Source organism: Arthrobacter sp. ES3-54, from assembly GCF_029504395.1.
In the GTDB taxonomy this organism is placed as follows: Bacteria; Actinomycetota; Actinomycetes; order Actinomycetales; family Micrococcaceae; genus Arthrobacter.
This window is the reverse complement of record NZ_JAQFIF010000011.1, coordinates 1-56,418: the sequence shown is the minus strand read 5'-3', so window position 1 is coordinate 56,418 and position 56,418 is coordinate 1. Positions and strand designations below refer to the sequence as shown.

Sequence of the window (56,418 nt, the reverse complement as noted above, 5' to 3'; positions counted from 1 at the left end):
GACAAGCGCCATCCGGTGGCAACTGCCATGCTGGATTTCACGGTGCACCATTGCCCTGGCCCGGCACACTTCCCCAAGCTCTTTCCCCAGCACTCATGACCGTTAAGAAGGATCCAATGAGTATTTCGAATCCCGAATCCCGGACCGCAGAACCCGGTTCACTCCAGGAACACTCCACCGCCCTGCGCGCAGGCAGTATCGGCGTCATGGGCATCCTCTTCTTCGTCCTGTCCGCTCAGGCCCCGCTGACTGGAATCGTCGGAGCAGCACCGCTGGCTGCAGCGCTCGGCAACGGCGCCGGCGCCCCCGGCGCGTACCTCGTCGTCGGCATCGTCATTGTGATCTTCGCTGTCGGCTTCGTGGCCATGAGCCGGAAAGTCCAGGCCAACGGCGCCTTTTACGCCTATGTAACGGCAGCCTTCGGACGCAAGGTCGGCGCCGGGGCGGCATGGCTTGCCCTCCTGGCCTACAGCACGGTGCAGGCGGCGATGTACGGTCTGTACGGCGCCGCGTTCTCCGGGCTGCTGGAATCCGCCGGGATTTCGGTTCCGTGGTGGCTGCTCGCGCTGGTCACCATGGCCGGCGTCCAGGTCCTGGGATCGATGAATATCGAGCTGGGCGCCCGCGTCCTTGCGGTCCTGGTGGGCCTGGAAGTGGCCATCCTTCTGATGTTCGGATTCTCTGTCCTGTTCAAGGGCGGCGGGCCCGAGGGGCTGAATATTGCCGCTTCCTTTGCGCCGGAAGCCATCGCCAGCGGAGCTCCGGGGGTTGCCATCATGTTCGCGGTGGCCTCCATGTTCGGCTTCGAATCGACAGCCATTTACTCCGCCGAGGCTAAGGACCCGCACCGGACCGTTGCGCGGGCCACCTATCTCTCCGTGGGCATCATCGCCGTGTTCTTCTCTTTCATCACTTGGATGCTGGTCAGCTTCTACGGTCCGTCACACGTCGTCGACGCGGCCGGCGCGGCGCTCGAATCCGGCGACGCGACGTCGTTTGTGATCGGCCCGATCGTGGAGACGTTCGGGCCATGGGCCGGGGTCGCCACCGGAGTCCTGCTGTTGACCTCCCTGCTGGCCGGCATCATTGCGTTCCACAACGGGATCAACCGTTACCTTCACTCGCTGGCGCTGCGCGGTTCCATGCCCGCCGTCGTGGCCCGGACCAACCGGCACCGCGCCCCGGCCGTCGCCGCTTGGATCCAGACCAGTGTCGCAGCCCTGCTCGTGGCGCCGTTTGCGCTCCTGGGTCTGGACCCGGTGCTGACCCTGTTTTCCTGGTTCAGCGGCCTTGCCGTCGCGGCACTGCTGGTGCTGTACATGCTGTGCTCCCTCGCCGTCGTCGCCTATTTCCGCCGCGAACGGGTACCCGGACAGCTGTGGCAGACGCTTGTCGCCCCGGTCCTCGCGTCCCTCCTCCTGGCCTGGGTGCTCTACCTGGTGGTCAGCAACTTCACCTCCCTCATCGGAGGAGGGGTTGAAACAGCAGTGGGGCTGCTGGTGGCCGTGCCCATCGTGTTTGCCGCCGGCGTGCTGGTGGAAATCGCTGTGGAGCGCAGGTCCGTTCTCGCGGCGGTCCCTGCCTAACGGGCGGGCCGTAGACGCAGAAGAGGCAGTGCCGGAACCGCACCCCGAGAGCTGGACTTGAAACGAGAGTCCAGGTCTCGGAGATGCGGTCCACTGCCGTGTCACCGCGGGCCGTTCTTCACTCCAGTCCAAAGGCGCGCCCATTGACAGGCGGACAATCGACGGATGCACTAAAGCGCATGGCATCTGACGGGACAAAAGAGACCAAAGAGACTGATGCAAGGCTCCGGATCGCCGACGCTCTGGTGGTCATGGCGCTCGCTGTGACATCGCTGGTCATGATTTGGCGTCCGGAGACGGATGTGGGGCTGGGAATCCTTCAGAGCCTCCTGGCCGCGATGGTGCTTCTCGGAGGTGCGGTAGTTCTAGGCGGAAGGACCCGGGCGGGGAGACTTGTACTAACCCGTCGACGGTGGAAATATTTCACGCTCATCGGGGTGGTGCTAGGTGTCATCATCTTGATTGCCTCGGCGTCGGCCAGCTTCCCCGGCCGTACCGGAGCCACCCCCGCCCTGGCATTGTTCCCAGCCCTGGTGGGTTTGTTTCTTACCCAGCTGTATGAACCGGAAAAGACTGCACAAGCCAAGGCGTCCGACCTCAGCAATCGTGATGCCAAAGTCTGGAAGAGAAGCGCCCTGGTCTCGGCCGCAGTCGGAATCGTCCTCGGCTGCATAGCCGGCCTGGCCGCAGCGGCTGGCAACATCGACTCGCTTGCGCTGCTCCTGCCGATCGCGCTCCTTTTCCTGGTCTTCGCCGCGGCCATCTGGATGATGCTTAGGACGAGGAACCGGCAGTTGGAGGCAAATCCGTAGGTGGTCAGGCGCCGCGCCGCCAGTCGCTGGGGGATTGGCCATAAGCATCCCGGAACGTGCGGCTGAAATGGGCCGCGTCCAGGAACCCCCAGCGGGCGGCGATTGCACCCAGGGAGGTGCCGCTGTGCAGCGGGTCCCTCAAATCGCGGCGGATGCGTTCTAGCCGCTGGGTCCGGATCCAGCTCGCCACGGTGCTCCCGGATTCATGGAAGACGTTGTGCAGGTGCCGGGTGGAGATGAAATGGGCCGCCGCGATCGACGCCGGTGACAGCAATGGATCGGCCAGGTTGGCGTCGATGTACTCGCGGACGGAGGCGGCCAGGAGAGCCTGTGGCTTCATGCTGTCCTGGGCCATGTCCAGTTCCGAGTGCAGCATCGTTGAGACGAGGTCCAGGGCGTTGGCGGCCAGCCGTGATCCGCTGGGGCCGCTCAGCGCGTCCAGGTTCTCCGCGAGATGGGCGATGAAGGGGCCGACGATCGCGGCGAGGCCGCTGTCGGAGGCCATCCGCACGGCCGAAAGCTGCGCGATGCAGTCCGGTGGCAGGGTCAGCGCGTCCCAGGGGAACATCACCACCATGAGCCGGGCGTCGCCCTCGAAGGCAAGCGTGTAGGGCCGGCTGGTGTCGTAGATGGAGAGATCACCAGGGCGCAGGAGGGCCTCGCGGTTGTCCTGGATGAGGAGCCCAGTGCCCTGCAGTTGGAGATTGAGCTTGAAATAGCGCTCGTTGGATTGCGCGATCAGCGCTGGCGTGCGGTGGACCTCATGGCCCGTGGAGGAGACTTCGACGATCGCCACGCGGTCCAGCCTGCGGGCCCGCATGCGGCCGCGGAAGTTGTCCGCGTCTGGGCTCGAGGCGGCCAGGGGGACGAAGGACTCCGCGACGAGGTGCCTCCAGTGCTCGAACGAGGCTGCCGTGCTGGTGCGGACGTCCTGCCCGGCGGGACTGGGGGATGGGCGGGCTGCAACTGCGGTCATCGAAAGATCCTGACGCCGTCGTAATTCGGGAACTGTGTCGTGGGACACAGTCCCTTCAGGGTAGCGCCGCCGGCCGCCGATGTCATCTTTTTTCGACAACCGGCGAAAAAAGAACGGCTCAGTGCTTAGCTGCCCAGCAGCGCCAGGAATCCCTCCATCTGCTCATTCAGGCCGAGTTCCACTTGGCCCTCCGGGGCGAGGGCTGCCGCGATCTGCGCGCCGAGAAGGAAGTTGAGCAACTGCCCGGCCAACGCGGTGTCTGGGACGGCTGTTGTGACGGCGCCGGATTGCCGGGCCTCGGCAAGGTGCCGACTCATCGCCGCAAGCCACTGCTGCATCGAATCACGGTGGATCCGGGCCTTGCCGGGATCGGTGATGGCCTTTTGCCAGAACGGAATGACAATCCGGGCCTCGTTGATCCGTTCCTCATCCAGGGGCAGCACCTCGATGCAAAACGACCTCAAGGCCACGAGCCCGGACTGCCCGGCGGTGACCTCCGCGATGCGTTCGTTGGTGCGGTTGAAGACGTGCCCGAACGCGAAAGTCAGCAGATCATCCTTTGTGGGGAAGTACGGCTTGAGGGCCCCGTTCGCGAAGCCGGCCTCGAGGGCGATTTCCCGCATGGTGGCGCTTTCAATGCCGAGCCGGGCGATGGTCCGCCATGTCGCATCGACGAGTTCAATTCGCCGTTGGTCGTGATCGACAATCTTTGGCACCGGGCAACTCCCCAAAATATTTTGCGTCGGACTCTTGTGGCACATCTTACGTTTCCGTATTCTCTACAACTATAGAAAATAAAGTTCCGACCCGCTAGGGTCACCGAACGAAGGTCGCCATGATGGACGTAAAAACTGACACCCACACTCCGTATAGCCCGTACAGTCTGGCCACGGGGGCCGAAATCACCGCGGTCCAGGGCATCCTGCGTGCCGCCGGCCTGCTGGGGGACACGCAGCGCATCGCGTACCTCGGTCTGGTGGACCCTGCCAGGAACGCGGCGGCCGACGGCGAGGACCGCCGGTTCCGGGTCTTCCTGCACGACGTCTCCGGGGGGAGGCCGGCCGACGTGACCGTCTCGGTTTCCAGCGGCGCGGTGATTTCCGCCGTCGAGCTGGACACAGCAGTGACCGGCGAGCTTCCTGTCCTGAAGGAGGAGTTCGAAGTCGTCGAACAGCTCCTGGCCACGGACGAACGGTGGCTCAAGGCGCTGGCTGGCCGTGGCCTGGACGTCAGCAAGGTCCGCGTTGCCCCGCTGTCCGCCGGTGTGTTCGAGTACCCGGAGGAGAAAGGCCGCCGGATCCTGCGTGGCCTGGCCTTCGTGCAGGATTTCCCGGAGGACAGTGCCTGGGCGCACCCCGTGGATGGGCTGGTGGCGTACGTCGACGTCGTCAGCCAGGAAGTCACGCAGGTCCTGGACACCGGCGCCGTCCCGGTTCCCGCCGAACACGGAAACTACACCGATCCGGAGCTCACCGGCCCGCTGCGCACCACGCAGAAACCCATCAATATCACCCAGCCGGACGGGCCCAGCTTCACCGTCACCGGCGGCAACCATGTCGAGTGGGAAAAGTGGAGCGTGGACGTCGGTTTCGACGTCCGCGAAGGCGTAGTGCTGCACAACCTTGCCTTCGAGGACGGCGGCCGCAAGCGGCCCATTATCAACCGCGGTTCCATCGCCGAAATGGTGGTTCCCTACGGGGATCCGTCGCCGATCCGGTCCTGGCAGAACTATTTCGACACCGGTGAATACCTCGTGGGCCAGTACGCCAACTCGCTGGAACTGGGCTGCGACTGCCTCGGCGAGATCACCTACCTCAGCCCCGTCATCAGCGACGCCTTCGGCAACCCCCGGGAAATCCGCAACGGCATCTGCATGCATGAGGAAGACTGGGGAATCCTGGCCAAGCACAGCGATCTCTGGACAGGCATCAACTACACCCGCCGCAACCGCCGCCTGGTGATCTCCTTCTTCACCACCATCGGCAATTACGACTACGGCTTTTACTGGTACCTCTACCTCGACGGCACCATCGAGTTCGAGGCCAAAGCCACCGGCGTCGTCTTCACCTCCGCCTACCCGGAAGGCGGCTCGGCCAACATCTCCCAGCTCGCCCCCGGCCTGGGCGCTCCGTACCACCAGCACCTGTTCAGCGCCCGGCTGGACATGGCGATCGACGGCTTTACCAACCGGGTGGAGGAAGAGGACGTGGTCCGGCAGGCGATGGGCGAGGGCAACGAACGCGGCAACGCCTTCTCCCGGAAACGCACGGTCATCGCACGCGAATCTGAGGGCGTGCGCGAGGCCGATGCCCGCAGCGGCCGGACCTGGGTCATCTCCAACCTGCAGTCCCGGAACCGTCTCGGCGAACCCGTGGGCTACAAGCTCCACACCGAGGCCCAGCCCACGCTGCTGGCAGACCCGGAGTCCTCCATCGCCCGGCGGGCCGCCTTTGCCACGAAGGACCTGTGGGTGACCCGGTTCGCGGAGGAGGAACGGTACCCCACCGGTGACTTCGTGAACCAGCACGCCGGGGGAGCCGGGCTGCCGGAGTACGTGGCACAAGACAGGGAGCTGGACGGCCAGGACATCGTTCTGTGGCACACCTTCGGCCTGACCCACTTCCCGCGTCCCGAGGACTGGCCCATCATGCCGGTGGACACGGTCGGCTTCAAGCTCCGGCCCGAGGGATTCTTTGACCGCAGCCCCGTGCTGGATGTGCCCGCGAGTGCACAGCCGGCCGGCGGCCACTGCCACAGCTAGTCCGGCGCCGTGAGCATTGCAGGCGGCGTGGGCCGGCGGGGCGGCATCGTGCTTCATCCGCGGATCTGCGCCGCCGTGACGGCGGCGTCCTGCCTCACGCACCTGGGGCTTGCCGCCGGGAACCAGCACGGGACATGGCTGAACCTGCTCATGCTCGCCATGGTGGCTGTGTGCCTGCCGTGTGCCGTGCACATCTGGCGTCACGGCAGGGCCACCGCCCTTCGCCAGGTGATGGCCGCGGCGCTGGCGATGACCGGGGTGCACGCGGTCCTGCTCCTCGGCGCGGGCGCCGGCGGCTCGGGCCACGCCCATTCCGGAGCAGGAAACGCTGCCGCCGCAGCGGCCGGCGCGGCGCCCGTCGGCTCCGGGGCTTTGCTGGCGGTCATCGCGCTGGAAATCACGACGGCGCTGCTCGCCGCGACGCTCCTGGCCCGGCTCAGGGCGCAGCCCCGCGGGTGAACAGCGTCAGTCGTTGAACAGCCCCGCCAGGTCCTCCGCCGTCAGAGCGGAGCCGGTGAGCGCGTCGCCTTCCATGACGTCGGCGAACAGCTGGGATTTCTTTGCCTTGAGCGCCATCACCTTCTCCTCGATCGTGTCCTTGGCGACCAGCCGGTAGACCATGACGTTCCGGGCCTGGCCGATCCGGTGCGTCCGGTCCACGGCCTGGGCCTCCGACGCCGGATTCCACCACGGATCCAGCAGGAACACGTAGTCGGCCTCGGTCAGGTTCAGGCCGAAGCCGCCGGCCTTGAGGCTGATGAGGAACACCGGCGCGGCGCCGTCCTTGAACTCGTTCACGACGTCGGTGCGGTTGCGCGTGCCGCCGTCGAGGTAGCAGAACTCGATGTTCTCCTCGACCAGCCGTTCCCGGACCTTGCCCAGGAAGCCGGTGAACTGGCTGAAAATCAGGGCCCGGTGTCCTTCGGCCACCAGGTCCGCGAGCTGCTCGAAAAGGACATCGAGCTTGCTGGAGCGCACCCCGGACAGTGAAGGATCGATCAGCGACGGGTCCAGGCTCAGCTGCCGGAGCAGGGTCAACGACTGGAAGATGGTGAACCGGTTCTTGTTGACGTCCTCGATCAGGCCCAGGATCTTCTGGCGTTCCCGCTGCAGGTGCGTCTGATACACCTTCTGGTGCCGCGGATTCAGCACGACTTCCAGAATCTGCTCCTGCTTGGGCGGCAGATCCCGGATGACCTGCTCCTTGGTACGCCGCATCATGAGCGGCCGGACCCTGCGCCGGAGCTTGTCCAGCTGCCCCTTGTCGCCGTTCTTCTCCACCGGCTTCTGGTAATACTCGGCGAACCGTTTGGGGCTGGAAAAGAGCCCGGGAGCCACGATTGAGGTCAGTGCCCAGAACTCCATCAGGTTGTTCTCCAGCGGGGTGCCCGTGATGGCGAGTTTGAAGGCGGCAGGCAGTTTCCGGGCGCACTGGTAGGCCTTGGACTGATGGTTCTTGACGAACTGCGCCTCGTCCAGGACCAGGCCTGCCCAGGTCTGGGAGGCGTAGGCCTCATAGTCGATCCGGAACAGGGCATAGGAGGTGATGATGATGTCCGCGCCGGCCATCGCCTCGGCCGGCTGCGAGCCGCTCTTGGCGAAGGTCTCGCCGATGGCGCGCACGCTCAGCCCCGGCGCGAACCGTGCCGTCTCCGCCTCCCAGTTGCCCACCACGCTGGTGGGGGCGACGACGAGGAACGGGGCGGCCCCGTCAGCGGAACCCGCCGCGGAGGGGCCGGCAGAGTGCGCCTCGGATGAGGCTGCTGAGGGCGCGGCAGTCCCGGCAGCGGCATCCTTCGCGGCGCAGATCAGGGCAAGGGCCTGCACGGTCTTGCCCAGGCCCATGTCGTCGGCCAGCACTCCGCCGAGGCCGTGGCGGTACAGGAAGCTCAGCCAGTTGAAGCCCTCCAGCTGATACGGGCGCAGCTCGGCGTTCAGCGACTCGGGCAGGGGAAGCCCCTTGATGCCGCCTTCCAGCAGGCCGCCCACGGACTCACGCCACGCCGCGGCCTGTTCGTCGACGATCCCGAGGTGTGCGAGCTCGTCCCACAATCCTGCTTGGAAGCGGCTGATCTGCAGCGGGGCGTCTTTGTCGCCGGGGTTGTCCTGCAGGGAGCGGGCCTCGTCGATCAGCGCCCGCAGCTGGTGCAGCTCCGGTAGGTCCAGCGAGAAGTACGCCCCGCTGGGCAGCAGCATGCGGGTCTGCCCGGAGGCGAGGGCCGAAAACAGCGCCGCGAAGGAAACCGGCTGGCCCTCCAGGGTGATGACGATGCCCAGATCGAACCAGTCGCGGCTGTCCGTCGCCTTCGTGGAGATTGCCACCACCGGGGCTTCTTCGGCTTCGCGGTAGTCCGCAATCTCGCCGGAGGTATCCACGGAGACATCGCGGAGTTCGCGGAGCCGGGGAAGCACGTCCTCGGTGAAGGCGAGCGTGTCCAAGCCGGCCAGTTCTGCCGTGGCCGCCAGGCGCGGGGTGCCCCAGCCGCCCGTCGCGGATTCGCCCAGTGCCGGCACCACATCCCAGGGCTGCCCGATCCCCTCGAGGATGCGCGCCTCGGCGGGGTCGTCCCGGTAGCCATGGTCGCCCGGATGCCGCCACAGCGGCTGCGCCGTGACGAGGTTCCCGGACTTGTAGTGCCATTCCCAATGCAACCGGACCCTGTGGTCCGCCCCGTAGTTGGCCAGCAGGGACAGGTTGGGGACCGCCAGCGTGGGCAGTTCCACCGACTCGTCGGAGGCGGTAACCCGGGCGGTCTGCTTCAGCTTGGGGTAGAAGCCGGTCAGGAAACGGCTTTCGTCCCGCGCGGGGATATGCAGCGTGGTCCCGCCCGTGACGAAGGTCAGCAATTCCTCGCTGAGACCGCTTTCCAGTGGGGCAAGGGTGATGACGGGGTCGGCGGGGGCGATGCCCGGCAGGGCGTCGCCGTCGGAAGCCAGGAAGATCCCGTGCGCCGGGCGGCCGATGGTCCCCACCGACGCCGGATCCACCACCTCGCCTTCGAACGTGATGGTCGGCGCGAGCTCGAGCCCGCCGTTCTCCCCTTCGGCGCCGAACCTCGCCAGGTTCAGCCCGACGGCGGCAGGCTGCTCAACCAGCCGCACCGGCTCGTCGCCGCGGCTGTGGACCAGCGCGACGCCGATCTTCTTGGCCTGGGACAGCAGGCTCCACAGGTTCTTGCCGGCGTAGGTGTTCAGCCCCAGCCACAATCCGGTGCCGGAATGCTGGCGGTTCGCCACGGCGGTGTGCGAGGCAAGGAATTCCTGCATCCACTCCACATGCGCCTCGTTGCATTCGCGCCGGTAGTTCAAATAGCTCAGCGTGCTCCAGGAGACATCGCCGCGGATCCACTTGCCCTTGGCCCCCATGATGACGGGGCGTGCCTTGAGCTGGCGGACGCTGCGGAGCGGATCGCGGCGGCCCGTATAGGAGAAGTGCGGGGCGGGTTCCTCGATGTCGAACTGGAGCGCCAGCGGGGTGCCGTTGGCGGACGGCGTGATCCCCGGGTGGGCGATGAGGGAGCTAAGGGCCTGCTCCCAGTCGGCCATTTCCGGCGGCGCGCTCTGGCGGGCCAGCCGAGTGCCCTCGGCGGGGGCCAGCAGTTGCAGCCGGGTGGCAGGGTTGTCTTCGGCCGAGAAGAGCAGGGCCGCCACGTGCTTGCAGTCCTTGCGGACCGGGCAGCTGCAGACGCCCACTGTGCAGCTCCAGCCGCCCGCCTTCCGGACAAGCTTCGCCGTCGTGGAATAGGGCACGTCCGAACCGCCCCGCACCTTGCCCAGCAGCAGGCCGGTGGCGGCATCGAAGGAGATCCCGGAAACGCGGCTCCCCATGGCGTAGGCGAGTCCGGCCGCAAGGGAGCGGTCGTTGATCGCGGGGGTCTGAATCGCCAGTGCCGCACTCTCGTCCGGATGGGATGGCATGTGCGCGCTACTTTCGGCAGGTGGTCATCTGATCCATCTTACCGAGCCTTCGCAGGCCCCGGAACTTCGCCGGCGGCCGCGGAACCGCCGCCCAAACTTCGCCTGACGTTCAACTGGGGCTGGGCTGCCCGCCGTGAAGGCGGACCTACCGTGGAGATGTCCGGAGTATCAGCAGTGCCAGCAGTAAGGATTCCCCATGACCAACGGTGAGCCCACCACCCAGTCCGCCCACAGTTACCCCACCGTGCTGACCACGGAAAGCCTCAACGGCGGAAACGAGGACGTTGTCGACGCGAACGTCAACGTGGTCAACGCCATGTTCGAGGAGTTGCTGGATGCGGACGAGGTCTCCCCGGCCGCGCTGCGCAGCTACTACGTGGACTTCTACCTCACGCAGGCCCTGGCCGGCGGCTTCGCGCAGTACGTTTTTACCGCGCCCGAACGCGAGGAAGTCGATCCCTACGTCCGGGAAGGCCTGGCCGCCATGGGTGCCGCCGCGCACCTGGACCTCTTCAACCGCACAGTGGCCGCCTTCGGTGCCCTGACCGACACCGACGTCGACACGTACCTCGACGGCGGCAGCGGCTGGACCGCCGAAGGCGACACCGAGGGCGACGAACCGGGGGACGCTGTCTCCGACGCCGTTCGCGGCATGGAAGAACTGGACGGGGAATTCGAGTCGGTCCTCGCAGCGGAGGACATCGCGGCGCTGAACGCCGCCTGGCTGCGCGGGCAGGCGGACTTGCTGGTCCTTGCGGACGACGACCTCGACGCCCACATAGCCAGCCGGGTGGCCCGGCTTTCCGACCTCGCGGAGCGCCAGGCGGCAGCCGCCGAGGAAGCCCTCCTGGACGCGCCGGAGTTCGAACAGATCATCCGGGAGCTGTGCGACATTGCCGGCCACAGCCTGGAGCGGATCACCATGGGCGATCCCAACTACGAGCACAACGGGGAAACCACCCTGGCCTGGCACTTCACCACCGAACAGGGCGAATTCCTCATGTTGGAAGACGATGACGAGGCCTTCATGCTCAACCCCCGGACCCAGGAAATCCTCGCGGCCGTGGAGTTCGAAGACACAGCGGATTTTGAAGACACAGTGGAGTTCGAGCAGGCCCGCGCGTAGGCGGCCTTCCCCGACAGTTTTCCGGTACGGCCGGCGCCTGCCCCCAAATGCAGGCGCCGGCCGTGCCGCGCTTAGTATCTCGGCCCCGGCGAACCGCACTAGGTGGATCCCCAGCCTTGGGCCTACGGTACGGGCGGTGCGGTGATCATCTCCCCGGACGGTGCCACGAGGTACCAGACCCCACCCACGCCCTGGCCCGTGGTGTCTCCCGCGGCCTGGTCCTTGGAGTAGTAGTAGATCGGCATCCCGTTGATGGTCACCTGCATCTTTCCGTCAGCCGTTGGGATGGTTCCGACCTTGCCGGTGACGCCGTTAACGGTGGGGGTCGCCGTCGTCGAGGTGACAGGGGGCCACGACGTCAGGCACGCGCCGGTGCAAGCGCTGTTCCCGGAGTCCTTCGTGTTCTTGGTGAAGTAATAGACGCTCAGTCCCTTGTCGGCCACCACGATCTGGCCCGCCTTGGACTCGCCCACCGAGAGAACCGCGGCGGCCATGGACGCCGACGCCGAACTCGCCGGCGCGCTGGACTCTGCGGGAGCGGAGGTGGCCGGTGCCGCCGACGTCGGCGTCGTGGTGGTCGCTCCGCCGCCGCAGCCGGACAGTAGCGCGGCAAGGGCTAAAGCGGACAAGCCAATGCTGAGGTGCTTCTTCATTGCTGCTCCTAGGCTCGAGCCAGCCCAACTCAGAGGCCGGCGCTACCCGATACGACGGCGGGGAGCGCGGAATGGTTCACGGCGGAGCCGACATGTTCATCCTGGGGCTGTCCTGGGGCACACTGAACTATTGGGTCCGCCCGTACGTCATACAGGGGCAGAACAAGAAATCCCGGGGAGGTGGGAAATGCCGCTGGATGAAGACGTCGTGGCTGCGATTTACCGCGACCATGGGACGGCCTTGAAACGCTTCGTCCTCAGCGCCTCCCGGGATCCGCAGCTCGCCGACGACGTCGTCCAGGAGACCGTGTTGCGGGTCTGGCAGCAGGCGCCGCAGATCACCGGCAGCCTGCGCAGCTATCTGTTTCGTACGGCCCGCAACATCATGATCGACAACTACCGCAAGGCTCAACGGCGTCCGCAGGAAGCCGGCGAACGCGATGTCCCGGACCTTGCCGTCGGCGCCGGACGCATCGATGACCTGCTCAACAAGGTCCTGATGGAAGAGGCGCTGCTGCGGCTCAGTGCGGAGCACCGCGAAGTCCTTGTTGCCCTCCATTACCGCCGCTACACAGTCCAGGAGGCATCCGCCCAATTGAAGATCCCCAGCGGCACGGTGAAGTCCCGGGCGTTCTACGCCCTGCGGGCCCTTCGGTCGATCCTCGACGAAATGGGGGTGCAGCGGTGAACGGAACCGAGCTGCATCACCTCCTCGGCGCGTACTTGCTCGGCGGGCTGGAGCCGGCTGACGCCGCAGCCTTCGACCAGCACCTTGCCGTGTGTGCCGAGTGCCGCCGGGAGTTGGACGATCTCGCCAGCCTCCCCGCGCTGCTCGACGCGATTCCGGTACCCGACGCCGTCGCGCTCACCGCGGCGGCTGCTGCCGCCCGCGAGCGGACGCTTGTTCCGCCGGACCCCGTACCCGTCCCGCGCCGGCTCCTGGACGAGCTCGCCGCCCGCCGCCGGAAAGTGCGGCGCCGGTGGACGGCGGCGGTGGCCGCCGCCGCCGCCGCATGCCTGGCGGTGGGGATCATGGCCGCCCCGCTGCTCAACCAACCCGCCAAACCGGACGCGAGCTATTCCGTTGCGGCCAGCAGCGGGATGCAGGTCACAGTGGGGCTGGTCAAGAAAACCTGGGGCACCGAGCTGGCGGTGGACGGCCGCAGCCTGCCCGTCGCCGGTACCCTCTCGCTCTGGGTGAAGGACCGTGACGGCGGCGAGGACCGCGCTTGCTCGTGGACAGCCACTCCCACCGGCAGGGTCCGGATTACCGGGGCGACGCCGGTGCAGCTGACCAAGATCGCCAGCGTCGCGCTGCGTGACGAGCAGCAGAAAACCGTGGCTGTTATCGCCGTGCCTCAGGGTTAGCGCAGTCCTGGGTGTCGCAGCCCAGACGGGCGCACCAGGCGGATGCACCCAACAGTCTGCGCGAGCCTACATCTTCGCGAGCTTGGCCCGCACCACCATGTAGATGCCGTAGCAGATCAGGCCGATACCCACTGCGGCCAGCAGATACACGCCGAACGGCTGCTCCCGCAGGGCCTTCAGGCTGCCGTCGAGCCCGGTTGACTCTTCGGGGTGTGCCGTGACCGTGGCGATGATGATGAGCAGGCCCACCAGCAGCAAGGCGAAGCCCTTGGCCACATAGCCCACCATGCCGATGACCGTCACTGCGGTGCGCGCCTGCGGCTGGGACGGCATCCGCAGGTATTTGATGAAGGACTTCTTGAAGCCGCGGATCGCGTAGACGATTCCCGTGACGGCGACCGCGACGCCGATGACCACCAGGAGCGCAACGCCGCCCGGTGCCTTCATGAGGTTTACGGTCATATCGGAAGTTGACTCGCGGTTGTCGGAGCCGGCCCCGGTGGCCACCGACGCGAGCGTCAGGGCGAACGCGGCGTACACCACGGCCTGCAGGGCTGCCTTGAGTTTCTTGCCGACCTTTTTCTTGGTCGGCAGGTGACCGAAGTCGAAGATGGCGTCGGACGTCTGCCAGATGGCCAGCGCAACGCAGGCGGCAAAAGAGGTCCAGAGCAGCAACGGCCCGGCCGGCTGCCCGGCGAGCTCTTCCACCGCGCCGCTGACATCGGCCTGGCCCCGGCCCCCCATGGCGAGCCGGATCGCGACCAGCCCGATGAGGAAGTGCAGCAACCCAGACACGGCGAAACCGGCCCGTGCTGCGATTTCGAGCGGCTTCGAATTGGTGACGTCCTCGGCGACGTCCGCGGCGTCCTTCATTTCTCGTTTGATGATCGTTTCCTTAGTGCTACCAAGCGTGGTTCGTTCCGTAATCGTGCCACGCCAAGCCGCTCAGGAACAGATACCCGCGGACCAGGTGTGCCTAAATTCTGCGGTAGCTGAGGTCGAAGATCAGGCGCCCGGCTTCGTGGGCCTTGTTTTCGAAGCTGGTCAGAATCCTGCCGTCAAAGCGCGGCGCCCAGCCGCCGGTCCCGTCGATGCCCTCGTTGGGTCCGGTGTGCTCGGTGCTGACCGGCGCCCGGCCTTCCTTGACGGGCGCGCCACCCACGCGGGACTCGACGCCGGATTCCCAGACCTGGGTCAGGGGGCTGTCCGCACCGGCGCGCTCGCCCTCGTGCAGGTTCTCGAACTGCGCGGAGCCCGCCATGACCTCGCGGACGTGAACAGCGTAGTTGGACCAGTCGGTCGCGATCCGGAAGATGCCGCCGGGCTTGATGGCCCGGGCGGCGAGATCCACGAAGTCCGGCTGAATGAGGCGGCGCTTGTGGTGCCGGGACTTGTGCCACGGATCCGGGAAGAACACCCATAGTTCCGTTACCGAGTCGGCCGGGAGCATGGTCGCGAGCACCTCGGGGGCATTCGCCTCCACTACCCGCACGTTGCTCAGTTTGCGGCTGTTGATCTTGATCAAAGTGTTGGCCAGACCGGGGGTGTAAACCTCCACGGCCAGGAAGTCCGTGTCCGGGTTTTCCTCCGCGGCGTGGCACACGGCGTCGCCCAGGCCGGAGCCGATCTCCACAACCAGCGGAGCCGTCCGGCCGAATTCGGCTTCCGCGTCGAACACATAGTCCGGGTGTACGGAGGTGTTCGCGATATGGCGGGGGACCTCAACCGCCCAGCGGTCAGAGTGCTCCTCCCAGGCGGCCTGGCGGCGGCCCTGCAGGCGTGTGCCGCGGCGCACGAAGCTGACCGGGCGGCCTCCGTACGTGCCGAACGAAGCCTGGCTGCCGGGGGTCACAGGGCGCGGCAGCCGGGTCTCTTCAGGGGCGCCGGGCGCCGGGTCTGCCGGCGTGCCGGGGGATTCTGGGGATTCGCTCATCCCTTCCAGAATAGTTGAGTTTGCAGGGCCGGGGCGCCTCCGGCGGATCCCGCGGCCCCCTGAAGAAGGGACTGCGGGGCGGGCGACTGCAAGAATGGGGCGGGTGACCTCAGCTGGGAAAACTGACGAGCAGAGCCTTTCGGCCGGCGTTGCTGTCCGGGACGACTCCGCCGCACCGCCACGCGCCGCCGGCCGCCGCATGCTCGCGTACATGGGCATCTGCCTGGTCCTGATCGGGCTGAATCTCCGCACCGTGTTTTCGAGCTTCGCGGCGGTACTGCCCGAGGTGACGGCCGACGCCGGGCTTCCGGCCTGGGCGGTCATGGTGCTCACCACCGTGCCGGTGACGCTGCTCGGCGTGTTTGCCCCGCTGGCGCCGGCGCTGGCACGCCGGTTCGGCGCCGAGCGGGTGCTGCTCGGCGCCATGGCGGTGCTCACGGCAGGGCTGCTGCTGCGGCCCGTGGAGCTGCCCGCGGCCGGCCATCTGCCGGCCCTGCTCGCCGGAACCGCCGCGTGCGGCGCCGCGATTTCACTGTGCAACGTGCTGCTGCCCGGTGTCGTCAAGCGTGACTTCCCGCGCCGCCTGGGCCTCATGGGCGGCCTGTACACCACAGCGATCTGCGCCTCGGCAGCCCTTGGCGCCGGGTTCACGTTCCCGGTTTTCCGGGCGACCGGGCAGTGGACAGCGGCGCTCTGGTTCTGGGCGCTGCCAGCCGGCGTCGTCCTTCTCTTGTTCCTGCCGCCGGCACTCCGGGCAAGTCCCGGCGGTCCCACGCCGCCGGCCGGCGGCGTCAGCGTCTGGCGCTCCGCCGTGGCCTGGCAGGTGACTGCGTTCATGGTCCTGCAGGCCATGATGTCCTTCAGCGTCTTTGCCTGGCTGGCCCCGATCCTGCGCGAACGCGGCGTGGACGGCGGCACGGCCGGCCTGATCGTCTCGGCCTCGATTGTGCTTCAGATGCTGGGCTCGCTGTTCGCGCCGGCGCTGGCCACCCGGTTCCGGGACCAGCGCGCCATTAACACGGTGGTGGCGCTCATGACCGGCGGAGGCTTCGCGCTCAGCATCTTCGGGCCCCTGGACGTGATCTGGCTGTGGACCGGGCTGCTGGGCCTGGGCCAGGGGAGCCTGACCGCCGCCGCCCTGACCCTGATCATGGTCCGCACCCGCGACGGGCACGCAGCGGCCCACCTCTCCGGGATGATGCAGGGCGTGGGCTACGGACTTGGCTCCAGCGGCACCCTCCTGGTCGGCCAGCTCCACCAGTCCACCGGGTCCTTTGCCGCGGCGGGCGTGCTGTTTCTGCTGGTGGGCTCGCTCGCCGCCGTATTCGGGTACCGGGCCGGACGGGACCGCTTCGTCGGCGACTGACGCTTTAAATAGGTTGAGCTATCAGTTGTTGCTGTTCTGAGCCTCCAGAACAGCAACAACTGATAGCGCAACCGGGCGGGACGGGATCAGAGGGTGAGGTCTTTGCCCTTCGTTTCCGGGATGGTGAAGACGAAGGCCGCGGAGACGGCGAGCAGCAGCACGGCGTAGACGTTGAACAGCTGCGGCATCTGCACGGTGGTGCCGAGCCACTGCTGCAGGTAGGGCGCGGTTCCGCCGAAGAGTGCCACGCAGATTGAGTAAGGCACTCCGACGCCCACCGTGCGGATGCTCGTGGGGAACAGTTCCGCGTACACGGCCGGCACAATCGCGGCGCTGGCGGCGATGAAGATCAGCATGACGGACATGCTGACGGCCAGCTGCCAGGCGGAATCCTTGAGCAGGGCGGTCATCGGGAAGTGCATGACGCCTGCACCGATCGCACCGGCCCACAGCACCTTCTTGCGTCCGATCCGGTCGGACAGCTTGCCCCAGAACGGCAGGGCTGCGATGAATACGACGTTGCCGACTACACCGGCCCACAGGGCCTCGCCCCGGTCGATCTTCAGCGCAGTGGTGGCGTAGCTGGGGGCGACGACTCCCCAGATGTAGTAGATGACGGTCAGGCCGACGGTCAGGCCGATCACCTGGAGGGCCTGCTTGCGGTGCCGGACGATCTGCGGCCAGATCGGAGCGCGCTTCTCCGTCGCGGCTTCGCCCTCGAAGACGTCCGTTTCGTGCAGCCGGGACCGCATGATCAGCGCGTAGAGGCCCATTGCCGCCCCGATCAGGAACGGGATGCGCCAGCCCCACGCATTCATGACTTCGGTGCTCAGGGCCATGTTCAGCACGGCGCCGAGCAGGGTTCCGAACAGGATCCCCACAGTGCCGGAGGTGTAGATCAGCGTGGCCCAGAAGCCGCGGTGTTCCTTCGGCGCCATTTCGGACAGGTAGGTCTGCGACGACGGCAGTTCGCCGCCGTGCGCCAGGCCCTGGATCAGGCGCGCCACCAGGAGCGTGAGCGACGCCCACACACCGACGGCCGCAAAGGTCGGCGCGATGCCGATCATCAGGCTGCCCACCGACGCCAGCCCCACGGCCAGGGTCATGGAAGCTTTCCGGCCGATCCGGTCACCGATCCAGCCGAACAGGAAGCCGCCGAAAGGGCGGGCGACGAAGCCGACGGCGAAAATCGCCAGCGTGGACAGCACCGCGGACGCAGGGTCCGACTTGCTGAAAAGCTGGCTGGCGATGAACGGCGTGAAGGTGGCGTAGATGGCCCAGTCGTACCATTCGACGGCGTTGCCGATGCCCGTGCCGATGAGTGTCTTGCGGGTGGATGTTCGGGTTGCCGCCGGTGTAATCGCGGTTGCAGTCATGGTCTTCTCCCTCAGGGGTGGCGGCTAGGAAAGGGTGGCGGCGGCGGCCAGGTTGGCCGCGGCGGGAGCGTCGGCTGCCGCAAGCGCGGCCAGCCTCGAAATGGCGAGCTCCGCGTAGAGTGCGGCGCCGTCAGCCAGCACGCCGTCGTCGAACGTGGCGTACGGGGAGTGATTGAACGCGGATGTGGCGTGGTCGGCGTCCCGGGGGACGGCGCTCAGCCCGATGAAGGTGCCGGGGACTTCGGCGAGAACCCTCGAGAAGTCTTCGGAGCCGCTGAGCGGGGTGGCCCAGCGGGCCAGCCGGGAATCGCCGAACAGGCCCTCGATGACGTTCTCTGCGGTGTGCGTCTCGTCCTCGTCCGTGATGGTGAGGGGATACTCCTGCTGGTAGTCGACGTCGACCTCGAGGCCGTGCGCCGCGGCGATTCCCTTCAGCAGGCGCGGCACGGCGTCCATCATTTTCTGCCGGGCTTCCTCGGAGAAGGTCCTGATGGTGGCCTCGATGCGCGCGGTTTCCGGGATGATGTTGCGCTTGGTGCCGGCCTGGAGGACCCCCACGGAGAGGACTACGGGATCGAACATGTTGAACTGGCGGGTGATCATCACCTGGAGGGCGGTGACCATTTCGGCGGCCGCCGTCACTGGGTCCTTGGCAGAGTGCGGGGCCGACCCGTGGCCGCCGGCGCCGAGCACGGTGACCATCAGGCCGTCGGAGGAGCTGAGCATGACGCCGGGCTTGGTGCAGAACGTGCCGTGCGGTTCCAGGGCGGAGAAGACGTGCATGCCGTAGGCGGCGTCGACACGCCGGCCGGCGGCATCCAGCACGCCTTCGCGGATCATGTGGCTGGCACCGTCGAAGCCTTCCTCGCCGGGCTGGAACATCAGGACGACGTCGCCGGCCAGTTGGTGCCGGCGTTCGGCCAAGAGCGTGGCGGCTCCTGCCAGCATGGAAGTGTGGAGGTCGTGACCGCAGGCGTGCATGGCGCCGTCGATCCGGGACGTGTAGTCCACGCCTGTTTTCTCCTGCACCGGCAGGCCGTCCATGTCAGCGCGCAGCAGCACGGCCGGGCGGGCGCCCGCGCCGGTTCCGGATGCCTGGCCGCGCAGTACCGCGGTGACCGACGTCGTGTCCTTGCCCAGGGTGATCTCGTAGGGAAGCCCGTCGAGGGCTTTGAGCACTTTTTCCTGGGTGCGGGGCAGCGTCAGGCCGATCTCGGGTTCCCGGTGCAGTTCATGGCGGAGCCGGGCAAGGTCCGCCTGCATCTCCCGGGCGTCTGCGGCGATCGGCACGTGTTCTCCTTATTTGTCGAAATCGTTGGGTTGTGGCATTTGCTGGTGATTTGGCTGGGTTCGCGTCCGCTGAGGACGTCCTGCGTCTATTCTCAAGTGACATGGTTCACACGCGGTCGAAGGCCAGAAAAAATGCAAACGACCGCCGCTGCCGCAGGTTTCGTGCACACATGAAGGGAAATATGATGGAACTCAGCGAGGATGACCTCGCCCTGATCAATGTCCTGCAGATTGCCCCGCGCCTGAGCTGGGCGGATGCGGCCCAGGTGCTGGACGTTCATGCCACCACGCTCGCCGCCCGTTGGGAGCGGCTGCTGGCCTCTGGCGTTTCCTGGATCACCGCCCACTTGATCGGCGATCCTCAGCAGATGTGCCTGGCGTTCGTCGCCGTGGACTGCGAAATGAACCGTCGTGAGGAGGTCACCGCCAAGCTCGCCGAGATGCCGGAAATCGTCACGGTGGAGGAGGCGGCCAGCAACCGGGATCTCATGCTGACCGTCATTACGCCTTCCCTGGACGATTTCAGTCTGAAGGTCATCTCGCGGCTGAAGGAGATCGACGGCCTCCTCAAATATCAGACCGCCCTGTGCACCAGGTTGCACGCGAGTGGCGGCTCCTGGCGGCTCAATGTGTTGAGCCGCGCACAGCAGGCCGCCGTGCGGGCGTTGGCCGGCCCGGAGGCCACCGGGGTTGCCCAGGCTGCCGCCCGGGAAGTGTTGCCGGAAAGTCACCTGGCGCTCCTGCCGTTCCTGGCTAGGGACGGACGGGCCTCTGCGGCGGACATTGCCCGCGGGCTGGGCAGGCACCCTGCCACCGTCCAGCGCCAGCTTAACCGCGTGCTCGCCAGCGGCATCCTGTCACTCCGGTGCGAGGTGGCCCAGAAGCTCTCGGCGTTCCCCGTGACCTGCCAATGGTTCGTCAACGTCCCCGCGGGGCGGCACGAGGCAGCCGCCGCTGAGCTGAGGACCATGCGGAACGTGCGGCTCAGCGCCTCCACCACGGGGCCTACGAACTTCGTGATCATCATGTGGCTGCAGTCGCTGGCGGATGTCATGAACATCGAGGTGGCGCTGCAGCAGAAAGTGCCCGGGATCGTGCTCGTGGAAAGCGTCGTCATGCTGAGCACCGTCAAGCGCGTGGGCTGGATGCTGAACCCGGACTCAAGGGCCAGCGGCGCCGTCGTGGTTCCGGCCCAGGGGTTCGAAGCGGCGGACTGACGCGGCGGATGGGGCCGGACTGACAGGTCAGAACCGGGGCACGGCGTGCCGCGGTTCCAAGCTGTGGCATGCTTCCCCTAGGCGCTCTGCACCTGCTGCAGCCTCCATCAGCTACCTCAGGAGCCGCGCCGCCAGCCCCGTCCCGCCCGGACCGGCCTTGACCTCAAGCCGAGTTGAGGTTCCAGGGTTGCGTCCATGTCTCCCGATCAGGTCCCTCCCGTGTCCCGAACCGACCCGCCCGCCCGTCCGAAATCCGTCCCGGAATCGGCCGGCATTTTCCACCGCAGCTACCTGCTGGTGACGCTCGGCGCCTGCGCGCTGGTGTTCCTGGCGGCCTTCGAGTCCCTGGCGGTGACCACCATCATGCCGCTCGTCAGCCGGGAGCTGGATGGCGCCGGCCTCTACGCCTTGGCCTTCGCCGGGCCGCTCGCCACCGGGGTGATCGGGATGGTGGCAGCAGGCAGCTGGTCGGACCGCAAGGGGCCCGTGGCGCCGCTACTGGCAGCGGTGGGCATGTTCGTGCTTGGCCTGCTCATCGCCGGTACCGCCGGAACCATGCCGGTGCTGGTGGCCGGACGGCTGGTGCAGGGACTCGGCGGGGGCGGGCTGACCGTGGCCCTCTACGTGGTCATCGCCCGGGTCTACCCGCCGGTCCTGCATCCGAAAATCTTCGCCGCCTTCTCCGCGGCCTGGGTCATCCCGTCCCTGGTGGGCCCGTTCGCGGCCGGCGCCGTGGCGGAACTTGCCGGCTGGCAGTGGGTCTTTCTCGGCGTGGTCGGACTCGTGGTCCCGGCACTGCTCCTGACGGCCCCGGCCTTGCGCGGCCTGAACGGAAGACCCGGCGCCGCCGGAGATCCCCCGGCAAATGTGGAGACCGCAGCCGGCGGCCGTCCGCCGGGTGGCCTGGCCAAGTTGGCACTCGCGGCGCTGGCAGCGCTCGCCGTGCTGGGCCTGAACCTGTCCGCCGCGGTACCGGGGGCCGGGGCGGTGCTGGCGGCGGCCGCCGTCGCCGTCGCACTCCTGGCCGTCCGTCCGCTCATGCCGCGCGGCACGCTGACCGCCCGGCGCGGCCTGCCGAGCGTGATCCTCACCCGCGGGCTCGCGTCCGCAGCTTTCTTCGGTGCCGAGGTCTACCTGCCGTACTTGCTCGTGGAACGTTACGCCTTTCCCCCGACGTTTGCGGGCCTCACGCTCACCGGCGGTGCTATTGCCTGGGCGGCGGCCTCGGCCATCCAGGGGAAGCTGGGGACCCGGCTGGAGCACCGGAGGGCGGTGCGGATCGGTTCGGCCCTCGTCCTTGGCGCTGTCGTGCTGGCCCTCGTGACAACGGTGTTGGCGTGGCCGGCCGCCGTCGCGATCGCGGGATGGATCTTCGCCGGGGGTGGCATGGGCCTGATGTATCCGCGCCTCAGCGTCATGACCCTGGCTCTCTCCACCAAGGACACCGAGGGCTTCAACAGCTCGGCGATGTCCATTTCGGATTCCCTCGGCGGCGCCTTGGCCCTCGCCGGCACCGGGATCGTGTTCGCCGCGTTCGCGACGGCGACTCCGTCGGCGTCGTTTGCCGGAGTCTTCGGGCTGACGGCGGTGATCGGGATCGCCGCCGTAGCCGTCGCGCCGCGCGTCGCCGTCGTCCCGGCCGCCGTCAGGACACCGGTGTAACGGCACAGCACCAGAACGGCCCAGCACCAGAACGACACGGCACCACAACGGCCTAGCATCCTAAAGGCCCAGCACGGCAAAAGAGCCCCGGCCGGATGATCCGGCCGGGGCTCCTTTTGCATCAGCTCACTTCTGTATCAGTGCTCTGTTGTAGCAACGCTCCTTTGTATCAGCGCTTCTTTATATATCAGCGCATGGATCAGGCAGCCGCACGGGCTTCCTCCTGCAAGCGGACGGCCTTCCATTCCACAATCCGGGCCTGCTGCAGCGGGGTCTTCCGGTTGAAGTGCCAGGCCGCACCCAGCAGCAGGAACCACACGGGGGCCACGAAGAGTGCCAGACGGGTGTCATCGGCCTGCGCCAGCGCCACCAGCATGAAGACGAAGAACGCGAGCACGACGTACGGCATGAAGGCGGAGCCGGGCATCTTGAAGGCCGAAGCCTCGTGCAGGGCAGGCCGCCGCCGGCGGAAGGCGATGTAGCTGATCAGGATCATGGACCACACAAACATGGTCAGCACGGAGGCCACTGAAGTGACGATCGTGAACGCGCCGATCACGGAGTCGCCGGCATAGAGCAGGACAAGGCCGGCCAGCAGGAAGATGCAGGAGAACAGCAGCGCGTTCTGCGGCACCTTGCGGATGCTGAGCTTTCCGAATGCCTTGGGCGCGTTCCCGTCCTGGGCCAGGCCGTAGACCATCCGGGACGTTGAGTAGATTCCGGAGTTGGCGCTGGAGGCGGCGGAGGTCAGGACCACAAGGTTGATCACCACTGCGGCGATCCCCAGCCCGGCCAGCGTGAACATGCCGATGAACGGGCTGCTGGCGGGGTCGATGGTGCGCCACGGGTTGACCGCCATGATGACCACCAGGGCGCCCACGTAGAAGAGGAGGACGCGGACCGGGATGGAGTTGATGGCCCGGGGCAGGTTCTTCTCCGGGTCCTTGGTTTCGGCGGCGGCGGTGCCCACCAGTTCGATCCCGGCGAAGGCGAAGATGGCGATCTGGAAGCCGAGGACGAAGCCGAACATGCCGTGCGGGAACATGCCGCCGTCGTTCCACATGTTGGCGAGGTTGGCTTCCGCCCCGTTCGGGGACGTGAAGTGGGTGGCGATCATGACCGCGCCGGTGATGATCAGGGCCACGATGGCGACGACTTTGATGATGGCAAACCAGAACTCCGCTTCACCGAACGCCTTCACGGTGGGGAGGTTCAGGAGGATCAAGACCACGGGCGTGAGCAGCGCCGGGATCCACAGGGGCGTGCCGGGCGCGAGCTTGTCCACGTATCCGGCAATGGCGACGATGTCTGCCACTCCGGTGACCACCCAGAAGAACCAGTAGGACCAGCCGGTGAAGAAGCTGGCCCAGGGGCCGAGCAGGTCGCCGGCGAAGTCGCTGAAGGATTTGTAGTTCAGGTTGGAGAGCAGGATTTCGCCCATCGCACGCATCACGAAAAACAGCATGAAGCCGATGATCATGTAGACGAAGATGACGGACGGCCCGGCCAGCGAGATGGTCTTGCCGGACCCCATGAACAGGCCGGTGCCAATTGCGCCGCCGATGGCGAGCAATTGGATGTGGCGGTTGCCGAGGGCGCGGGCGAGGTGCGGCTCGCGGTTCCCGGCGCCGGAGTCACCGGTGGCGGAGGCGGCAGTGTCAGATTCTGAAATGGCCGGAGCGGCCGAGGTGGTGCGTTCAGACATGAGGCTTCTTCCTTGTCACAGGCGGTCGCAGCGGGCGGGGGGTGCGCAGTGCGGGCCGCACGGATCCGTCAGGGTGTGACGGAGGTAACAGTTTTGGCGGGTAAATCAAGGTTAGGGCCGGAATTTCGTGGTCCCTGGTGTCGCGACGGCCCCCGCAGTGGGCCCGGCCGGCCGGTGATGTGCCGTGGCGCTGCCGGCGGAACGGAACTCCCGGAAGGCGCGGAAGCGGGTCCGGAGCCCGCATCCTTCGCAGGCCCTAGGGGAAAACGCGACGCCGGCACGGCCGCCCTCTTCCCGCTCCGGTAGCGCGTTTCCGCGAATCAGCCACCCGGGGGCAGGTTCGACAACTGTCGACCATCTTAGCTTCAGTTGTCGTCCGCTGTCTTTTGTCACATTTTTTGCGCGGCAACGGTGCGACGACGGCGACGGAACGGCCCCGCCGTGGGCGGGGCCGTTAGGGGGCGCAGTTCGGTTCTGCTGGTCAGTTGGGCCGTTTTGTTGCGCGGTTCAGTTTCTCCAGCTCAGTTGCGCCCGCTACTCCTTCGCGAAGCCGTCCTCGGCCCGTTCGCCGGCCTCCTGCAGCTTGGCCTGGGCCTGCTCATGCCGGGCGTCGCGCTTGAGGTCCTCATCGCCCGTCATCTTGCCGGTACCTTCTTTACCTTCTTTGGCTGCGCCGATGTGGTGGATGACCGTGAGGTTGGCCTTGCCGTCGATTCCCATGATGTTCCCTTCCCATGATTCCTAGCTCATGCGGTGTTGCTGTTCGTCCAACCGGGCCAACGGGCGCGGTTGGGTCCAGCCACTTAGCCCTGGTGCCACTGGTGAATCGGACCCGAACCGGGAGTGGATGGCCCAGCAATGGATCGATTCCGAGGACCGGTTCGCGGCGTCCATGATTTCCGGGGTCGCTCCCTCGACCGATTGCCCGGCAGCCTACTGGGCGGCCAGGCGCGTGGCCCGCAGCACGGCATCGGTGAGGGACACGGCCTCGCCCTCGGGTCCGATGGCGCTGCGTTGCCGGCTGTCCAGGACCTCGACGCGCCACAGTGGCTCCTCGATCCGGAGCTCCCGGGCAAGGTCCTCGGCGGTGAAGAACTTCTCCGGCGTATGGTGTGCGCCCCACGGAGGCAGCCTGTCGGGGTGATGGCCGACGATCAGCAGCGTCCCGCCGGTCCGGACCGCGGCGGCGGCGAGCTGCAGCGCCTGCTGCCACGGCATCTGGGTGGAATGCAGGAACTGGGCCGTGACGAGATCGAACAATCGGTCCGGGACCCACGTGGCAAGATCCTGCTGCACCCACTCGATCGTGGCGTCCTGGTCCCGTTCCCGGGCGTGGGCGGCCGCACGCTCCAGCGCGACAGCCGAAACGTCCAGGCCAGTCACCGCCCAGCCGCGGGCAGCTAGCCAAATGGCGTCCGCACCCTCGCCGCACCCCAGATCCAGTGCCTCGCCCGGAGGCAGGTCCGCCACCTCCGCGACGAGTTGCGGATTCGGATCCCCGCTCCACATCTTGGGCCGGCTGCTGTATTTTTCATCCCACATCTGGGCCGCAGTGCCGGGCGCCGCGTGCCCGTCGGCGTCGTGCGCGTGGGTGTGGCTCTGGCCCTGGCTGTGTTTTGTCATGGTTTCCCCTCATCGCGGTATTCCGACAGGTTTGGCTGACTGTTTCCCTGCGGGCCGTCGTCGACGGCGGGCGCCACGACCGCGGTGACGAAGCCGGCCGGCGCGGACCGCCGTCGGGTCTCCCGGCCAAAATTCCTGTGCTCCTCAAGCTCCAACCCGAAGGACCCAACAAAGTCCGCAGCGCTCTTCCTGGCGGGGGGAGTGTTGTCGATGCCAAAGGTCAGCGGCTCACCCACGAATCTCGCGGCAGCCCGGGCGTACCGCATGTACGGCGACCGCGAGGCGATGGTCTCCCCGGAGAAGTAGTCAAAGGCCACGACGCTGCCGGCGGCGGTGCCGGCGATCCTGCTAAGTGTGGCCCCGACCGAGTCGCGGTCCAGATACATGGTCACCCCTTCCCAGAGGAACAACGCGGGCTTGCCGGGGTCGAAGCCTGACGCCGCAAGCTTTTCCATCCAGTCCTCGGTCTCGAAATCGGCGGACACGTACGTGGAAAGGCGGATCGGCAGACCCGCTTTCTCGAGCATCGCGAGTTTGTGGGCCTGCGTCCGGGGCAGGTCGATTTCAAAGCAGCGCACACGGTCCTCCGGTGACAGCCTGAACGCACGGGTGTCGAATCCTGCCCCGAGGATCACCAGCTGGTCAATGCCGGCCAGATGCCGCTGGAGGGCAGCGTCGTAGTAGCTGGTCCGTGCTGTCGCCTGATGGCGCATCGGGGCCTGCCCCTGGTACGGATAGCGGTAGATTCTGGGAACGAAGCCCGTCAGCAGGTGTCCCACGAGCGTGGGGGCGGTCTCCAGCCGGAACCCTTCCTGGGACACATTCGGCATGACTGCCATGAGCCGGGCGGCAGGCTCATCCGGCCTCGTCCCCAGCCGGTGCTGCATGTAGCGCGTGTAGAGGGAGGCGAACATTGTCGCCGAAACGCCCGCGCGCCGGCTGTAGTTGAGGAGCCGGGGGACAGTCGCGACGTAACCGGCCGCCCCTATAGGCAACAGCGCCACTTGGATGGCCCGAAAGAAGCCAGCGGCGAGAATTCCCGGCATCGCCCCCCGTCTCCTCTCGTCACTTTGTCCGCCCACCATGCTCCTCCGGGACGCAAAGGTGGTCAATACACGCTTTGGGCTTCCCTTGGAACGCCGCGCAGGCGGAGGGACTCGCAGAAATCACGCCCCGGAAACGAATCCGAAACCTGTGTCGTGAATGCTGGGCACAAGAGGTTGAACGCGGGGGAAGGGCAATGATCATGGACGTTGACGAAGCACGGAAAATCCACAGCTCCGCCGAGTTGAACGTGGGGGACGAGATCGAGGCCTGGCACAACGGGAAGCTCTTCCATCGGGGCCCGGTAACCCAGACCGTCACGGGCGTGGACCTGTTCTGGATCCTGGATGCACGGACGGGAACCCGCCGCCTCATCGACGCCGAGGCGCTCGTGATCCTGCGGCCGGCCGGCCCCGGCTCGGCCAAGGCAGCGTCACGGCCGCCGGTGCACACAGCCCCTCACACCTCCAAGGACACATCTTCTCAGTCCGCCCACATGCCGCTGTTCCAGGCACCCAGCCTGGCGGGCTAGGGGCCGGGCCGACGGCCGCGGATACGGGCCCCGGCCCTGCCGGGTGGTAGAGTACTAATACTTGATGTGCAGTGATGCCCACTTTTGATTCGGTTGACCGGCTTCGGTCCGTCTTCTGGATCCCTGCCGGATTCCTTCGGGAATTCGCACGCAGGCAGTGGGATTTTTTCATGTGAGAGGCACATCCTGCGTCGATGAACGCGTTCCATTTGGTCCCGGCGGCCGCTTGCTGAAGTTTGGCAGCAGCCCGGTTGATCACCTGACTTTTCTTCGGCGAACCCTTGAGCCAACCGGCATCGGGGGCCGATATCCGCACGGATACCGCCTGAAAGACCTTGAAACACATGACTACATTCGCTGCCCTCGGCACGCCCAAAGCACTTGCCGACACCCTGACCGCCCAGGGGATCGTGGAGCCCTTCCCGATCCAGGTCAAGACACTCCCTGACACCCTGTCCGGACGCGACGTCCTGGGCCGCGGCCGCACCGGCTCCGGCAAGACCATCGCATTCGCCATCCCGCTTGTGGCACGACTCGCCGAGCGGGAAGCCAAGCACTTCCGCAAGCCCGGCCGCCCGATGGGCCTGGTCCTGGCTCCGACCCGCGAGCTGGCCACACAGATCAACGCGACCATCGAGCCGATGGCCAAGGCCATGGGCCTGACCACCACCGTGATCTACGGCGGCATCTCCCAGGCCCGCCAGGAAAAGGCCCTGCGCGCCGGCGTCGACATCGTCATCGCCTGCCCGGGCCGCCTGGAGGACCTGATCCGCCAGCGCATCCTGACCCTCGAAGCAGTCGAGATCACCGTCCTGGACGAGGCCGACCACATGGCTGACCTTGGCTTCCTCCCGGTGGTCAAGAAGCTCATGGACATGACCCCCACCCAGGGCCAGCGCCTGCTGTTCTCCGCCACCCTGGACAACGGCGTGGACAAGATCGTCCAGCGCTACCTGTCCAACCCGCTGACCCACTCCGTGGACGACCCGCAGGCCGCGGTGACCACCATGGAACACCACGTGCTGGTGGTCAACGACCAGACCGTCAAGAAGCAGCTGATCGTAGAGCTCGCTTCCGGTGCCGGCCGCCGCGTGCTCTTCATGCGCACCAAGCACCACGCCCGCAAGCTGGCCAAGACCCTGACGGACGCGGGCATCCCCGCCGTCGATCTCCACGGCAACCTTTCGCAGAACGCCCGTGACCGGAACCTGGCCGAGTTCTCCTCCGGCGACGTCCGCGTCCTGGTGGCCACCGACGTCGCAGCCCGCGGCGTCCACGTCGACGACGTCGAACTGGTCATCCACGTGGATCCGCCCACAGAGCACAAGGCGTACCTGCACCGCTCAGGCCGTACGGCCCGCGCCGGTTCCGACGGCACCGTGGTCACGCTGACCCTGCCCGAGCAGCAGTCCGACGTCAAGAAGCTGATGAAGGCTGCCGGCGTCGAGGTCAACTTCGAGCGCGTCACCGCCAACTCCCCGCTGGTTGCTGAACTGGTCGGCGAAATGGCCGACAAGATCGATCCGCGCACCCGCGCCGCGCTGCTGGCCGCCAAGGCCGCACAGCACGGCGGCGGTAGCTCCACCGGTGCCAACGCCGAGCGCAAGCGCGCCCGCCGCACCACCCAGGCTGCACCCACCGCGGGTGGCCGTGGTGGCCGTGGCGGACGCGGACGCGTCGGAGCCGAGGCTCCCCGCACCGATCTGCCGCGCGCCGAGCGCCGCGCTGTCGCCTATGAAGGCCAGGCGGCTGCCCGCAACGCTGCAGAGCGCGTCGCGGAGAAGAACGAGGACCGCGCCGAAGCCGAGCGCGCCGAGCGCCGGAATGCGCGTGGCCGTGGCCGCACCACCGCCTACGCGCACCACAACGACGTTCCGGCAGCCGGCGGCCGTGCCGCGGCCGGCCGCGGTTCGGACGGGCGCGCCGCCGAGGGACGCAGCGACGCCCGGGGCGCTTCGGCTCCCCGCAGCGGTGCACCCCGCTCCGGTGGCGCTCCCCGCTCCGGCGGCGCACCCCGCGCCGGCGCTTCGGCCGGCGGCCAGCGTAACGGCCGCCCGGCAACCGGCCAGCGCGCCGCAGCCGGCGCCAAGTCCGGCGGTAGCAAGGCCGGAGGCAGCGCAGCTGTCTGGTCCTCCAACACTGGTGGCACCTCGGGCGGATCCTACGCAGGCGGCGGCAACGGTCGCTCCAGCGAAGGCCGTCCGGCCCGCGGCGCCGGCCCGCGCCGCGCGTCGGCTCCGGCCTCGAACGAACGCCGCAGCCGCTAATCCCCGACCGCTCCCTAACCTCGCGAGGGGGCCGGTGGGGAGCACTCGATGAGGTTTCAGGCCTTACCAGCCGCGGGCGCCCCACTCTTCCAGGTGCGGGCGCTCCGCACCGAGGGTGGTGGGCTTGCCGTGGCCCGGATGCACCACGGTGTCATCCGGATACACGTCGAACAGCCGCTCGCTGACATCGGTGATCAGCTGGGCAAACCGCGCCGGATCCTTCTGCGTGTTGCCTACCCCTCCCGGGAACAGCGAATCGCCGGAAAAGATGTGTGCCGGCCCCGCCGGGTCCTGGTACACAAGTGCGATCGAGCCCGGAGTGTGGCCGCGCAGATGCACTGCCGTCACGTCGAAGCCGTCGAAGTTGCCGACGTCCCCGTGATTCAGCAGTACATCCACCGGCACCGGAAGCTCCGAGGCATCCTCTGTCCCGGCCGCCGTTTTCACACCCGTGGCTGCCACCAGGCCGGGCAGCGCCCGGACGTGGTCCCAGTGCCGGTGGGTGGTGGCGATCAGCGCCAGCTTCGGCGTCGCGGATGTATCCGCGACGGCGTCCGCGAGCAGCCCCTGGATGGCGGCCAGATCATCGGCCGCATCGATCAGGAGCTGCGCGCCGGACGCCTTGGCCGTGAGCAGGTACACATTGTTGTCCATCTCGCTGACCGAAATCCGGCGGATGGTGATGTCACGTAACGAGTGAATGAGCGAGTCCATGGGCTCCAGTCTACGGAGGCGCTATTCACGGCCCTGGGACACCCAGTTGGGGTCCGCGGAACGGGAGCCGACGACGGCGTCCGCTGCGGCGTCGAGCGTCTTCAGTTGCGCTGCGGTGAACTCGAGCGCCAGGGCGCCCAGGTTTTCGTCGATCCGGTCCGCCCTGCGCGTGCCGGGGATGGGGACCACAGGCAGCCCCAGCTTCCGGCCCTGCGCGAGCAGCCAGGCCAGCGCCACCTGGGCGGGAGTTGCAGCCCGCCTGGCAACGCTCAGTTCCGCGGCGACCGCCCGCACGGCGGCCACCACACCCTGGTTGGCGCCCGCAGCGTCCGCGGCGAAGCGCGGGATATTGCGGCGGAAGTCGTTGCTGCCCAGCGTCGAGGCGTCCACGGTGCCGGTGAGGAATCCCCGGCCCAGCGGCGAATAGGGCACAAAACCCACCCCGAGTTCGGCGGCGGCGGGAACCACGTTGCGTTCCACGTCGCGGCTCCAGATGGACCATTCGCTCTGGACCGCGGCGATCGGGTGGATGCTGCTGGCCGCGCGCAGCTCCTCGGCCGTCACCTCTGACAGGCCCAGATGCCGCACCTTGCCGGCCTGCACCAGCCCCGCCATGGCCTCCACGGTTTCCACTATCGGAACGCGGAGGTCACGGCGGTGCATGTAGTACAGGTCGATCGAGTCGGTGCCCAGCCGTTGCAGGCTGCGGTCCACCGCCTGTTTCACGTAGGCGGCATCGCCGCGGATGTCCGTGTAGCCCGCCGAGGGATTGCCCACGAGGCCGAACTTGGTGGCCAGCTGGACTTCGCCGCGGCGTTCCTTGAGCAGCCGGGCAATCAGCTCCTCGTTGCTGCCGCCGCCGTAGATGTCCGCCGTGTCGATGAAGCTGACACCGGCATCCACCGCGTGATGCAGGGTCCGCAGGGCCTCGGCCGGGTCCACCTCGCCGTACACAGGGGTCAGGGCCATGCCGCCGAACCCCAGCGGGCTGACCAACAGGTCGTCGCCGAGCTGGACTGTTACTGCATTCATGGGGGTCTCCATTCGCGCACTGAGTAGGTCCGGAGTAGTTCCGTCCCTGCCAAGAACCCCGGGGTGCGCGCGGCTATTCCGGCCGTCGGTTGTTTGCCCGACGGACGATCCCCCCGCCTTTGACTGTTGCGCGGCCAGTACGACGGCGCGCCGCGGGGGACGCGCCGTCGTACTGGCTTAAACGCGGGGAGTTTCCGCGGGGGAGGGCGGCTGCTGTGTCTCCGTCGCCGGTTCGGTCGCCGGGGATGCCCCGGACTTCCCGGCCGGCAGGAGCTTCAGGCCCGCCGCGCAGCCGACGATCCCCGCGATGAAGAACAGTTTGAGCGGGCTGGCCGGTTCGACGCCGGTGGCCATCGCCCAGCCGACCGTCAGGGCCGCGCCGATCCCCACCCAGACGGCGTAGGCGGTGCCGAGCGGAATGCGTTTCACGGCCATGCCCAGCCCCACCATGCTCAGGGTCGCGGTTAGCGCGAACACGAGGGTGGGCAGCGGGCGGGTGAAGCCGTCGGAGAGGCCCAGGGCCGTGGCCCAGACCGCCTCCAGCACGGCGGAGGCGAGCAGGATGAGCCAGGCCAGCGTGGTGGCCGGCGACTTGCTTGTCGTTTTCAGTGTGCGGTTCGCGGCCATGGTTATGCCACCAGCTTCAGCCCGGCCACGCTCGCGGCAATCCCGCCGAGCAGCTGGATCCGCGCCGCTGTCGCGCGCTCAACTTTGGCGATCATCGCGTAGCCGGACGTCAGGACGACGCCGACCCCCACCCACACGGCGTAGGCCGTTCCAGTGGGGATGGACTGCATGGCGACGGCGAGGCCCCCGGTGCTGGCGAGGACCGAAACGAGGAAAACGAATGCGGGGACCAGCCGGCGGCGGCCGGTGGCCTGGGCGGTCCGGTGCAGGGCGGCGGCCCAGACGGCCTCCAGCGCCCCGGAGAGAATGAGTATTAACCACGACATGACAGCTCCTGTGGCCAGTCTTGTCGCGTGCCGGGTACTGAACCGTCGTCCGGAGGCCCGGAAGTGGGGGGCCTTGGCCTCCAATTCTAGCAAAGCCGCGTCACGGCCGGCCTGACTCACAGTCCGGCTGCGTTGCTCCAGACTGTGAAGGCACGCCCCACGGGGTAGTGCGCGCACTGTTCGTCCGGCGAAATCAGGTCTCCGGCGTCGATATCGGGCGCCGCCGAAACCGCGGCCCGGCCGTCGGCGTTGGCCAGGGTGGCCCGGCCGCCGATCCGCCGCAGGGCCGGCATGGCCCCGCGTTCCAGGCGCTGGACCGTGACGTCGATGCCCACGATTCCCGCCACCGGGCCGTCCGGACGGGTGAACACCGGGTGCGTGAAGGTCAGGACGTACTCGTCGGTGCAGAGGAAATCCACATAGGGCCCGGTGACATGCGCCTGGCCTGTTTCTACGGGGATTCGGAACCACTCGGCCTTGACGTAGCGGCTGATGGAGTTGGGGCTGAAGTTGGCCAGCGCGTCGACGTGTTCCAGGTCCGGGCCCTGCCACCAGGCGATATAGCTGCGCTCGGGCCCGAGCAGCCCCGCGTTGGCGATGAACCCTGCTCCGGCTGCGTAACCGCCGGGCAGTTGCAGCAGTTCCTCGACCACCGGCCGGATGAGCTTGTCCACGGCCGTGCCCGTGACTTTCCCGGACATGGCGGCCAGGGCCGCACCGGCGTCGGCAGCCCAGGCCGCCAGGCGGTGCTCGATGCCTGCGATGGTGGCGTCGAGCTCGGCGGCAGCCCGCTCGGCAGAGCCGGGTCCGGCCGGTGCCGCGGAGGGGCCTGCGGACGGGCCGGCGGAGGGGCCTGCGGTGGAGGTGGTTTCGGACATGGTTGCTGCCTTAGCTCGAAGCTGCCGGGACATTTGGGGTCAAAGTTGGTCGGTCAAGATTGTGCGATCAAGATCGTGGCTTATACGTGCGGGTGCAGTCAATAGCGTTTGGCCTGCTCGGTCAGCAGCCAGTCGGTAGTGGCGGAGATCAGGTCCTTGACCCCGGTTTCGGCGGCACCCGGATCGTGGGCCTCGATGGCGGCTGCCACGTCCTCGAGGATCACGGCCGTGCACCCGCGGTAGCCGGCGTCGGCGCAGGGCAGCAGCGTGAGGGTGCCAAGATCGGCCTGTAACCGGATGAGCTCCCGGGCCAGCCGGGCGGAGCGCGCAATGGCCGCGACTTCCAGCAGGAACTCCGAGAGGGCCAGGCGCCAGCTCGCGGAGTCGTCGTTGGCTGAGGGGATGAACGAGCGCAGCGTGGCGATGTCGGCGGCATCGGAGCGCCGGGCCGCCACCCCCGCGCAGGCCGCGGCGATCGCCTGGTAGTGCAGCGCGAGGTCCCTGATCTGCAGCCGGCTCAAGTCCTGCAGCTGCGCCAGTGCCCGTTCCCGGGAGGGCAGCACGTTGTCGGCGATGAAGCTTCCGCCGCTGCGGCCGCGCGCGGTCCGGATGATTCCCGAGGCACGCAGCTGCGAAAGGGCCTCCCGTGCAGTTACCGCGGACACTCCCAGGGCCGCGGCCAGCTCCGTTTCGTTCGGCAGCCGCTGGCCGCTGGTCAGCAGCCCGGTCTCCACCGCCTGCTCGATCCGGCCGCACACTTCATCCACGAGCCCGCGTGATTTGATCGGCGTGAACACCGCCGCCAGACTCCGGGAGGCGCCATTCGGCGACAACAACATCCGGGCCTCCCTTCCCTCCGGCCGTATCCGGCGTTACCTTCCGGGGCATCCATGCAGCTTCCGCAGGCGGCGCCGCCGTGCGTCGCCCGGGATGATGTCATCCTAATCCGGGCTTTGCCGAAGGGTCTATACATAAAACCTATGAAGTAATAGCATTTGGCCCAGCAGCCCTGTGTGGACTGGATCACATTCCGCTGCGTGGCTCTCTCGTGGACGATCCGGCAACGGAGTAAGGCGAACCCCATGACCGAAACACTGGCCGCCGGCACCTCGACCGGAACCGAAGAGATTCCGGCGATTCGCCTCCGCAAGCTCACCAAGGTCTTTGGGGATACCGTAGCGGTAGATGGCGTGGACCTGGACATCCGCCACGGGGAGTTCTTCTCCATGCTTGGCCCGTCCGGCTCCGGCAAGACCACGGTCCTGCGGTTGATCGCCGGCTTCGAACTGCCGACGTCCGGAAGCATCGAACTCGAGGGCAAGGACGTCACGGCGATGGCGCCCTTCCAGCGGGACGTCAACACCGTCTTTCAGGACTACGCCCTGTTCCCGCACATGTCTCTCGTGGACAACGTCGCCTACGGGCTCCGGGTGCGCGGCATGCCCGGGAACCGGCGGCGGGAGCGGGCCAGGGAGGCCCTGGACCGCGTCCAGCTCGGGAAATTCCTCGGCCGCAAGCCCGCCCAACTCTCCGGCGGCCAGCGGCAGCGGGTTGCCCTGGCCCGGGCGCTGGTGGTCGAGCCGAAGGTCCTTCTGCTGGATGAGCCGCTCGGTGCCCTGGACCTCAAGCTCCGGCAGCAGATGCAGGTAGAACTCAAGGAATTGCAGCGCTCGCTGGGCATCACCTTCATCTTCGTCACCCACGACCAGGAGGAGGCCCTGACCATGAGCGACAGGATCGGTGTCTTCAACAACGGCAGCATCGAACAGATCGGTACCGCGCACGAAATCTATGAGCGCCCCGCCGGCATCTTCGTGGCCAACTTCGTCGGCACCTCCAACATATTCGACGCCGCCCAGGCCCAAGCGCTCTATGGCCGGCCAGACCCCCTGTGCATCCGTCCCGAGCGGCTGCGCGTCGCCTGGACCGGGGAACCGGAGCGCCGATCCGGCATCACCTCCCGGCCCGGGACGGTGACGTCGTTCGTCTATGTCGGGCACGCCACCCAGGTGCGGGTGCAGCTCGACGGCGGTCCCGCCGTCGTCGCGCTGGTTCCGGAAAAGCTGCCGGGCGGCGACGCAGAACTGGTGAACCAGCCCGTCACGGTCAGCTGGGACGACGACGCCGTTGTTTGGCTTCCGGCCCGCGGCACCTGACGGCGGACGCCGGGCGGACTTCCCGCCCGTGGCGCAGCGTTCCCAGTCCAGAGATTTTCTCCACATCGAAAGGTAAGGATCATGGCACCAAAAACTAAGGCCTCCCTCGTTGTTGGGGTGTTTGCCGCGGCAGCCCTCGCGCTGTCAGCCTGCGGAACCAGCGGCGGATCGGGTACTGCGCCTTCGGCGCAGCCGGTCAAGACCGAGATCGGCACCGGTGAAGGCCAGCTGTCCATCCTCGGATGGCCCGGCTATGTCGAGGACGGCAGTAACGACCCGGCGGCCGACTGGGTGCATCCGTTCGAACAAGAAACCGGGTGCAAGGTCAGCTTCAAGCCGTTCGGCACTTCCGACGAGGCCGTAACGCTGATGCGCACCGGACAGTACGACGTCATCTCGGCTTCCGGGGACGCTTCGCTGCGCCTGGTCGCCGGCCAAGATGTGCAACCGGTCAACATGAGCCTCCTGAAGAACTATCCGGACATCTATCCGTTCCTGAAGGACAAAGCCTGGAACACCGTCAACGGCGTCAACTACGGAATGCCCCACGGCTGGGGCGCCAACCTGCTGATGTACTCCACGGACAAAGTCACCCCGGCGCCCGCCTCCTGGAGCGCGGTGTTTGACGACGCCGCCAAGCATTCCGGCAAGGTCACGGCCTACGATTCGCCCATCTACATCGCCGATGCCGCCGTGTACCTCATGGCCCACAAGCCGGACCTGGGCATCAAGAACCCCTATGCCCTCGACAAGGACCAGTTGGCCGCCGCCGTCGACCTGCTCAAGCAGCAGCGCACGCACATCGGCGAGTACTGGAGCGACGTCGTCAAGGAGGTCCAGGCCTTTACGTCCGGGAGCACCGTGGTTGGCACCACTTGGCAGGTGGGGGCCAACATCGCGACGGGCGAGGGCGCCAAGGTTGCAACCCTTCTCCCCGAAGAGGGTGCCACCGGCTGGTCGGACACCTGGATGATCGGATCCAAGACCAAGAACCCGAACTGCGCCTACAAGTGGCTCGACTACATCGCCAGCCCCAAGGCGAACGCCCAGGTGGCGGAGTACTTTGGCGAATCCCCGGCCAACGCCAAATCCTGCGAGCTGACCAAGGATCCCAAACACTGCGAGACGTACCACTCCGGTGATACGGCCTACGCCGAAAAGATCTGGTACTGGACCACCCCCGTGGCCGAGTGCCTCGATGGCCGCAAGGACGTCAAGTGCACCGACTATTCGGAATGGACCAAGGCCTGGACGGAAATCAAGGGCTGAGTCCGGCGCCGCGCACCCAAACCGCAAGAACAATCCGGCCCCGGCGGCCGGCAGAGACTAAGGCGAGATGGCACAACGGATACAACAACTGCCGCCCGGCCCACCCCGTGATGCCGGGGCTGTACCCAGGGCGAAAACCAACGCCTTCTCGGCGTTGCTTCACCGATCACCCCGGCTAAGGCTGGCCGCGCTGCTCACGGCCCCAGCGGGCTGGCTGGTGCTTGTGTACATCGCGGCCCTGGCGGCATTGCTGATCACCGCGTTCTGGACCGTGGACACCTTCACGGGCGAGGTGTCCACGGTCTGGACCACGGAGAACATCGTCACGGTCCTGACCGATCCGGTGTATCAGCGGATCACCCTGCGGACATTGTGGATCGCGGTTGCGGTCACCGTGATCGACATGATCCTCGCCCTGCCCATCGCGTTCTTCATCGCCAAGGTGGCCAGCGCCCGCTGGGAGAAACTGCTCGTGGTGGCCGTGCTGATGCCGCTGTGGGCCAGCTACCTCGTCAAGGCCTACGCCTGGCGGAATGTCCTGGCCGAGGGCGGGCTCCTGGAATGGCTGGGGACTCCGCTCGGCCTCTCGTCCCCGGGCTACGGCGAGACTGCTGTCATCCTGACCCTGTCCTACATCTGGCTGCCGTACATGATCCTGCCGATCTACGCGGGCTTTGACCGGGTGCCCGACTCCCTGCTGGAAGCCTCCGGGGACCTGGGCGCGAAACCGCTGACCACCATGCGCCTGGTCATGCTTCCGCTGCTGGTCCCTTCCATCATTGCGGGCACCATCTTCACGTTCTCCCTGTCCCTGGGCGACTACATCACCGCGCAGATCGTTGGCGGGACCACCCAGATGCTGGGAACCGTGGTCTACGCAAACGTCGGAGCCGCGAACAACCTGCCGTTTGCCGCCGCGGTGTCGCTGGTTCCGATCGCCATCATCATGTTCTACCTCTTCATCGTCCGTCGGTCCGGCGCCCTGAATAACCTGTAGCGAAAGGCGCATCATGAGGCTTTCCCGTAGCGCCAAAGTGGTCCTGGGCGTCGTTACCGCGCTGGTGCTGTTGTTCATTTACACCCCGCTAATGCTCGTGGTGGTGAATTCGTTCAACGCGGACCGGACGTTCGGCTGGCCGCCCAAGGGCTTCACCTTGGAATGGTGGGGCAAGGCTTTTGACTCGCCCGGCGTCCGGGAGGCCGTCCTGTCCTCGCTGTGGGTGGCGGTGGTCGCGACCGTCATCTCGCTGCTGCTGGGGACGCTGCTGGCACTGTCCCTGCAGCGGTATGACTTCTTCGGCCGCGACGTCATCAACCTCCTGGTGATCTTGCCGATCGCTCTGCCCGGAGTTGTCACCGGCATTGCCCTGAACAACATGTTCACCACCATCCTGGGCGTTCCGCTGAGCCTGTGGACGGTGGTGATCGCCCACGCAACGTTCTGCATGGTGACCGTATTCAACAACGTCATAGCGCGGCTCCGCAGAATGAGCCCCGGTCTGGAGGAAGCCTCGGCCGATCTCGGCGCCGGCGTCTTCGCCACTTTCGGCCTGGTGACGTTCCCCCAACTGCGCTCTGCCCTGCTGGCAGGCGGGCTGCTGGCCTTCGCGCTCAGCTTCGACGAGATCATCGTCACCACGTTCACGATCGGCGCCGGTGAGACCACGCTGCCGATCTGGATCCTGCAGAACCTCTTCCGTCCGAACCAGGCGCCCGTGGTCAACGTCGTGGCCGTCGTGCTGATCGTGGTTTCGATCGTTCCTATCTGGCTCGCGCAGAAGCTGTCCGGGGACTCCGTGCGTGTCAGCGGTGCCCGCCTGAAGGCGGACGAGCGCTAATCCGTGCCGGGTTCCGCAGGATCGATGGAGACAACCGCCAGGAATCCACGCCCCACGATTTCCGGCGCCGCGGTGTCAGCGCCGACGACGGCGTCATAACGGTTCAGTTCGACGCGCTCCGGCTCCGACTCCGAGGTGACTGTGGGCGGCCCGACGGGACTGCCGGCGTCCGGCGCAGGGTCGCCCGCAGTGCCGGGGCTGACCGTCCCCTGGCCCTGCAGGAGGATGCCGAACTGGCCCCCGAACACCGGATGGGCCCGTTTCTTGGACAGCTCGATGATGGACGTGTAGCCCTTGAAGGCGCCGTTGCGGGTGATGACGTTCAGGTCCCGGATGTCGCCGGTGGGCAGTGCCCCTGCCGCGGCGGCGTCGCCGGAGAACCGGAACGGCCGGTACTTCTCGAGCGGGTGCTCGGCGCCGTCCACGCTCAGGAGCAACAACTCCCCGTCAATCACCGTCAGCACACGGTCCATCCCTGCGAAGGCAGAGAAGGGGCCAGCCTTGGATACCTCGGCAATGCTGATGCGCCAGTCCCATGAGTTGTCCTGCGCTGTGTTTTGCATGGCGGTTTGCACGGACGGGGTCCGGGGATGGCGGGCCACTTCGCGGGTGACCCCGCCGCCGTTGCGCCAAGGGTGGGCTTTGAGCTCGGCATAGCGGATGATCTCCATGGCACCAGCCTATCGGCCGGTCCCGGGGCACCTGGAGCCAGCCCGGCTGCGATGCCGGCGCTTCTGCCGATGCTGGCGCTTCTTCCGATGCCGACGCAAAGTCGGCGGCGGCGGTCCTGTCTTGCTAACGTCAGAGGCAGAAGGCGTGCAGAAGGAGCCAGAATGTTTGTCAAAGTGTGCGGCCTCAGCACCCCGGACGCGGTCCGCGCCGCGGCCGGTGCCGGCGCGGACGCCTTCGGCTTCGTCCTGACCCGCAGCGCCCGGGAGGTCACCCCGGAACAGGTCAGGAACCTCCTCGCCCACGTCCCGAACGGGTTGCCAGCGGTGGGGGTGTTCCGGCACGAACCGGCCGCCGACGCCGTCGACGTCGCCCGTGAAGCGGGCCTGGTCTGGGTCCAGCTCCACGGGGACCGATCACCGGCGGACGTCCGGACGGTGCACGACGCCGGGATGAAACTGATCCGGGCCGTCACAATGGCCGCCGCTGCAGACGCCTTCGACAACTGGGGTGAAGAGCTGCTCCTGATCGACGCCGCCGTCCCCGGCTCCGGCGAAGCCTGGGACTACGGCTCCGTCCGGGCCAAGGCCCTGGCTGGACGCAAGTGGTTGCTCGCCGGCGGCCTGGATCCCGCCAACGTGGCCCGGGCAGCGGCGGAAGCCGGGGCGTGGGGCGTCGATGTGTCTTCCGGCGTCGAGTCCTCGCGCGGCATCAAGGACCTGGCCAAGATTGGGGACTTCGTGCGGGCGGCCAAGGAACCGGAATGAGGCAGGCCACCCGCGGGCTATCAAAGGGAGCTAGGAGCGTTTGATGATGACATCATCGATGTATTCGTCGCCCTTTTGCCTGTTGTGCTCAGCGCCGAGCTGAACTTTGCTCAGGCTGCTCCCCAGCATGTTGACGCTCGTGCTGCTGTATTTCTGCACGCCGTCGAACCACACCTGGATGGTTGATTTGCTGCCGTTGGCGGTCACCCGCATGCTTACATGGTGCCAGGCGCTCAGGGAGATGCTCCCGGAGATCAGCTTCGTGTAGACAAAGGTGCCGCTCGGTGAGGTGACCCGGAGCCACAGCTGCCCGTTGCTGTTGTAGCGGTAGATGTCCGCGACGCGGGTGGAGCCGGAGAAGAAGCGGAAGTACGGTACGTCATTGCCGGAAACGCCGGCCACGGTGATATTGAACCAGCCGTCTGCGTACGAGGTCTTGGTCCCCGAAGGGAACGCCGGGGAGGAAAGGTTTGCGAGCGAACCGGAATCCGTGGTCACGTGCAGCTTGGCCGCATGCGTCCCGGTGTGGGGCCGCGAACTGGACATTGTTGCCGTGCCGGTGCCCGACACTTTGGGGATGAGGCCGCAAAAGCTGCCCGATTCAAAACTTGTGGCCAGTACGACGGACCCAGAAAAGGAGTTCGTCGGTGCGGGGCTGCACGTTGCGGCCGTAGCAACCTGGGCGGAACCGAAGACAAGGGAACCGGCTACGAGTAATCCGAGCGTCCCAACCATGCTGAGTGTTCTAAGTGTTCTCATTGCAGATACTTTCCGTGATTGGTTCGACTTGATGATGTGCGCTTGTGCGGCGCAGGGCGGGCGGCTTCTGTCATGCCAGCTGCGCCAGATGTACCAACTGCACGACCGCCGCGACGCCGACTATGGCCAGAAGGGCTGCCGTGGTGATCACCACGGCGCGCGGCAGTGCCTTGTCCGGATTCAACACACGCAGCACATCGCAGCTCACGAGTGCTGTCACTGTGGCCAGTCCTGTCAGGAAGATGATCATTTCGCACGCACCAGGGCCCGCTGTGGCCTCTTGAACTCAAGGCCCAGGAAAGCGAGGGTCAAGATCGACAGGACGCATACGCCCGCCGGCGGTGACCAGAGCTGCGCATAGATCATCGCCGTCGCCACGAGGGTGGACATCGTGAGGCTGAAGGCAATTGCGATCGCGATGATGAGGGGGAGCGCGCCAGCGGTCGTGGCCGAGCGCGTTGGGCCGAAGTGGAGGAGCAGCACCAGCGCTGTTCCAGGTCCGGCCAGCATCAGCAGGCCGATCACCGCCAGGCGCAGGCCCTCGGGGCCGACAAACGAGAGCGGTATGGCGGCTAGGGCGACGGCTGCCGTCGCATAGCTCACGTAGCTGCGTTCAGTTGCCATTGGTAACTCCTTCGATGTGAAAAATCACGCCGCCCGCGTTTTCATAAACCTTCGTCCAGCCCGGACTGGTGGCGCATGTGGCGGTAAAACGTTGAAGGTCGCCGGTGGGAGTCGAACCGCGGAGTTCGGCCGCCTCCCGCTGGCTTTCGGTAACGATGAGGTACGCGCCCGCTTTGTGGGCGATCTGGTTGGCCGCATCACAGCTGAGCGGCGCGGCGTTGGGAATGGGCTCGGCAGCAACGAGCGCCCGGTAGTCATAGTCCGCGTAGTGCTGGTATCTCCACGGAGTGTTGCGAACTGCCTCAATCAGGACAGCGCCGGTGGGCGCAGTCGAATAGAGGCGGTTCACTAAGGCGATTTCGTCGTCGTTGAAGCTCTCCATGCCGTCGTTTCCGTAGCGGGAAACGACCGTGGCCGTGGCCAATACCGCGCCCATGAGCAGCAGCGCAAGGGCTCGGCGCAGGCTCAGCCCGGCAGTGTTCTCTGACATCAATGGCAGCACCGCCAGACACACAGCAAACGGAAGGCTAAAGAGATACAGGCGCAGGAGCAGTTCGCCGCCATATGGCTGGAGCGGAATCAGGACCAGCGGCGCAAGCGCCGCGGCCGCGGCCGCCAACCACGGTGCCTTCCGCCGGTAGCCGACGATGGCACCGGCAACGGCGAGAATCCATACCAGCGCGACCTCGGCGATGCGCGTGTAGACCACCAACACATGGGCATCGCTGCCTGAGACCCTGGTGCTCAGCGCGCCGAGGCTGTTCGCGCCAATGTCACCGAAAGAGCCGAGAAGTTGGCCAAAGTGCCCCGACAAGAAGGTTGAGGCCGCAAAGATCAGCCAGCCGACCGGCAGGACCACGGCCAGGACGGGCAAGAAACGCAGCCGGAGATGGCCGGTCAGAAGCAGCGCGGCCAGGATGGGGATCGCGGCGAAGGGGCTGAGCTGATGGGAAGCGGTCATGGCAAGCAGGAACAGCCCGCAGACCACCACAAGCACCGCCGTGTCCGTCCGGCGTGGCTCCACGGCGCCATATCCGGGTACCGAACTGTCAAGCTTGCTGACACTGCGGGCAAGCCACCGCGAGAACCCGGTGCCCTCCGTGGGCCAGGCCCAACCAGCAAAGACGCTGAGCAGGCAGGCAACCAGGGTGAGCAGGAGGACGAACGAATGCGCCTGCGGCGACAGATAGTCCTGTCCAATCCAGCTGGCCACGTAGAAGATCCAGACAGCAGCCCACGCCTGGCGCGGATTTGCCGTCAACCGCCGTGTCAGGGCCAGCAGCGGTGCGAGTAAGAGGAAGTTGATCCCCACCGGCGCCCAGGTTGCGATGCCGAAAAGGTCCTTGGCGCCTGTCGCCCCGGAGAGCATTCCCAGCAGGCTGAAGAATCCGGGCCAGTCGAAGTACGCGTCCAGGCTCGGATCGAGCTGGCCCGATTGGCCCATGGTGTCGGCAATGCCCAGATGGCGGAAGCTGGCCTCGAGCCGGGGCAGGCCATGGATGATGGGGTCAGCCCCAGCGAGGACAACCACTGTCACCAGAAGCTGCCAGGTCAGAAGGGCAGGGACCAGGCGGCGGAGGCTCAAGGAGGCGACAAATCCCGCCAGGCTGAGCCCGAGCGCCACGAAATAAGCAGGCGGGAGGACGCCGATGAGTCCGGCCCCGCCGATCCGAAGGGGATCGACCTGGGTCATGCTCCAGACGCCGAGGGCGAGGGCGGCCGCGGCTGTCGCGGCCAAGGCGCCGATGTGCCACGACGGCGTCAGTCCCAGGTTGCGGTGGGTGGGCGGTTTGGCACCGCCGACGTGCGCATGCGCCTCATGCCGGTGGGCGGTGTGCACGGGGCTTGTTGCCGTTTCGTGTGTCATCATTTCCTCGATTCAACTCGGCTGGTGGCGCGCTGAAGGAATCTCGCCTGCGGCTGGGGCGGGGTTCATTCGGGTCAGGGTGATCAGACGCCAAGCAGCAATCAGCGAAGCCGTCGCCTGGGCAACGGCCCAGAGGACGGATACGCCGGTGAGGCCATATTGCTGGGCCACGGCCGCGGCGGGGGCCACGATCAGGATGGCGGCCAAGGTGGCGACTGCCGTGGATTCGAAAAGCCGCCCGTGGGCCCGGCACAGCCCGTAGTAGACCTGGGTCACACAACTCAGGAGGAGTGCCGGAACGAGTACAGGAAGGAGGACCCACGCGGACGCGTACTGCGATCCGAGGAGGCCCAAAAGCAGTGGCCCGGCCAGCATCAATATCAACCCGGCTACGAGAGTCAACAGGAAGCTGGCCCGCAGGGCGGAGCCGAGGAGTCCCGGCCTCGCCCGCTTTCCCGCGAGGGCCGTTTGCAGCGTAAAGCCGGCGGACTGCGGCACGAAGAACACCGCCGAGGCCATCATCCACACCACGAACCAGGCGGCCGTCGGGGCGGGCCCCAGAGTTGCTGCAACGATGAGCGGAAGCAGGTAACCGGGCGCGCGGTCGGCGAGCATGAGGGCGTGGTTGGGGAGCCCGGGCTTCAGGAGTTTTAGGGCCGGACGCGGCCGGAGGCCATGCTTCCAATCGGGGGAGACCTGGGCCCGGGCAAGCTGGCGCAGTCCCACGAGGACGCTGGCCAGCGCGCCGGCGGCAACTGCGGCCACAATCACCGCCAGGTCACGGAGTCCGACGGCGAACGCGGCGGCCAGGAAGGCGAGCTGCACGAGGCTCTGCACGAGGCTTCTGACCAGCGTTCGGTCGGCCCGCTCCTGGGCCACGCCCACGTAGTCAAGCTGGTAGGCGCTGGCCGCGAGGAGCGACGTGGCCAGGAAAAGGACCGTGACCAGCGGGATCCAGGCCTCGCCCACACCTGTGCCGAGCCAATTTGTGATGATAACCAGCAGGCCCGCGCCCAGCAGGGCGAAGGTCGCGACGGCAAGCAGGCTAGCGGCGATGAGGCGCCGGCCGCCGTCATTTTCCGCGGGAAGGAGGGTCAGCGTGGCGGGCCCGACACCAAGCATCCCCAGCTGCACGGTCAGGAGGGCGGCCGACACCACCGCGGAGCCGAGCCCCAACTGCTCCGGCGGGAGCACGAGGGCCGCGAGCGCCCAGAACAGGAAGCCCGTCACCATGGGGGCGATCCTCGCGGCGGCCAACCAGGCCGCGTTCCCTCCGACCGAGATGGGCTTGTGGGCCGGCCTCAGGAGCTCGCCGGCCATGGCGCGGTAGTTGTAGAGCAGGAAGCCCATCCAATACGGCAGGAAGCGGGGCGCGCGGACCAGCGACAGGCCCACACCCCGCACGGTGGCCAGCAGGGGCAGCATCACCAGCCAGCCGGCCCGGCCCGTGTGTTTGCGGACGGTGCGGGCCATTCCGGCCCCGTCTTGGAGCCACTGGTCGCGGGCGTAGTCGAACGTGTCGTCGAACCTGTGTCTGACCACTACGGAGTCGGAGACGCCGAGCCGGTACCCTGCCTGCTCCAGCCGGATCCTGAGCTCCACATCTTCCCCCGAGCGGAAGTCGTCGTCGAACCCGACGTCGAGCAGCACGTCGCGACGCATCAGCGTGGCGCTGACGCCGAACCACTTGCGCACCCGGCTGTGGTTGTGGTGCCACGCCAGCGCGGCCCCCCAGTACCCGGGTCCGTCGGCTTCGCTGGCCAGCCCGAATTGCAGGCCGTCGTAACCGCCGGATTCGAATTCGGTCAGCAGCCGGGGCAGGCTCTTCGACGGAAGGACGACGTCGGCGTCGATCAGGGCGACTACCTCACCGGTGGCACTCCGGGCGCCGAGCATTCGGGCGGCCGGCAGGCCGCGTCCCTCATCGGAGATGACGGTTGCCCCGCAGTCGCGTGCGATTGCTGCAGTGTCATCCGTGGAGCAGCCATCGACCACGATCATTTCGTGCGGATGTTGGCTGCGGATCGACTCCAGGCACTCGCCCAGCCAGGCTGCGGCATTCCGCGCTGGAACGACAACCGACACCCTCAGATCGCTCACGTGGCCTCGCCTCACTCATCCAGTTTTGAACGAACCAGATTCGCGATGAAGTCAGAGGCCTGGTCCGCTGACCAGGCGGCGGGCAGCCGGAGCAGCCAGCAGGGAACGTCTTCCAGCGCCCGGCGCACCACGGCCGCCTTCTGGCCGAAATGCTCCTCCAAGGGGACGAGGCTGGTGGCGCCGAGGGCCTCGACGAGCCGCCGCGACACCATGGGCAGTTCCGAATGGAAGTTGCCGACGATCCGCGACGTCATCCACTCCGCGCTTCGTGCCTCCAGCCGTGCGTCCGCGCCGTCGAAGCGCTCAAGGAAGATGGCCAGCTGTGCCGGCGCCGCGGACGAAATCCGCTGCGCGCCGAAGACATGCTCCGGCTGTACCATGCGGTGCTCGGGGGACCAGCGCCGGGTGAAGGCCGCTGTTTTCGGGTACCGGACAATGACCGGATGGACCGCCGTGGCCAGATGGGCGACGGGCGTCGTCAGCCATCCGGGGGCCAGGGGCTTGCGCGTGCCCCGGAACATGTCCGGGTAGATGGCGCGGTGGTGGGGTTTGATAAACATCGGCTTGGCGTAGCCCATGAGCATTCCGCCGGCGCCCATGAATGCCCAGTCGTCTGCCATGAACCGCACGTCGCGCATGGCCACCAGCTTCGCCACCGTGCTGGTCTTTCCGACTCCTCCCCAGGCTGGCAGGAGTACCCCGGAGCCGCGGAAGTCCACCACTGCGGCATGGATCATCGCCGCATCCTCCTCGACGCACAACCGGTCCAGCAACGGAATCACGGATGTCAGGAGCTCGCCGGCGCCTTCGATCCGGTACCCGTCTTTCGTCTCGATAATCTGGACGCGGTCCGCCGGAATATAGAGGGACTCCCCGGTGAACCGGTAGGCATCCTCTGCATGCGACTGGCTGGAAATCGGCGTTATTTTGGCGCCGATGGTGATCCGCCGTGGCGCGCCGGATTCCCCAAGGAACGGGGCGAGCATGTCCCTTAGCTGCGGTTCCCCTGGCGTCCCGGCCTCGACATCGATGCCCACGATCCCGTGGACATCGAAGGTGGCTCCGGCAGAGGCGCCGATCGGCTGTTTCACGTCGCGTTCAGGTTGGCTCATGATCCAGGCTTTCTCGGGTCGGTTTCCTGCGGTCAGGTGGTTCCGGATGCAGTGGCTGCACCGGGCGTTTCACAGGGCGGTGTACAGAGACGGGCACCCAAGCTGCGCGGGTCACTGGACTTCCCTCCAAGGCTCCTCCGCCGACACCGCGGCCGCCTTCAGCGGCGAGGCCGCGGTAGGCAGGCGGCGGCCGCGTACATAGCCGGTCGCGGTGGCCGCGAGCACGGCCACGATGGTTGCCGCCCGGCCGAGCCCGGCGCGGTCCCCGCCGCCGAGCCAGCCGCGGATTCCGGCAAACACTGCACGTGGCAGGACCTGCCGGACATAGCGCCGTTCGGGACCCAGTGCCCGCTTGTGGCCGACCACCCTGCTGACCTGCGCCTTGGAAATCCCTTCGCCCCAGGAACGTGCAAGCATGTAGCGCAGGGTGCCGCGCTCGACCGGAACGTGGTGGTGCACCAGGGCAGCGGGCTCATAGACCACCCGGGATCCGGGCGCTCCCAGCACTGCACGGATGCACAGTTCGGTCTCTTCGCATCCCAGCGGGACGGCGCCCTGACGTCCCAAGGTTGTGTTGAAACCGCCCACCCGGTCCAGGACTTCGGCGCGGAAGGACATGTTCGCGCCAATGACATTGCGGACTTCGGCGGCGACTTTAGGCATCCCCCGGTACGTGCAGCCGACTATCCAGTCGAGCTCATTGGCGAAGTGGCCAGGCCGCCCGGCTTCCCAGAGCGGCTCCACCCGGCCGCCCACAGCCAGAACGTCGGGATCGTCGTACAAGGCCGCGAGCCGCTCGAGCCAATCCGGCTCGGCTTCGGCATCGTCATCGAGGTAGGCCACAATCTCCGCCTTGGCGATGCCCGCTCCGGTGTTGCGGGCGCCGGAGAGGCCCTTGGGCCCGGTGTTCTCGACAATTACGGCGTCCGGGACCGTGAAGATCAGGCGCTTGTACAAGTCGACGTTGTAGTCGACGACGACGATCGTCTGCTTGGGCGGGACGGTCTGGGTGCGGACCGAGTCCAGGGCGCCCATCAGCCTGTCCCACCGGTCCTCCGAGTAGGAGCAAATGACCACGGATACTTCCGGAATGCTGGGGTCCTCGGACATCCTATTCGCCTGCCCGTCCGCCCAGAACGCTGCTGGGATCGGTGGGAACGTGGGGGAACACCACGCTGGGGTACTTGTACTTGACTCGGCGCAGGGCTTCGGGACGGGCTCCGGCGGTCGGAGCCTCCCAGCTCACGCGCTCGCGGGCAAGGGTGCGGAGCACCCGCCAGCCGTCCCGGAACGTGTGCAGGTTCGACTGGCCTGAGATGCGGGACAGCTCATGGCTAGGAACCTCGGCAATGCGGAGGCCGGCCCTTGAGGCCCGCACAATCAGTTCAGTTTCGATCTCGAATCCGTCCGACTCCAGCTCCAGAATGTCAACGCATTCGCGGCGCAAGGCGATGTAGCCGTAGCAAAGATCCGAGTAGTCACTGTGGAGAACGGCGTTGGCGAGCCAAGTGAGCATCTTGTTTCCCCCGCTGCGCAGCCAGGTGAGATCGTCCGAGCCGCCACCCGTCACATAGCGGGAGCCTTTGACGAAGTCGTACTCGTGCTGGAGTGGAGTCACCAGCCAGCCGATCTCCTGCGGGTCCATGCTGCCGTCGCCGTCCAGCATGACGATGATGTCCCCGGAGGCCGCGGCAAATCCGGCCCGCACGGCGTTTCCTTTGCCGGGGCGGGGTTCTGCCACCACCACGACATCCAGGCGCAAGGCCCGGGCCACATCGACTGTGCCGTCCAAGGAACGGCCATCAACAATTACCACCTCATCCACATAGGAGGGCATACGCCGCAGCACCCACGGCAGGTTCATTGCCTCGTTCAAGGTGGGGATCACCACGCTGACTGAGGGATTTGCCGGCGGGGGCGTCGTTTGGGGGCGCACGTTTGGCTTGAGATTCGGGATGGACACTGGCCTCACCACTCAATAACGTTTTCTGCTCGTCTCAACTGCAGCGCTTTCCGGCTCCTCCAGCCGGAAAATAGACCCAAGCTAACGCTGAACGGTTGTCGACAACTTATTGATGTACCCCAGGGTTAAAGTCTGGCCACGCCACCTTGCATTAACCTTGGATTAACTTGAATGTTCAACTTAAAATCAGGGAAAACTGTTGATGCCCGCTGGCCCCCATGCGACACTGGCCGGATGCGGACACGCGTTATACGGGGGCGCGTGCCGGCAAGCCGCCGGCGTCTCCCCACCTTCCGTTTTATGGCGGTTACCGCCATGGCCCTGGGCCCAGTCCTGGCCGTGGCCGCATGCAGCGGGGATGGCGCTCAAGGGGGCGAGCGGCCGCTCTTCACGTCCACTTCGGCGTCGCCGGCCGGACCGTCAGGCGCCCCGGGCACTGGCGCTACGGACGCCGGCCCCATGTCCGGGACGCCGACGGGAGCTCCGGAAGGTGGTGCCGCGACTGGGCCAGCCCCGGCATCGGTAAATCCGCCCGCGCCCCAATCCGTACCCGCCCCGGCCCCGCCTCCCGTCCGGACCACGGATGTGACAATGACCGGCGACCTGCCCGGCTGGAAGCAGGTCTTTGTCGAGGACTTCTCCGCCGGCGACGTCCCGCTGGGCCGCTTCCCCGGCCCGCTCTACAGCGCGGGGTGGAGCGCAGGCTACAAGGACGGGACCCCGGACACTGCCGGGCAACGCAGCGGCGGCAAGTCCGGCTACTACCCGTCCAAGGTGCTTAGTGTCCGCAACGGTTCGCTGGATTGGTACCTGCACTCGGAGAACGGGATCTCGATGGGGGCGGCGCCGACGCCCAGGATCCCCAACGCCAGCTCCAACCCGCCGCGTGCCAACAGTCTCCTCCACGGCCGGTACTCGGTCCGCTACCGGGCTGACGCGCTGCCCGGATTCAAGACGGCCTGGCTACTGTGGCCGGACAGCGGCGTCTGGCCCCGGGATGGCGAGGTGGACTTCCCCGAAGGGGATCTGGCCAAAATCATTTACGGCGCCGTCCACTTTGACCGGAACGGCGCGGATGCCTGGGAGAAATTCGATTCCGATCAATACGTCACTTCGTGGCATGTGGCCACGATGGAATGGAGCCCCGGGCGGGTCGAGTTCTTCCTCGACGGGCGGTCCCTGGGCATCAGCACCAAGGCGCCGACGTCGCCCATGCACCTGATCCTGCAGACCGAGTCCTGCCTGACCGGCTGCCCGGCCCCGGCGACCCAGGGCCACGTCTCGCTCGACTGGATCAGCATCTGGGTGCCGGCTTGAGGCCCTAGGAAGTCCGCGGCGGATTACACGGCGGGCCGCCGGCGTCCGAATACTGGTGGCGCATCACTTGCGCCGGAGCGTGAAGGAATCCGAGAAGGTGTAGCCGTCGGCGGGAACGAACCGGGCGGCAAGTTCATCCGCCGTGGCCGTGACGTCCAGGGTCCCAAAGGCCGGTTCCTGGTTCTTTCCGGATGTGCTGGCGAAATAACGCATTTCCGGGTCATCGGATCTCACGTTGTAGAGTCCCACGCCGCCAACGCCCACCGTGGCGAACACGGTCCCCGAGCCTTCGGCCATGGCGCCGTCGGTATCGGCCAGGCAGCCGGAGGTGAAGCTGGCGGGAACGAGTTCCGCGCAGCTGCCGCCCGTGGCCAGCTGATGCGTCCGCTGATAGAGGTGGTCGTGGCCGGACAGCACCAGGTCCACCTCCTTTTCGATCAGCATGTTCGTGAAATCCTGCCCCGCCTGGCAGTCATAGTTGCCCACGCTCAGGCACGGGGTGTGCATCCCCACCACCGTCCAAGGGATGTTCCGCGTTTTAGCTTCGTCGATGGCGTCCGCGGTCCAGCGCCAGCGCTCGCTGCCCCTCGAGTAGTCCAGCGGCTCCCCGCCCCGGAAGTCGATGCCGGGGGAGACCAGAATGAAGCGGACAACGGGGTTCTGCTCGGGGACATCGACCCGCCACTGGATGCCGTATTGGCCCTGGAGCCCGGGCAGCTTGTTGGGCAGGCACCGGACATATTTCTCGATGTCGCCGTCATGGCCGTCACTCTCGTGGTTGCCCGTCACGAGCTGGTAGGGGAAGTCCTCGCCGAGGCGGGCGGTGACCATGTCGCAGAACTGCTGTTCGAGCCCTGCCTTGTAGGCGAAGTCGCCGAGGGCGAGGTTCAGTTGGGGATTGAGGCCGGCAACGACGTCGAGCACCTTCGTGGCGCCCGAGCCGACGCCGATGTCACCCTGCGCGGTGAAGTGCACGGGCTCGCCGGCCGGCGGCGCGGCAGTCGAGGACGGCGACGGCGGTGCCGGCGACGGCGGCGCGGACGACGGCGGGGCAGAGGAGGGCGTGCCCGGGCTAGGGGCGGGTTCCGGCGGACCGGGCAGGCAGGCCGACAGCAATAAACCCAGGCTCAGCAAGAAAGCACCGATGCCCGCCTTGCCACGTTTCCCCAGGGACCCGGCCACGATTCCTCACATCACTTGGTTGATCAGGACTGTGCGAATAGTTCTGCGAAATTCGGTGAATGCCCGGCATTTATAGGCCAGAGTAACCCGGCCGCCGAGTGATGGCCAGAGAACGCGTCGGGCCCGGATCGAGCAATCCGCCGTCGGAAATCCGGAAGTCCCAAGCCAGCGTGCCCGCCTCACTGCTCCGCGTCGAGGGCCGGTCGGACCTAGCCCGGGACGGGCTTCCTCGTTAGCATGCAGAGTGGGGAACACCCCGATCGCCCCCCCCGGCGGAACAGGTCCGCCATCGCTCGAAGGAGACCGTTGTGACTCTGCCCGAAGGTTTGACCCCCGGAGTGTGGACGCTGGACATGTCCCACAGCGAAATTGGCTTCAGCGTCCGTCATGCGGGCATCAGCAAGGTCCGTGGCAGGTTCAACGAGGCTACCGCCGAGGCCCGCGTGCGCGAGTCGCTGGCGGACGCCAGCCTGCACGCCACGGTCAACACGGCCAGTTTCGATTCGGGGGACGCCAATCGCGACGGCCACGTTCGCGGCCCCGACTTCTTCGATGTCGAGACGTACCCCGACATGACGTTTCGGGCCACCGGGATCCGCGGTGACGGGGAGGACTACGTGCTGACCGGCGAGCTCACCATCCGCGGCGTCACCAAACCCGTGGAACTCGAAGTCGAGTACACCGGCGTGGCGGTGGACCCCTTCGGCGCCACTCGGGCCGGATTCAGTGCTGAGGCGGACATCAGCCGGAAGGAATTCGGCCTGACCTGGAATGCCGCCCTTGAAACCGGCGGGCTGCTGGTCAGCGACAAGGTCAAGATCAACGTTGAGGCCGCCATGGTCAAACAGGCCGCCACCTAAACGCCGAAGAGGCGGGGCCGGCACCTGAGAAGCGGTTTGCAGGCACCTACAAGCCGGTTGCCCTGTGCCGGAGACGGCCGGGGCGCGAAAGTCAGGGATTATTCCGGGTGAACCACTAATCCGAATGTCACTCCTACAGGCGAGAATGAATCCATGAAGACACTCCTGAACCTCATCTGGCTGCTCTTTGGCGGACTGTGGCTGGCCATTGGATATTTCCTGGCCGGCGTTGTCTGCTGCCTGCTGGTCGTCACCATTCCGTGGGGGCTGGCCTCGTTCCGCATCGCGTCCTATGCACTGTGGCCGTTCGGCCGCATGGTGGTGGACAAGCCCGGCGGAACCGGCATCTTTGCCCTGCTGGGAAACGTGATCTGGCTGCTTGTGGCAGGGATCTGGATCGCGATCGGGCACGTCGTCACGGCCTTCGCCATGGCCATCACGATTGTCGGCATTCCGCTGGCGATCGCCAACCTCAAGCTCATCCCCGTCTCGCTGATGCCGCTCGGCAAACAGATCGTTCCGAGCAATTCGCGTTATGTGACCGCGTACAGCCCCAGCCGGCGCTAGGGCTGCAGCACGGAGGGGGTGAGGGGGCGTTTCCCCTGTCAGTCCAAGCAATCCGAGGGAGAAGACCATGAGCGAACCGGCGTCCGCGGACACGGACCTCATGCTGGTCATTGTCCGCGAGTTCAGGGCCCCGATCCAGGGTGTGTGGTCCGCGTTGACGGACCCGGACCAGGCTCCGCAGTGGTGGGGCCCGCGAGGCTTCCATGTCCCGCGTGAGAGCGTCGACGCGGACCTCGAAGTTGGCGGCCTGTACCGCGCCTGCATGATCCAGGACAGCACCGGGCAGCAATTCTGGTGGAGCGGGGTGCATACCGATATTGAGCCCCCGCACCTGTTCATGTTCACCCATGCCTGGGACAGGCCCGACGGCACCCGCGGCTTCGAAACCGAGGTCACGATCCGGTTGGAAGAGGTCGACGGCGGCACGCAGATGACATTTACCCAGGGGCCGTTTGATTCCGCGGCCAGCCGCGACCGCCACGGCGAAGGGTGGCGTGAGTCGTTCGATCGGCTGGCGAATCACCTCAGCGTTGCCGCGTGAGCCTCAGCGGCTGCCGGTGGGCTGCCGGGACACCGTCAGGCGAGTTCGCCCTGCAGGTTCCGGCGGGCCGGCTCCAGCCACAGACCACGGGCGCGTTCAGTATGGAAGAGCGGATCAAGCCGCAGCAGCTGGCGGACGACGGCGGCACGGCCGGCAGCGAAGTCGGCGTCGCCGATATGCGCGAAGTCTTCCCGAACGGCGGCCAGGTAGCGGGCGTAGGCCTCCGGTTCCCCGCCGAGGACGGAGAGATCGGCGTCACTGAGCAAGGCGCCGCCGTCGTCCCCGGGCTCCGGGCGGTGGTCTGCCGTCAGCAGCACCAGGCGGACCACTTCGTCCACCTCGGCGGCCGGGAGGCCGGCATGCCGGAGCCGGTCTTCGGCAAGCCGCGCCGATTCTTCCTCGTCCTGTCCCGCCACACCGCGGTAGACGGCGTCGTGGAACCAGGCGGCCAGCACCACGGTCCGGGGCGGATCGGCCGGATCACACAGCAGGTCCAGGGCCTCCAGCACTGCCAGCAGATGGGTGCGGCCGTGGTACTTCCGGTGCTCCTCGCCCCAGCGGTCCATCAAGTCCAGGAAGAGAGCGTCGTGGCCCGGCAGCGCCTCGTTCCAGCGGTTCAGGAGCGGAACCCGGAGGGCCTTTCCGCGCCGGCGGGCCGGGATCCGCAGCCCGCTGGCGATCAGTTTGCGGACGAGGACCCGGCCCTCCACCGGGATGGCTCCGGCCGCCACCAGGGCCTCGTACCGGGTCTCGGCGACGTCGTAGTGGTCGCCGTCGAACGCCCGCTCGGAGATGCCGCCGGCCGCGGCGAAGGCGTGCAGCTCCTCGAGCGAGGTGTCCGAGACGAGGTGGGAAAAGTGGGTTCCGTGGGCAGGCCAGAGCGGCGGATCGACGTAGACGGCCATGGTGGCAGTCTAGTCCCGTCCGCGGGCACCGGCGCGGGCCGCCGTCGACGTCCCGGCCGGCGTCGGGCGGGCTCTGGCGGGGGTCACACCGCGACGGCGGGGCGAATGTTCTGGTTGCCGCGGAACACGTTCCCGGGATCAAACTCGCGTTTGGCTTCTGCCAGCCGGTTGTAGTTTTCATCGCCGTAGGCGGCGCGGATCCGGGCTTGTCCTTCGTCGCCGATGAAGTTCAGCCAGACGCCTCCGGTGGCGTAGGGGGATATGTCCTGGCGGAAGCGCTTGACCCAGGCCTTCGCGTCCTGCCCGCCCTGCGGGGTGTCGCCCAGGCCGAACGGGTGGCTCACCCAGCTGGCGCTCCGGTTCAGCAGCGGCGTGGCCGCGGCGGCAGGACCGCTCACCGCCCCGCCCCAATGGGCGATCAGCTGCTGGGAACTTGGTCCAGGGAGGTTCCGGGCCGATTCGATGATGACGTCCAAGGCGTCGTCGGAGAGTTCGTCGTGATAGTCAGCGCTCCAGTAGTTGTACTTGCCCGGCGGGTCGTCGAGGGAGCACTGGAAGTCGGCGTAGTCGGTATCCTCCACCAGGTCCACAACAGGGCCAAGCTCCCGGTAGGCCTTGGCGTGTAATTTGCCTTCCTCGGCGTCTCCGGCGAAGACATACACGACATACACCGCCATCTTGCCCACCATGTTCGGGGGCACAAAGGGTTCCTCCGGTGCAATCCCGTAGATGAGGGTGGCGGACTCTTCGTTGGGAGCCGCGATGGCCAGGTCCCGGTACCCGCGGCTGAGTTCTGGCGCCGCGTCCCCCGGCCACATCAACACCCCGGCATGTACCTTTGGCCCGAGCTGGTGGAGGCGGAAGGTGAATGACGTGGCGACGCCGAAGTTTCCGCCGCCTCCGTGCAGGGCCTAGAACAACTCGGGATTCTCCTGGGCGCTGGCCGTCACCTGCTCGCCGCCGGCCGTGACCAGATCCACGGAGACGAGATCGTCGCACGCGAAGCCGAAGGCCCGCTCGAGCCAGCCGGACCCGCCACCGAGCGTGAAACCGGCGAGACCCGTCGTCGAGACCCGCCCGCCTGTGATGGCGAGGCCGTATTCCTGGGTGGCGCGGTCAAACTCGCCGCAGGTGAGGCCTGCGCCCACCGTGGCAGTGCGGGCCTCCGGGTCCACCCTGGCGGACTTCATCGGGCGAACGTCGATTACAAGGCCGCCGTTGTTCATGGACATGCCGGCCACGGAATGGCCGCCGGCGCGGACGGCGACATCGAGGCCGTGTGTCTTCGCGTACGCCAAGGCCTCGGCCACCCCTTCGGGGTCGGCGCACGGGGCAATGACCGCCGGACGGCGGTCGATCATCGCGTTGAAGAGTCTTCGAGTTTCGTCGTATTCCGGGTGACCCGGCCTGACCCACTTCATGGCAGTGCTCCTCGGTGACCGCGGCTCCGCCCCACTTTTAGAGCTTACCGACGGCGCGCCAGCTGTGGCTACGGCCCGTTGCTCGGCCAGTTAGCCGCGGGCGGGTGGCGGGTTAGCCGCGGGTGTCGCGGACTGGCCGCGGGCGGGTGGCCGGTCAGCCGCGGGGCTCGCGGACCGGGTGGCGGTCAGCCGCGGGGCTCGCGGACCGGGTGGCGGGCTAGCCGCGGGCCTCGCGGACCGGGTGCTGGCTGACGATGGAAACACGGTTGAATGCGTTCATCGTGATCGCCAGCCAGCTGACCGCGGAAAATTCGTCGGCCGTCAGGTGCCGGCGGGCCTGCGCGCCCTCGCGGTCGCGGGCATGGGCGTCAGAGATGGTGGTGATGGCCTCGGCCAGCGTCAGGGCTGCGCGTTCCTTGTCGGAGAAGAGAGTGGTGTCCCGCCATGCGGGGAGCACGGCCAGGCGCTGGGCCGATTCGCCGTTCTTGACGGCATCGCCCACGTGCATGTCAAGGCAGTAGGCACAGCCGTTGATCTGCGAAATGCGGACATTGAGCAACTCGATCAGCGTCTCGTCCAGCCCGGCATCGATGGCGGCTTCCTTGGCCTTCAGGCCCAGCCCGTTGAGTGCGCGCCAGGCAGCAGGGTGCGCCTTGTCGAGGAATACATTCCGCTGCTGGGGATTCTGCGGTGCCGCCGTCTCAGTCATGGATTCCACAATACCGACGAGCCTTGGCACGGCCCGGAGCGGCGTGTGACAATTTTGTCAAACATGTGACAAGGTTTGGGGGTGGGAGTGTTTGGTTCGGTGGCCGGTTCCTTGGGGGACCCAGCCGCCGGACCACTCCTTCCGAACCGCTCCTTCCGAACGGGACCTTCTTGGGGCCGGGCCGGGCTTCGCCCCGAGCTCCGCAAGGCCTAGCTGCGTCGAGCTGACCTTCCCTGGACCTACTGAGGGACACGTCCAGCTGTGCGGGCCAGCCGAGGGCATGCCCCGGGGCCGCTAATGGTCCCGAGGAACAAGTTCAGTCTTCGTGCCAGGGAGTGCGCACAACGGGATTATCACCACCGGTACGTACCAGGGGAGGGCATGTCCCGTGGCCACGTGTGGAAGCCGAGGACATGTCCAGTCTTCGTGCCCGGGAATGAGCGCATGGGGAGTATCTCCACTGGTGCGGGCAAGCAGAGACCATGTCCCTTGGCCACATCTAGCAACGTGGGACATGTCCAGTTCTTAGCTCTACCGGGACGTGCCAACGGAGGGCATGTGCATGCAGTGGTCACAGGTGGCGGCGTGGGACATGTCCAGTCTTCGAGTCTGGGAACGGGCGCTCAGGGGAGTATGTCCACCGGTGTGCCCTAGGGGAGGGCATGTCCCGTGAACCCGCGCGGGAGCCGAGGACATGTCCAGTCTTCGCCCCCGGGAATGCGCACGAAGGGATTATGTCCACCGGTGTGCGCTAGGGGAGGGCATGTCCCGTGAACCCGCGCGGGAGCCGAGGACATGTCCAGTCTTCGCGCCCGGGAATGCGCACAAAGCTATTATGTCCACCGGTGTGCGCTAGGGGAGGGCATGTCCCGTGAACCCGCGCGGGAGCCGAGGACATGTCCAGCCTTCGCCCCCGGGAATGCGCACGAAGGGATTATGTCCACCGGTGTGCGCTAGGGGAGGGCATGTCCCGTGAACCCGCGCGGGAGCCGAGGACATG

The 56,418-nt window shown here is 67.0% G+C and carries 53 protein-coding genes and 1 riboswitch; of the genes, 21 read left to right on the top strand and 32 right to left on the bottom strand.

The genetic code is table 11. The annotated features are described in order from the left end of the window. The first annotated feature begins 116 nt into the window (after positions 1-116). On the top strand, positions 117-1,586 hold the full coding sequence (locus M2428_RS17010; protein ID WP_277527142.1) for an APC family permease: 1,470 nt from the start codon (positions 117-119) through the stop codon (positions 1,584-1,586). Between the two features lie 179 nt (positions 1,587-1,765). Next, entirely contained in the window at positions 1,766-2,398 is a 633-nt protein-coding gene (locus M2428_RS17005) for a hypothetical protein (RefSeq protein ID WP_277527141.1), read from the top strand. A 4-nt stretch (positions 2,399-2,402) separates the two neighbouring features. On the opposite strand, the gene M2428_RS17000 is transcribed toward M2428_RS17005, so the two are convergent. Both M2428_RS17000 and M2428_RS16995 read right to left on the bottom strand, forming a co-directional pair. Further along, positions 2,403-3,374 (bottom strand): helix-turn-helix domain-containing protein, encoded by a 972-nt coding sequence (locus tag M2428_RS17000; protein WP_277527140.1) that lies wholly within the window; start codon positions 3,372-3,374, stop codon positions 2,403-2,405. A 125-nt stretch (positions 3,375-3,499) separates the two neighbouring features. Next, positions 3,500-4,090 carry a TetR/AcrR family transcriptional regulator gene (locus M2428_RS16995; protein ID WP_277527139.1) on the bottom strand — a complete coding sequence of 197 codons (591 nt, stop codon included), beginning with the start codon at positions 4,088-4,090 and terminating at the stop codon, positions 3,500-3,502. Positions 4,091-4,212: 122 nt separating this feature from the next. On the opposite strand from M2428_RS16995, the gene M2428_RS16990 reads away from it, so the two are divergent. Next, positions 4,213-6,135, top strand: coding sequence for a primary-amine oxidase (locus M2428_RS16990; RefSeq protein WP_277527210.1), 1,923 nt, complete (start codon positions 4,213-4,215; stop codon positions 6,133-6,135). A 9-nt stretch (positions 6,136-6,144) separates the two neighbouring features. Continuing rightward, entirely contained in the window at positions 6,145-6,594 is a 450-nt protein-coding gene (locus M2428_RS16985; RefSeq protein WP_277527138.1) for a hypothetical protein, read from the top strand. Between the two features lie 6 nt (positions 6,595-6,600). Here M2428_RS16985 and M2428_RS16980 read toward each other — a convergent pair whose 3' ends face one another. Continuing rightward, entirely contained in the window at positions 6,601-10,053 is a 3,453-nt protein-coding gene (locus M2428_RS16980) for a DEAD/DEAH box helicase (protein WP_277527137.1), read from the bottom strand. A gap of 196 nt (positions 10,054-10,249) precedes the next feature. Here M2428_RS16980 and M2428_RS16975 point away from each other — a divergent pair, with 196 nt between their 5' ends. Then, positions 10,250-11,179: a hypothetical protein gene (locus M2428_RS16975; RefSeq protein ID WP_277527136.1), complete on the top strand. Its 930-nt coding sequence runs from the start codon at positions 10,250-10,252 to the stop codon at positions 11,177-11,179. A gap of 122 nt (positions 11,180-11,301) precedes the next feature. On the opposite strand, the gene M2428_RS16970 is transcribed toward M2428_RS16975, so the two are convergent. Then, entirely contained in the window at positions 11,302-11,832 is a 531-nt protein-coding gene (locus tag M2428_RS16970) for a hypothetical protein (RefSeq protein ID WP_277527135.1), read from the bottom strand. A gap of 187 nt (positions 11,833-12,019) precedes the next feature. Between M2428_RS16970 and M2428_RS16965 the strand changes: the two genes are divergently transcribed. Both M2428_RS16965 and M2428_RS16960 read left to right on the top strand, forming a co-directional pair. Then, entirely contained in the window at positions 12,020-12,520 is a 501-nt protein-coding gene (locus M2428_RS16965; RefSeq protein ID WP_277527134.1) for a sigma-70 family RNA polymerase sigma factor, read from the top strand. Next, positions 12,517-13,200, top strand: coding sequence for a zf-HC2 domain-containing protein (locus M2428_RS16960; protein WP_277527133.1), 684 nt, complete (start codon positions 12,517-12,519; stop codon positions 13,198-13,200). Before M2428_RS16965 ends, M2428_RS16960 begins: the two co-directional genes overlap by 4 nt. A 66-nt stretch (positions 13,201-13,266) precedes the next feature. Here M2428_RS16960 and M2428_RS16955 read toward each other — a convergent pair whose 3' ends face one another. Together M2428_RS16955 and trmB are read right to left on the bottom strand one after the other, a co-directional pair. Then, complete coding sequence (locus M2428_RS16955) at positions 13,267-14,073, bottom strand: DUF1206 domain-containing protein (protein WP_277527132.1); 807 nt, start codon at positions 14,071-14,073, stop codon at positions 13,267-13,269. Between the two features lie 103 nt (positions 14,074-14,176). Then, entirely contained in the window at positions 14,177-15,133 is a 957-nt protein-coding gene (gene trmB, locus M2428_RS16950; protein WP_277527131.1) for a tRNA (guanosine(46)-N7)-methyltransferase TrmB, read from the bottom strand. 94 nt (positions 15,134-15,227) lie between these two features. On the opposite strand from trmB, the gene M2428_RS16945 reads away from it, so the two are divergent. Then, complete coding sequence (locus M2428_RS16945) at positions 15,228-16,499, top strand: MFS transporter (RefSeq protein ID WP_277527130.1); 1,272 nt, start codon at positions 15,228-15,230, stop codon at positions 16,497-16,499. A gap of 86 nt (positions 16,500-16,585) precedes the next feature. Here the strand turns inward: M2428_RS16945 and M2428_RS16940 are convergent, their stop codons facing one another. Beyond that, a complete protein-coding gene (locus tag M2428_RS16940; protein ID WP_277527129.1) occupies positions 16,586-17,875 on the bottom strand; it encodes an MFS transporter in 1,290 nt (429 codons plus the stop codon). Positions 17,876-17,899: 24 nt separating this feature from the next. Then, positions 17,900-19,165 carry a M20 family metallopeptidase gene (locus M2428_RS16935; RefSeq protein WP_277527128.1) on the bottom strand — a complete coding sequence of 422 codons (1,266 nt, stop codon included), beginning with the start codon at positions 19,163-19,165 and terminating at the stop codon, positions 17,900-17,902. 185 nt (positions 19,166-19,350) lie between these two features. Here M2428_RS16935 and M2428_RS16930 point away from each other — a divergent pair, with 185 nt between their 5' ends. Together M2428_RS16930 and M2428_RS16925 are read left to right on the top strand one after the other, a co-directional pair. Next, positions 19,351-20,382: an Lrp/AsnC family transcriptional regulator gene (locus tag M2428_RS16930; protein WP_277527209.1), complete on the top strand. Its 1,032-nt coding sequence runs from the start codon at positions 19,351-19,353 to the stop codon at positions 20,380-20,382. Positions 20,383-20,577: 195 nt separating this feature from the next. Beyond that, complete coding sequence (locus M2428_RS16925; RefSeq protein WP_277527127.1) at positions 20,578-22,044, top strand: MFS transporter; 1,467 nt, start codon at positions 20,578-20,580, stop codon at positions 22,042-22,044. A 199-nt stretch (positions 22,045-22,243) separates the two neighbouring features. Here M2428_RS16925 and M2428_RS16920 read toward each other — a convergent pair whose 3' ends face one another. From M2428_RS16920 to M2428_RS16905, 4 genes are all read right to left on the bottom strand, one after another. Beyond that, positions 22,244-23,749 (bottom strand): amino acid permease, encoded by a 1,506-nt coding sequence (locus tag M2428_RS16920; protein WP_277527126.1) that lies wholly within the window; start codon positions 23,747-23,749, stop codon positions 22,244-22,246. Between the two features lie 534 nt (positions 23,750-24,283). Continuing rightward, positions 24,284-24,469: a CsbD family protein gene (locus tag M2428_RS16915; protein WP_277527125.1), complete on the bottom strand. Its 186-nt coding sequence runs from the start codon at positions 24,467-24,469 to the stop codon at positions 24,284-24,286. Between the two features lie 213 nt (positions 24,470-24,682). Then, positions 24,683-25,372, bottom strand: a complete 690-nt coding sequence (locus M2428_RS16910; protein WP_277527124.1) for a class I SAM-dependent methyltransferase — start codon at positions 25,370-25,372, stop codon at positions 24,683-24,685. Next, positions 25,369-26,418 carry an SAM-dependent methyltransferase gene (locus M2428_RS16905; protein ID WP_277527123.1) on the bottom strand — a complete coding sequence of 350 codons (1,050 nt, stop codon included), beginning with the start codon at positions 26,416-26,418 and terminating at the stop codon, positions 25,369-25,371. Before M2428_RS16905 ends, M2428_RS16910 begins: the two co-directional genes overlap by 4 nt. A gap of 200 nt (positions 26,419-26,618) precedes the next feature. Here M2428_RS16905 and M2428_RS16900 point away from each other — a divergent pair, with 200 nt between their 5' ends. Further along, a complete protein-coding gene (locus M2428_RS16900; RefSeq protein ID WP_277527122.1) occupies positions 26,619-26,948 on the top strand; it encodes a hypothetical protein in 330 nt (109 codons plus the stop codon). 344 nt (positions 26,949-27,292) lie between these two features. Next, positions 27,293-29,215 (top strand): DEAD/DEAH box helicase, encoded by a 1,923-nt coding sequence (locus tag M2428_RS16895; RefSeq protein WP_277527121.1) that lies wholly within the window; start codon positions 27,293-27,295, stop codon positions 29,213-29,215. Positions 29,216-29,278: 63 nt separating this feature from the next. Here the strand turns inward: M2428_RS16895 and M2428_RS16890 are convergent, their stop codons facing one another. The 6 genes from M2428_RS16890 to M2428_RS16865 all read right to left on the bottom strand — a co-directional run bounded on the left by M2428_RS16890 (position 29,279) and on the right by M2428_RS16865 (position 33,631). Then, a complete protein-coding gene (locus M2428_RS16890; protein ID WP_277527120.1) occupies positions 29,279-29,929 on the bottom strand; it encodes an MBL fold metallo-hydrolase in 651 nt (216 codons plus the stop codon). A gap of 21 nt (positions 29,930-29,950) precedes the next feature. After that, the gene (locus M2428_RS16885) at positions 29,951-30,973 is read right to left on the bottom strand and encodes an aldo/keto reductase (protein ID WP_277527119.1); all 1,023 of its coding nucleotides are present in this window, start codon (positions 30,971-30,973) and stop codon (positions 29,951-29,953) included. 165 nt (positions 30,974-31,138) lie between these two features. Beyond that, entirely contained in the window at positions 31,139-31,588 is a 450-nt protein-coding gene (locus tag M2428_RS16880) for a multidrug efflux SMR transporter (protein WP_277527118.1), read from the bottom strand. A 2-nt stretch (positions 31,589-31,590) separates the two neighbouring features. Next, a complete protein-coding gene (locus M2428_RS16875) occupies positions 31,591-31,914 on the bottom strand; it encodes an SMR family transporter (RefSeq protein ID WP_277527117.1) in 324 nt (107 codons plus the stop codon). Positions 31,915-31,923: 9 nt separating this feature from the next. Next, positions 31,924-31,992, bottom strand: a riboswitch (guanidine-III (ykkC-III) riboswitch). 38 nt (positions 31,993-32,030) lie between these two features. Further along, a complete protein-coding gene (locus M2428_RS16870; protein WP_277527116.1) occupies positions 32,031-32,792 on the bottom strand; it encodes a cache domain-containing protein in 762 nt (253 codons plus the stop codon). A 98-nt stretch (positions 32,793-32,890) separates the two neighbouring features. Beyond that, on the bottom strand, positions 32,891-33,631 hold the full coding sequence (locus M2428_RS16865) for a GntR family transcriptional regulator (protein WP_277527115.1): 741 nt from the start codon (positions 33,629-33,631) through the stop codon (positions 32,891-32,893). A gap of 243 nt (positions 33,632-33,874) precedes the next feature. Here M2428_RS16865 and M2428_RS16860 point away from each other — a divergent pair, with 243 nt between their 5' ends. The 4 genes from M2428_RS16860 (at position 33,875) to M2428_RS16845 (ending at position 38,055) form a co-directional block, all read left to right on the top strand. Next, on the top strand, positions 33,875-34,948 hold the full coding sequence (locus M2428_RS16860) for an ABC transporter ATP-binding protein (RefSeq protein ID WP_277527114.1): 1,074 nt from the start codon (positions 33,875-33,877) through the stop codon (positions 34,946-34,948). An 81-nt stretch (positions 34,949-35,029) separates the two neighbouring features. Continuing rightward, complete coding sequence (locus tag M2428_RS16855) at positions 35,030-36,217, top strand: ABC transporter substrate-binding protein (RefSeq protein ID WP_277527113.1); 1,188 nt, start codon at positions 35,030-35,032, stop codon at positions 36,215-36,217. Between the two features lie 67 nt (positions 36,218-36,284). Continuing rightward, complete coding sequence (locus tag M2428_RS16850; protein ID WP_277527112.1) at positions 36,285-37,214, top strand: ABC transporter permease; 930 nt, start codon at positions 36,285-36,287, stop codon at positions 37,212-37,214. Positions 37,215-37,227: 13 nt separating this feature from the next. Beyond that, positions 37,228-38,055 (top strand): ABC transporter permease, encoded by an 828-nt coding sequence (locus tag M2428_RS16845; protein WP_277527111.1) that lies wholly within the window; start codon positions 37,228-37,230, stop codon positions 38,053-38,055. On the opposite strand, the gene M2428_RS16840 is transcribed toward M2428_RS16845, so the two are convergent. Next, positions 38,052-38,726, bottom strand: a complete 675-nt coding sequence (locus tag M2428_RS16840) for a HutD family protein (RefSeq protein ID WP_277527110.1) — start codon at positions 38,724-38,726, stop codon at positions 38,052-38,054. The genes M2428_RS16845 and M2428_RS16840 overlap by 4 nt on opposite strands. A 162-nt stretch (positions 38,727-38,888) precedes the next feature. On the opposite strand from M2428_RS16840, the gene M2428_RS16835 reads away from it, so the two are divergent. Continuing rightward, on the top strand, positions 38,889-39,491 hold the full coding sequence (locus M2428_RS16835; RefSeq protein ID WP_277527109.1) for a phosphoribosylanthranilate isomerase: 603 nt from the start codon (positions 38,889-38,891) through the stop codon (positions 39,489-39,491). A 30-nt stretch (positions 39,492-39,521) separates the two neighbouring features. Here M2428_RS16835 and M2428_RS16830 read toward each other — a convergent pair whose 3' ends face one another. The 8 genes from M2428_RS16830 to M2428_RS16795 all read right to left on the bottom strand — a co-directional run bounded on the left by M2428_RS16830 (position 39,522) and on the right by M2428_RS16795 (position 47,916). Then, positions 39,522-40,037 carry a hypothetical protein gene (locus M2428_RS16830; protein WP_277527108.1) on the bottom strand — a complete coding sequence of 172 codons (516 nt, stop codon included), beginning with the start codon at positions 40,035-40,037 and terminating at the stop codon, positions 39,522-39,524. Positions 40,038-40,320: 283 nt separating this feature from the next. Beyond that, positions 40,321-40,500 (bottom strand): hypothetical protein, encoded by a 180-nt coding sequence (locus tag M2428_RS16825; protein WP_277527107.1) that lies wholly within the window; start codon positions 40,498-40,500, stop codon positions 40,321-40,323. Beyond that, positions 40,497-40,874 carry a hypothetical protein gene (locus M2428_RS16820; RefSeq protein WP_277527106.1) on the bottom strand — a complete coding sequence of 126 codons (378 nt, stop codon included), beginning with the start codon at positions 40,872-40,874 and terminating at the stop codon, positions 40,497-40,499. Before M2428_RS16820 ends, M2428_RS16825 begins: the two co-directional genes overlap by 4 nt. Continuing rightward, a complete protein-coding gene (locus M2428_RS16815; RefSeq protein ID WP_277527104.1) occupies positions 40,864-42,744 on the bottom strand; it encodes a hypothetical protein in 1,881 nt (626 codons plus the stop codon). Before M2428_RS16815 ends, M2428_RS16820 begins: the two co-directional genes overlap by 11 nt. A gap of 9 nt (positions 42,745-42,753) precedes the next feature. Further along, positions 42,754-44,841, bottom strand: a complete 2,088-nt coding sequence (locus M2428_RS16810; RefSeq protein WP_277527103.1) for a glycosyltransferase — start codon at positions 44,839-44,841, stop codon at positions 42,754-42,756. An 11-nt stretch (positions 44,842-44,852) separates the two neighbouring features. Beyond that, complete coding sequence (locus M2428_RS16805; RefSeq protein ID WP_277527102.1) at positions 44,853-45,953, bottom strand: hypothetical protein; 1,101 nt, start codon at positions 45,951-45,953, stop codon at positions 44,853-44,855. 111 nt (positions 45,954-46,064) lie between these two features. Continuing rightward, entirely contained in the window at positions 46,065-47,063 is a 999-nt protein-coding gene (locus M2428_RS16800; RefSeq protein ID WP_277527101.1) for a glycosyltransferase, read from the bottom strand. 1 nt (position 47,064) lies between these two features. After that, the gene (locus tag M2428_RS16795) at positions 47,065-47,916 is read right to left on the bottom strand and encodes a glycosyltransferase family 2 protein (protein ID WP_277527100.1); all 852 of its coding nucleotides are present in this window, start codon (positions 47,914-47,916) and stop codon (positions 47,065-47,067) included. A 591-nt stretch (positions 47,917-48,507) separates the two neighbouring features. On the opposite strand from M2428_RS16795, the gene M2428_RS16790 reads away from it, so the two are divergent. Beyond that, the gene (locus M2428_RS16790; protein WP_277527099.1) at positions 48,508-49,233 is read left to right on the top strand and encodes a glycoside hydrolase family 16 protein; all 726 of its coding nucleotides are present in this window, start codon (positions 48,508-48,510) and stop codon (positions 49,231-49,233) included. Between the two features lie 63 nt (positions 49,234-49,296). Here the strand turns inward: M2428_RS16790 and M2428_RS16785 are convergent, their stop codons facing one another. Beyond that, positions 49,297-50,208 carry a metallophosphoesterase gene (locus M2428_RS16785; protein WP_277527098.1) on the bottom strand — a complete coding sequence of 304 codons (912 nt, stop codon included), beginning with the start codon at positions 50,206-50,208 and terminating at the stop codon, positions 49,297-49,299. 515 nt (positions 50,209-50,723) lie between these two features. Between M2428_RS16785 and M2428_RS16780 the strand changes: the two genes are divergently transcribed. The 3 genes from M2428_RS16780 to M2428_RS16770 all read left to right on the top strand — a co-directional run bounded on the left by M2428_RS16780 (position 50,724) and on the right by M2428_RS16770 (position 52,383). After that, a complete protein-coding gene (locus M2428_RS16780) occupies positions 50,724-51,275 on the top strand; it encodes a YceI family protein (protein WP_277527097.1) in 552 nt (183 codons plus the stop codon). A 153-nt stretch (positions 51,276-51,428) separates the two neighbouring features. After that, on the top strand, positions 51,429-51,842 hold the full coding sequence (locus M2428_RS16775) for a YccF domain-containing protein (protein ID WP_277527096.1): 414 nt from the start codon (positions 51,429-51,431) through the stop codon (positions 51,840-51,842). 67 nt (positions 51,843-51,909) lie between these two features. Then, positions 51,910-52,383 carry an SRPBCC domain-containing protein gene (locus tag M2428_RS16770; protein ID WP_277527095.1) on the top strand — a complete coding sequence of 158 codons (474 nt, stop codon included), beginning with the start codon at positions 51,910-51,912 and terminating at the stop codon, positions 52,381-52,383. A 35-nt stretch (positions 52,384-52,418) separates the two neighbouring features. Here M2428_RS16770 and M2428_RS16765 read toward each other — a convergent pair whose 3' ends face one another. The 4 genes from M2428_RS16765 to M2428_RS16750 all read right to left on the bottom strand — a co-directional run bounded on the left by M2428_RS16765 (position 52,419) and on the right by M2428_RS16750 (position 55,418). Continuing rightward, a complete protein-coding gene (locus M2428_RS16765) occupies positions 52,419-53,288 on the bottom strand; it encodes a DUF4031 domain-containing protein (protein WP_277527094.1) in 870 nt (289 codons plus the stop codon). 83 nt (positions 53,289-53,371) lie between these two features. Further along, on the bottom strand, positions 53,372-54,106 hold the full coding sequence (locus tag M2428_RS16760) for a BBE domain-containing protein (protein WP_277527208.1): 735 nt from the start codon (positions 54,104-54,106) through the stop codon (positions 53,372-53,374). Between the two features lie 93 nt (positions 54,107-54,199). Next, positions 54,200-54,709 carry an FAD-dependent oxidoreductase gene (locus M2428_RS16755; protein ID WP_277527093.1) on the bottom strand — a complete coding sequence of 170 codons (510 nt, stop codon included), beginning with the start codon at positions 54,707-54,709 and terminating at the stop codon, positions 54,200-54,202. A 217-nt stretch (positions 54,710-54,926) separates the two neighbouring features. After that, positions 54,927-55,418, bottom strand: a complete 492-nt coding sequence (locus M2428_RS16750; protein ID WP_277527092.1) for a carboxymuconolactone decarboxylase family protein — start codon at positions 55,416-55,418, stop codon at positions 54,927-54,929. Positions 55,419-56,418 lie beyond the last annotated feature (1,000 nt).

Coding starts and splice junctions, on each gene's coding strand:
- M2428_RS16875 (WP_277527117.1), bottom strand. CDS start 31,914: ATGTCGTGGTTAATACTCATTCTCTCCGGGGCGCTGGAGGCCGTCTGG.
- M2428_RS16880 (WP_277527118.1), bottom strand. CDS start 31,588: ATGGCCGCGAACCGCACACTGAAAACGACAAGCAAGTCGCCGGCCACC.
- M2428_RS16840 (WP_277527110.1), bottom strand. CDS start 38,726: ATGGAGATCATCCGCTATGCCGAGCTCAAAGCCCACCCTTGGCGCAAC.
- M2428_RS16865 (WP_277527115.1), bottom strand. CDS start 33,631: ATGTTGTTGTCGCCGAATGGCGCCTCCCGGAGTCTGGCGGCGGTGTTC.
- M2428_RS17000 (WP_277527140.1), bottom strand. CDS start 3,374: ATGACCGCAGTTGCAGCCCGCCCATCCCCCAGTCCCGCCGGGCAGGAC.
- M2428_RS16890 (WP_277527120.1), bottom strand. CDS start 29,929: ATGGACTCGCTCATTCACTCGTTACGTGACATCACCATCCGCCGGATT.
- M2428_RS16850 (WP_277527112.1), top strand. CDS start 36,285: ATGGCACAACGGATACAACAACTGCCGCCCGGCCCACCCCGTGATGCC.
- M2428_RS16920 (WP_277527126.1), bottom strand. CDS start 23,749: ATGTCTGAACGCACCACCTCGGCCGCTCCGGCCATTTCAGAATCTGAC.
- M2428_RS16805 (WP_277527102.1), bottom strand. CDS start 45,953: ATGAGCCAACCTGAACGCGACGTGAAACAGCCGATCGGCGCCTCTGCC.
- M2428_RS16775 (WP_277527096.1), top strand. CDS start 51,429: ATGAAGACACTCCTGAACCTCATCTGGCTGCTCTTTGGCGGACTGTGG.
- M2428_RS16820 (WP_277527106.1), bottom strand. CDS start 40,874: ATGGCAACTGAACGCAGCTACGTGAGCTATGCGACGGCAGCCGTCGCC.
- M2428_RS16970 (WP_277527135.1), bottom strand. CDS start 11,832: ATGAAGAAGCACCTCAGCATTGGCTTGTCCGCTTTAGCCCTTGCCGCG.
- M2428_RS16800 (WP_277527101.1), bottom strand. CDS start 47,063: ATGTCCGAGGACCCCAGCATTCCGGAAGTATCCGTGGTCATTTGCTCC.
- M2428_RS16870 (WP_277527116.1), bottom strand. CDS start 32,792: ATGTCCGAAACCACCTCCACCGCAGGCCCCTCCGCCGGCCCGTCCGCA.
- M2428_RS16965 (WP_277527134.1), top strand. CDS start 12,020: ATGCCGCTGGATGAAGACGTCGTGGCTGCGATTTACCGCGACCATGGG.
- M2428_RS16770 (WP_277527095.1), top strand. CDS start 51,910: ATGAGCGAACCGGCGTCCGCGGACACGGACCTCATGCTGGTCATTGTC.
- M2428_RS16905 (WP_277527123.1), bottom strand. CDS start 26,418: ATGCCGGGAATTCTCGCCGCTGGCTTCTTTCGGGCCATCCAAGTGGCG.
- trmB (WP_277527131.1), bottom strand. CDS start 15,133: ATGAGCGAATCCCCAGAATCCCCCGGCACGCCGGCAGACCCGGCGCCC.
- M2428_RS16825 (WP_277527107.1), bottom strand. CDS start 40,500: ATGATCATCTTCCTGACAGGACTGGCCACAGTGACAGCACTCGTGAGC.
- M2428_RS16750 (WP_277527092.1), bottom strand. CDS start 55,418: ATGACTGAGACGGCGGCACCGCAGAATCCCCAGCAGCGGAATGTATTC.
- M2428_RS16915 (WP_277527125.1), bottom strand. CDS start 24,469: ATGGGAATCGACGGCAAGGCCAACCTCACGGTCATCCACCACATCGGC.
- M2428_RS16845 (WP_277527111.1), top strand. CDS start 37,228: ATGAGGCTTTCCCGTAGCGCCAAAGTGGTCCTGGGCGTCGTTACCGCG.
- M2428_RS17010 (WP_277527142.1), top strand. CDS start 117: ATGAGTATTTCGAATCCCGAATCCCGGACCGCAGAACCCGGTTCACTC.
- M2428_RS16975 (WP_277527136.1), top strand. CDS start 10,250: ATGACCAACGGTGAGCCCACCACCCAGTCCGCCCACAGTTACCCCACC.
- M2428_RS16955 (WP_277527132.1), bottom strand. CDS start 14,073: ATGAAGGACGCCGCGGACGTCGCCGAGGACGTCACCAATTCGAAGCCG.
- M2428_RS16790 (WP_277527099.1), top strand. CDS start 48,508: ATGACCGGCGACCTGCCCGGCTGGAAGCAGGTCTTTGTCGAGGACTTC.
- M2428_RS16980 (WP_277527137.1), bottom strand. CDS start 10,053: ATGCCATCCCATCCGGACGAGAGTGCGGCACTGGCGATTCAGACCCCC.
- M2428_RS16760 (WP_277527208.1), bottom strand. CDS start 54,106: ATGTGGCCGGGGGACGCGGCGCCAGAACTCAGCCGCGGGTACCGGGAC.
- M2428_RS16895 (WP_277527121.1), top strand. CDS start 27,293: ATGACTACATTCGCTGCCCTCGGCACGCCCAAAGCACTTGCCGACACC.
- M2428_RS16830 (WP_277527108.1), bottom strand. CDS start 40,037: ATGTCCAGTTCGCGGCCCCACACCGGGACGCATGCGGCCAAGCTGCAC.
- M2428_RS16990 (WP_277527210.1), top strand. CDS start 4,213: ATGGACGTAAAAACTGACACCCACACTCCGTATAGCCCGTACAGTCTG.
- M2428_RS16945 (WP_277527130.1), top strand. CDS start 15,228: ATGGGGCGGGTGACCTCAGCTGGGAAAACTGACGAGCAGAGCCTTTCG.
- M2428_RS16940 (WP_277527129.1), bottom strand. CDS start 17,875: ATGACTGCAACCGCGATTACACCGGCGGCAACCCGAACATCCACCCGC.
- M2428_RS16885 (WP_277527119.1), bottom strand. CDS start 30,973: ATGGAGACCCCCATGAATGCAGTAACAGTCCAGCTCGGCGACGACCTG.
- M2428_RS16900 (WP_277527122.1), top strand. CDS start 26,619: ATGGACGTTGACGAAGCACGGAAAATCCACAGCTCCGCCGAGTTGAAC.
- M2428_RS16815 (WP_277527104.1), bottom strand. CDS start 42,744: ATGATGACACACGAAACGGCAACAAGCCCCGTGCACACCGCCCACCGG.
- M2428_RS16925 (WP_277527127.1), top strand. CDS start 20,578: ATGTCTCCCGATCAGGTCCCTCCCGTGTCCCGAACCGACCCGCCCGCC.
- M2428_RS16755 (WP_277527093.1), bottom strand. CDS start 54,709: ATGAAGTGGGTCAGGCCGGGTCACCCGGAATACGACGAAACTCGAAGA.
- M2428_RS16835 (WP_277527109.1), top strand. CDS start 38,889: ATGTTTGTCAAAGTGTGCGGCCTCAGCACCCCGGACGCGGTCCGCGCC.
- M2428_RS16930 (WP_277527209.1), top strand. CDS start 19,351: ATGGAACTCAGCGAGGATGACCTCGCCCTGATCAATGTCCTGCAGATT.
- M2428_RS16855 (WP_277527113.1), top strand. CDS start 35,030: ATGGCACCAAAAACTAAGGCCTCCCTCGTTGTTGGGGTGTTTGCCGCG.
- M2428_RS16910 (WP_277527124.1), bottom strand. CDS start 25,372: ATGACAAAACACAGCCAGGGCCAGAGCCACACCCACGCGCACGACGCC.
- M2428_RS17005 (WP_277527141.1), top strand. CDS start 1,766: ATGGCATCTGACGGGACAAAAGAGACCAAAGAGACTGATGCAAGGCTC.
- M2428_RS16765 (WP_277527094.1), bottom strand. CDS start 53,288: ATGGCCGTCTACGTCGATCCGCCGCTCTGGCCTGCCCACGGAACCCAC.
- M2428_RS16860 (WP_277527114.1), top strand. CDS start 33,875: ATGACCGAAACACTGGCCGCCGGCACCTCGACCGGAACCGAAGAGATT.